Raw genomic sequence first — 41,442 nt, forward strand, 5'->3', positions numbered from 1 at the left:
GAGGGGGGAGTGATCGGCAGGGCTCCACAATCCGGACGGAGGATCCCAAGACTCCCCCCACCGGCCTTCGGCCGCCTCCCCCACAGGGGGAGGGCCTGATCAGTCGAAGCCGCGCATCGACCCCCAGGCCTCGAACGGATCGCGTCGCGAGCGCCAGCTGTTCACCGCCGCCGTCTCGTCGCGATAGCCCAGGGCCATGCCGCAGAACAGCATGTGGTCGGCCGGCAGGTCGATGAAGGTCGCCACCAGCTTGCCGTAGACCGACCAGAACTCCTGGGCGCACGTGTCCAGCCCGCGTTCGACGGCCAGAAGCATCAGGGTCTGCATGTACATGCCGATGTCCGACCACTGCGGCGGCCCGCAATCGCGGGCGACCGAGAAGAACAGCGCCACCGGCGCGCCGAAGAACTCGGCGTTCTGGGCGAACTGCGTAAGGCGGCCCAGCTTGTCCTCGCGCGGGATGTTCAGCGCCCCGTAGAGGTCCTCGCCGACCTGGTAGCGGCGGGTGCGCAGCGGCTCCCACAGGTTGGGCGGATAGACGTGGTACTCCGGCTTGTCGCGGTCCATCAGCCGCGAGGCGACCAGGGCCTTGAACTCCTTCAGCGGCTCGCCGGCCAGGGCGTGCACCACCCAGGGCTGGAGGTTCCCGCCCGACGGCGCGCGGGCGGCGGCCTCGAGCAGCTCGCGGACCACGGCGCCGGGCACGGGATCGGGCTTGAAGGCGCGCACCGACATCCGTCGTTCGACGGCTTTCGACACGGTGTTGAACTCGGTCATCAAGGCCTCGCTAACGGGTGGGCGGCTATCCCCGCGACAGAGGCTTGGTTAGCATCCGGCCGCAACGTCAAGGCAAGCGACGAGTTGGGGAACGATTCCGTGAAGGTCCTGCTGCGTAACATCCTGGTGGCGCTGTTCATCGTGCTGGTCGCCGGGCCGGTGCTGACGGTGATCGTCTATCGCTTCGTGCCGCCGCCGGCGACGCCGCTGATGATCATCCGCCTGGCCGAGGGCAAGGGCTGGAACCACCACTGGCGGCCGATCGACAAGGTCTCGCCGGCCCTGCCGCGCGCCCTGATCGCCGCCGAGGACGCCCGGTTCTGCGACCACCACGGCTTCGACTTCGACGCCCTGCAGAAGGCCTACGAGAACAACGGCAAGGGCAAGAAGATCCGCGGCGGCTCGACCATCAGCCAGCAGACCGCCAAGAACGTCTTCCTGTGGCAGGGCCGCTCGTATTTCCGCAAGGGACTGGAGGCCTGGTTCACGGTGCTGATCGAGACCTTCTGGGGCAAGAAGCGGATCATGGAGGTCTATCTGAACTCCATCGAATACGGCCCGGGCATCTATGGCGCGGAAGCCGCGTCGCGGACCTATTTCAAGGTCGGGGCCGACCAGCTGACCCAGCAGCAGTCGTCGCGGCTGGCGGCGATCCTGCCCAGCCCGCTGAAGTGGAAGGCGGTCAATCCGGGCCGCTACGTCAAGAAGCGCTCCAGCCGGATCGGCAAGGCCTCGGGCGCGGTGCGCCGCGAGGGCCTGGCGGCCTGCGTGGCCTGATTTCCCCGCGCGGGCTAGGGTTAGGGAAAGAGGAGGACCTTCGATGATCGCCCCCGGACCCACCCTGGAAACCGCCCGGCTGATCTTGCGCCCCACCGCCGCCGAAGACCTCGACGGCTGGACCGAGCTGATGGCCGACGCCGAGGCGGCCCGCTACATCGGCGGCGTCCAGACGCGGTCCGAAAGCTGGCGGGCCATGGCCAGCATGGCGGGGTCCTGGGCGCTCAACGGCTTTGGCATGTTCTCGTTGATCGAGAAGGACACCGGCCTGTGGGTCGGCCGCATCGGCCCCTGGCGGCCCGAGGGGTGGCCCGGGACCGAGATCGGCTGGAGCGTGCATCCCGCCGCCCAAGGCAAGGGCTACGCCGTCGAGGCGGCGGTCGCGGCCATGGATTTCGCGGTGGACGCGCTAGGCTGGACGCGGCTGATCCATTGCATCGATCCGGCCAACACCCCGTCGATCAAGGTGGCCGAGAGGATCGGTTCGCGCTTCCTGGAAGTCGGCCGCCTGCCCGAGCCCCATCGGGACGTGCCGATCCACCTGTGGGGCCAGACGGCCGATGAGTGGAAGGCGCGGCGGGCTCAGGTTTCCAGCGGCCGCGCATAGGCCGCCCGGGCCCGGCCCGAGCGTACGAACACCCGCGTGATCCTCTCGTCGATGGTCCGGATGCGCACCGCGAAATCGTCGGCGGCGTCCTCGATCTCGCCGGCGGTCAGGTCGTCGTGGAAGTCCAGGGTCACGCCCAGCAGGATCTCCTGCGGCCCCAGATGCATGCTCAGCACCTCGGCCACGGTGTCGACGCGCGGATCGGCGGCCAGCATTTGGCGCACCTCTTCGACGATGCGCGGCGAGGCCGACTCGCCGGTCAGCAGGCTGCGGGTTTCGTTGGCCAGGAAGATCGCCACCAGCACCAGCAGGACGCCGATCGCCACCGAGGCCGCGCCGTCGGCCCAGGGGATACCGAACACCGCCGAACCGGCCACGCCGAGCGCCGCGATCGCAAGGCCGGCCAGGGCCGCCCCGTCCTCCAGCAGCACGGCGAACACCGAAGGGTCCTTGCTGCGACGGATGGCGCGCAGGAGCGGCGTGCCCCGGGTCAGGACCCTGAACTCCTTCCAGGCCACCAGGAACGAGCCGCCCTCGAACAGGATCGCCAGGCCGATGACAAGAAAATTGATCCAGGCGCGTTCGATCGGCTCGGGTCGGAAAATCTTGAGCACGCCCTCGTAGATCGAGAAGGCCCCGCCCAGGGCGAAGATCAGCAGGGCCACGACGAACGCCCAGAAATAGACCTCCATGCCGTAGCCGAACGGATGGGTCTCGCTGGGCGGCTTGCGGGCCCGCGCCAGGCCCAGCAGCAACAGGCCCTGGTTGCCCGTATCCACGCTGGAGTGGATCGCCTCGGTCAGCATGGCCGACGAGCCGGTCAGGACGAAGGCGACGAACTTGGTGACGGCGATGGCCAGATTGCCGGCCAGGGCCGCGTAGACGACCAGGGTCGAGCTGTTGTGGGTTCCCGTCGCGGCCATGCGGCCCGAACGCCGTGCGGGGACGGGCCGTTCCGCCTACGGCCGGTCGACGGCGAAGCGTATGACGCCGGCGTTCTTGTCATCGGCGACCCAGATCGCCCCGTCGGCGGCCACGGTGATCCCGACCGGCGTCCCCTGCGGCCGCTTGCCTTCGACCCGGCCCCAGCCCGGCGTCAGCACCTGGGCCTGGGCGGCGGGACCCGTGCCGAACGGCCGCGAGCCGCTGGGATAGATCGGGAAGCTCGCCTTCGAGCGGGTGAGCGGAACGCCGTTGGCGTCGACCTCAAAGGCGACCAGCCGGCCGCCGGTCGAGCGGTAGCCGTGCCAGCTCATCAAGAGCTTGCCCTTGAGCCCGGGGAACATCGCGCCCTGGTACCAGGTCATGGCCAGCGGCGCGACGTGGGGCGGCAGCAGGGCGACGGGCGGGGTGTGGATGCTGGAGGCGCAGTCCATGGTTCCGGTCCAGCCGGGCGTCGGCGTGGCCATGTCCTGGCAATAGGGCCAGCCGTAGTGGCGGCCGGCCTCGAGACGGTTGACCTCTTCGAACGGGCTCCAGCGATCGTCAAAATCGTAGCTGTTCTCGGCCTGCAGGATCGTGCCGGACGAATGGACGGCCAGGGCCACCGAGTTGCGCAGGCCGCGCGCCAGCATCGTGAACTTCGGGTCCCAGCGGCCTGGGGCGAGGCGGGCGTAGCGACGGACGCCGGCCGTGGCTTCCTCGCCCTCCGACTGGTCGCAACGCACGGTCCCGACCCGCGCGCCGTTGGCGTCCAGGCACTGGTCCGAGGGCGCGCCGACATTGACCAGCAAGGCGCCGTCGGGGGCGAACACGAATTGCGACAGCGGGTGGCGATTGTCGTGCAGCCGATTGTCGGGCAGGCCGGTGATCACCTCCTGGACCGTGGCGGCCGGATCGGCGGCGCGCGGATCGAAGCGGAAGATCCGGCTCATCTCGCCGACATAGATCAGGCCGTCGGGACCGAGCGCCAGTCCATGCGGCAGGGACAGGCCCGTCAGCAGGGTCTGAAGCTGGACCGGCTGGCCGGGCGCGGCGGTCATCTTCCAGATCACGCCGCGCGGTCGCGTCCAGTCGGCCAGGTCGGCGACCAGCCAGGTCCGCTCGTCCAGTTGGACCAGAGTGCGGGGCAAACGCAGTTGGCGGCTGGCGAAGGCGCCGGGGGCGGGGCCGGCCACCAGGCCGGCGCACAGGCCCTTTTCGGTGTCGATGGCCAGCCGGGGCCAGCCGTCGCAGGTTCCCTCGACCCGATAGCCGACGCGCGGCGCGGCCTGGGCGACGCCCGCCGCCAGACCCAGGGCCAAGCCCAGAACAACGGCGATTCCCGCCCGCACCATGTCGCCGCCCCGCTCGATCAGAAATGCGATCTAGCGTTGCCGCGCGAAGGAAGGAAAGGGGCGACGAAAGGGAACGCCGTCAGACCCGGTTGTAGGGGTAGCGGTCGCGGATCATCCGCTGGAAGAACCGGCCCTTGGACGGGGCGCGTTCGAAGGCCTCGGTCACCCGGGGCGGCACGCCGACATAGACGTATTCGTCGCCGTCGTGGAACGTCACGAACAGCTTGCCGTGCTCGGGCTCGTAGTCGATTTGGCGGATCGCCGTGGAGTCGACACGCATGGCTGAAAGCCTCCGCATGAGGATCGGTTCTGACGAAAAAGCGCATGGCCGCCTGGGGCGGTTCCCAATGCCTGTTTAGGGTGCAAACCGGCGCGAACTGCGGTGTAGTCGCCGGAGCAAGGCTCCGCTTACGGGAGCCGGGGGAGAAACGCACATGCAACCGCATTCCTGGGTCGCCATCGTCACGATCGTCGCGCTGCTGGTCTATGCCTGGATGATCGCCCGCATCGGCCGGGTGCGCGCCAAGACCGGCATCCACGCCCCGACCATGACCGGCGATCCGATCCTGGAGCGCCACATCCGCGTCCAGGCCAACACCCTGGAATGGCTGGTGATCTTCCTGCCGTCGCTGTGGCTGTTCGCCGTCTACTGGAGCGACCTGGTCGCCACGATCCTCGGCGCGGTCTGGATCGTCGGGCGGATCGTCTACGCCCTCGGCTACGTGGCCGATCCGGGCAAGCGCGAGGCCGGCTTCATCATCCAGGCCCTGGCGGCGGCGATCCTGCTGTTCGGCGCCCTAGGCCGGGTCATCTGGATCCTGGTGGCGGTCGGCGCCTAGGCCGCGACTGGTCCGGCGGGCGAGGCTTGGCTATAGGGCGGGGTCATGACCCTGCCCGTCGATCCCGCCCGCTACAGCGCCTTCCTGGTGATGATGTTCGTCATGGCCATCACGCCGGGGCCGGCCAACCTGTTCGCCATCGCCACCGGCATGCAGAAGGGCAAGGGCGCGGCCCTGCTGGGCGTGGCCGGCATGAACGTCGCCACCCTGGTCTGGTTCGCCTGCTCGGCCCTGGGCCTGGGCGCGCTGATCGTCGCCTTCCCCAAGGCCTTCCACCTGCTGGCCCTGGCCGGCGCGGCCTATCTGGTCTGGCTGGGGATCAAGTCGATCCGCTCGGGAGTCCGGGACAAGGGCGGCGAGAGCGAAAGCCACCGATCATTCCGCATGAGCCGCTCGGCGTTCCGCGACGGGTTCGCCGTGCAGATCGCCAATCCCAAGATCCTGCTGTTCTTCGGCGCCGTGCTGCCGCCGTTCATCGACGTCCAGCGGCCCCTGGTCCCGCAGCTGGCGATGTTCGCCGCCGCCACCATCGGCATGGATCTGATCAGCATGAGCAGCTACGGCCTGGGCGGCGCGGCGCTGGCCTCGCGGATGAACGAACCGGGGTTCCGCAAGGGCTTCGCGATCGTCGTCGGAGTGCTGCTGATCACCGCCGCGGGGCTGATCGTCTCGCGCGGCTGATCACAAGGTTGAAACGCAATGGCCTTGGCGAAACCACAAAGCTGCGCCATGCATTTAGATTGACGGGACGAAACGAGTCTTTTCGCCAAGATTCCTAGTGAAGGGATGCGCCATGACTATTCGCAAGACCATCGCCGGTAAGGCCGGGCTGGTCGCTGCCTTGGCGCTCGCCGCCCTGCTGACGGCCTGCGCCACCGCCACCCCCTACCAACCGAACGTCGCCGGACAGAAGGCCCCCGGCGGTTTCTCCGACCGACGGCTGGAAAGCGACCGCTATCAGGTCAATTTCGCCGGCAACAGCATGACCTCGCGCGAAACCGTCGAGCGTTACCTGCTGTATCGCGCCGCCGAAGTCACCGTTCAGGCGGGCTATGACTGGTTCGAGACCGCCGACCGCCGCACCGACCGCACGGCGCGCGCCGTGATCGACAACTACGGCCCCGGCTGGGGCGGTTACGGCTATGGCTACGGCGGCTATCCGTACGGCTACTGGCGTCCGGCCTGGCGCGGCTATTACGGCGGCTACGGCGGCTGGGGCCCGTGGGGTGACCCGTTCTTCGGCGGCTCCGCCGAAGTCCGTACGATCGAGAAGTTCCAGGCCAGCGCCGAGATCCTGCTCCACAAGGGGCCCAAGCCGGCCGGAGACCCGCGCGCCTACGACGCTCGCGAGATCATGACCAACCTGGGTCCGTCGATCCTGCGTCCGGTCGCCTCGGCCGGTCAGTAAGTCGTCGGGTGGGGCTCGCTGAGTCAGCGGACCCCACCCACCAGCTTCGCTGGTCCCCCCTCCCCTCAAGGGGGAGGGAAGGGCGCCGACTACCGCGGCGCCATGCGGATGCCGCCGTCCAGGCGCACGTCCTCGCCATTGAAGTAGCCGCAGCTGATCATGGTCAGCGCCAGCTGGGCGTATTCCTCGGGATTGCCCAGGCGCTTGGGGAACGGCACCGAGGCGGCCAGGGCGGCCTTCACGTTCTCGGGCGCGCCGTTCATCAGCGGGGTGTTGAAGATGCCCGGCAGGATGGTGTTGACGCGGATGCCGTCGTTCATCAGGTCGCGGGCGATCGGCAGGGTCATGCCGATGACGCCGCCCTTGGACGCCGAATAGGCGGCCTGGCCGACCTGGCCGTCCTCGCCCGCCACGCTGGCGGTGTTGACGATCGCGCCGCGCTCGCCGTCGGCCAGCGGCTCCAAGTCCAGCATGCCCTTGGCCGACTTGGCAATGCAGCGGAACGTGCCGACCAGGTTGATCTGGATGATCATGTTGAAGGCGTCGAGCGGGAAGTGCTTGGCCTCGCCGGTGGCCTTGTCGCGGCTGGCGGTCTTGATGGCGTTGCCGGTGCCGGCGCAGTTGACCAGGACCCGTTCCTGGCCGTGGGCGGCGCGGGCCTTCTCGAAGCCGGCGTCGACATCCTCGTCCGAGGTCACGTTGACCTTGCAGAACACCCCGCCGATTTCCTTGGCGACCGCCTCGCCCTTGGCCTCGTTCATGTCGAAGATCGCGACCTTGACGCCCTGGGCGGCCAGGGCGCGGGCGGTGGCTTCGCCGAGGCCCGACGCGCCTCCGGTGACGACGGCGGCGACGGTGCTATCGAGTTTCATGGACGTTTCCTCGCGGCTTGCGTTTAATTGAACCTTGAGGAGCGGTTTACCCCGATGAGCGCCGACGCCAAACCATCCCCCGACGTCAACCCGGGCTTCACGCCCGACGACGTGCTGGATCCGAAGAAGGCGCTTGTCCCGGCCACGGTGCGGGTCAACGAGCAGCGGGTGGCGCGCGGCTTCTGGCCGAAGATCCGCAAGGTGGCGTCCAAGGCGCCGTTCGCGGCCGACGCGTTGTCGCTGTGGTGGTGCGCCAAGGATCCCGCGACGCCGGCTTCGGCCAAGGGCATGATGTTCGCGGCCCTGGCCTATTTCGTCCTGCCGACCGACGCGATACCCGACATCCTGCCGGCCATCGGCCTGACCGACGACGCGGCCGTGATCGCCGCGGTCATCGCCCTGATCGGACGCAACCTCAAGCCCCGCCACAAGGACGAGGCCAAGACCTTCCTCGCCAAGCTCGGCTCTGATGACTGACCTGGCGCTGTGGAGCGTCGCCGGGCTCTGCGCGGCGCTGTACGGCCTGGTCCTGGTCCAGCGGCCGCCGTCCTTTCTTCGAACCCTGGTCAAGACGCTCGCCGTCGCGGCGCTGGCCGTGCTGGCCTATCTGGAGGGCGGCGGGCCTTGGCTGGCGATCGCCCTGGCCCTGTGCGCGGCCGGCGACGCCTTCCTGGCCGGCGACCCCAAGCGCTGGCTGCCGTTCGGCCTGGCCGCCTTCCTGGCCGGGCACGTGGTCTATGTGCTGCTGTTCTGGCGTGAGCGGGGACCGGCGGCGGGGACGGCGTTCTGGGCCGTCGCGCCGCTGATCGTCCTGGCCGCCGCCGTGATGCTGGTCCAGCTGTGGCGGTCATTGGGCCCGCTGAAGCCGGCCGTCGTCCTCTACGTGCTGGCCATCGCCGCCATGGTGGCGACCAGCCTGCTGCTGCCGCGCCTGCGCTGGCCGGCGACGATCGGCGCCGTGGCCTTCATGGCGTCCGACGCCATCCTGTCGTTCGACCTGTTCAAGGGAGCCAAGCTGATGGGCTCGCCGCGATTGACGGCCTGGGCGGTGTGGTTCCTCTATTTCGGCGGCCAGGCGATGATCGCCTGGGGGATGCTGCGCTAGGAAAGCTCCATGACCCTGTTCGAGACCCGCCCGATCACCGTGTCGATCGCCCGCCCGGCCGCCGAGGTCTACGCCTTCGCCCACAAGCCCGAGAGCTTTCCGAAATGGGCCGCCGGCCTCGGGGCGGGCCTGACCCCCGACGGCGACCGCTGGATCGCCCACGGCCCGGACGGCGACGTGCATGTGCGGTTCTCGCCGGAGAACCCCTTTGGCGTGCTCGACCACTGGGTGACCTTGCCGGACGGGACCGAGCTGAGCATTCCCCTGCGCGTGGTGGCCAACGGCGACGGGGCCGAGGTGACTCTGACCCTGTTCCGGGCCCCGGGCATGGACGACGCCACGTTCGCGCGCGACCAGGGCATGGTCGCCAAGGACCTGGCGACGCTGAAGGCGCTGATCGAGCGATGATCGTCCTGCGCGCGCCCCGGCCCGGCGACTTCGGCTGGATCGTCCAGCGGCACGGCGTTCTGTATGCGAAGGAACAGGGCTGGGACGCCCGGTTCGAGGGCGTGGTGGCCGGCGTCGTCTCCGACTACATCAAGACCTTCGACCCGGCCCACGAGGCGTGCTGGATCGCCGAACATCAGGGCGTTCCGGTCGGTTCGATCATGCTGGCCCGCGAGAGCGACACGGTCGGCCGCCTGCGCCTGTTGCTGGTCGAACCCTCGGCGCGGGGGTTGGGCGTGGGCGACACGCTGGTGGCCGAATGCCTCAGTTTCGCGCGACTGGCGGGGTACCAGGAGATCGTCCTCTGGACCCAGAACAACCTGCTGCCGGCCCGTCGCCTCTACGAACGCGCCGGCTTCGTGCTGGAGGAAACCTGGGCCTATGACGGCTTCGGCGACGGCCTGATCTCCGAGACCTGGCGGCTGAAGCTTTCCTAAGGTCGCGCCTTCCTTCGACTTTCCGACATAGGAACGATCCGCTCAGCGCCGGGTTTCGCCGTCACCCCGGGCGCATCAGGAGTGGCGGACATGGACAGCTTCAAGACCGACGTCGGTAACGGCGGCGAGACCCACCAGCACGTGCCGGAGAAGGGGCCCCATACGCCCGAGGATCACCTGACCACCAACCAGGGCATCCGGGTTTCCGACAACCAGAACCAGTTGAAGAGCGGCGAGCGCGGCCCGGTGCTGCTGGAGGACTTCGTCCTTCGCGAAAAGATCTTCCACTTCGACCATGAGCGGATCCCGGAACGGATCGTCCACGCCCGCGGCTCGGCCGCCCACGGCTTCTTCGAACTCTTCGAGTCGCTGTCCGACCTGACCAAGGCCGATATCTTCCAGCGGGCCGGCGAGAAGACCCCGGTCTTCACCCGGTTCTCGACGGTGGCCGGCGGGGCCGGCAGCGTCGACACGCCGCGCGACGTGCGCGGCTTCGCGGTGAAGTTCTATACGAAGGAGGGCAACTGGGACCTCGTGGGCAACAATATCCCGGTGTTCTTCATCCAGGACGCCATCAAGTTCCCCGACCTGATCCACTCGGTGAAGATGGAGGCCGACCGCGGCTATCCGCAGGCCGCCAGCGCCCATGACACCTTCTGGGACTTCATCAGCCTGATGCCGGAAAGCACCCACATGATCATGTGGGCCATGAGCGACCGGACCATCCCGCGCAGCTTGCGGACCATCGAGGGCTTCGGCGTCCACACCTTCCGGTTCGTCAACGCGGCCGGCAAGTCGACCTTCGTCAAGTTCCACTGGAAGCCCAAGCAGGGCGTGGCCTCGACGATCTGGGACGAGGCGGTGAAGATCGCCGGCGCCGATCCGGACTTCCAGCGCCGCGACCTGTTCGAGGCCATCCAGCGCGGCGACTTCCCCGAATGGGAGCTGGGCCTGCAGACCTTCGACCAGGCCTTCGCCGACAGCCTGCCGTTCGACGTGCTGGACCCGACCAAGATCATCCCGGAGGAAGTGCTGCCGGTGCGGATCGTCGGCCGCATGGTGCTGGACCGCTGGCCCGACAACTTCTTCGCCGAGACCGAGCAGGTGGCCTATTGCCCGGCCAACATCGTGCCGGGCGTCGACTTCACCAACGATCCGCTGCTGCAGGGCCGGCTGTTCAGCTATCTGGACACCCAGAAGAGCCGGCTGGGCACGGCCAACTTCCACCAGATCCCGATCAACGCGCCCAAGTGTCCTGTGATGAACTTCCAGCGCGACGGGCAGATGCAGATGGCCGTCCCCAAGGGACGGGCCAACTACGAGCCCAACAGCCTGACCGAAACGGCCGGCGAGATCGGTGGGCCGCGCGAATGTCCGATGACGGGGTTCACGACCTTCCAGGCGGCCGACGGTCCCAGCGAGCAGGGCGACAAGCTGCGGATTCGTCCCGAGAGCTTCGCCGACCACTACAGCCAGGCGCGGCTGTTCTTCCGCTCGCTGGATCCGGCCGAGCAGGCCCACCTGGCCTCGGCCCTGGTGTTCGAGCTGTCGAAGGTCGGGATCGAGGCGGTGCGGACGCGGATGATGTCCAACCTGGTCAATGTCGATCCGGACCTGGCCAAGCGGGTCGGGGCCGGGCTGAACATGCCCGTGCCCAAGGCCTCGAAGTCGGCGGTTCCGGTGCAGGACCTGGACCTGTCGCCGGCGCTGCGGATCGTCAACGGCCCGCGCGCGCCCAAGGACATCAAGGGCCATGTGATCGGCGTGCTGGTGGCCGACGGTTCGGACGCCGCGGCGGTCGACAAGCTGAAGGCGGCGATCAGCAAGGCCGGGGCCGTGCCCAAGGTCATCGCGCCGAAGATCGGCGGGGCCAAGGGCGCGGACGGCACGCTGATCCCGGCCGACGGCCAGCTGGCCGGCACGCCGTCGGTGACGGTGGACGCCGTCGCCCTGGTGCTGTCCGACACGGGCTGCTCGGCGTTGCTGAAGGAAGCGGCGGCGGTTCAGTTCGTCATGGACGCCTTCGGGCATCTGAAGGCGATCGGGGCGACTGACGCGGCCAAGCCGTTGCTGGACAAGGCGGGGGTGGAGCCGGACGAGGGCGTGGTCGGTCTGGGCGCGGACTTCATTGCGGCGGCGGCCAAGCGGTTCTGGGATCGGGAGCCGAAGGTGCGGACGCTGGCGTAAGGCAAAGGCCCTCCCCCTGTGGGGGAGGCGGCGCGAAGGCGCCGGTGGGGGGAGTAGACCCACGTCGGCCAACTCCCCCCACCGTCGGCTGCGCCGACACCTCCCCCACAGGGGGAGGACCTAGGTCATCAAATGCCCCCGCCAGGCCTCGCGCAGCACCTTCTTGTCGATCTTCCCCGTCGCGGTCAGGGGCACCGGGGCGAACACCACGTCGTCCGGCGTCCACCACTTGACGATCCTCGGCGCCAGGTACTCCAGCACCTGCGCCTTGCCCACCGACGCCCCCTCGTGCGCCTCGATGACCAGCAGCGGCCGCTCCTCCCACTTGGGGTGCGGCACCCCGACCACGGCGGCGATCTTCACGCCGGGACAGCCGGCGGCGATGTTCTCCAGGTCGATCGAGCTGATCCATTCGCCGCCCGACTTGATGACGTCCTTCTGGCGGTCGGTGATGCGCAGGAAGCCGTGCTCGTCCAGGGTGGCGATGTCGCCGGTGTCGAACCAGCCGTCGTCCTGGGCGGCGTCCTCGTCCTTGCGGTAGTAGCGGCGCACCACCCAGGGGCCGCGCACCTTCAGGGCGCCGGAGGTCTCGCCGTCGCGCGGAGCTTCGGAGCCGTCCTCGTTCTCGACCCGTAGCTCGATGCCGAACTGCAGTCGGCCCTGGCGGGTCCAGATGGCCTCGTTCATGGCGTCCTCGCCAAGTGCGGCGAGGGACGGGGTCGGGGTGGCGATCACGCCCAGCGGACAGGTCTCGGTCATGCCCCAGATCTGCAGCACGTCGACGCCGTACTGGGTCTTGAAGGTCTCGGCCATGGCGCGCGGCACGGCGCTGCCGCCGATCACGACGCGTTTCAGGCTGTCCGGCCGCCGGCCGGTCTGCTCCAGCCAGGCCAGGTACATGGTCCAGATGGTCGGCACCCCGCCGGTGAAGGTGACGCCCTCGCCCTGGATCAGCTCGTGCAGCGACGCCCCGTCCATCTTGTCGGCGGGCAGCACCAGCTTGCTCCCGCAGATCGGACCGGTGAACGGCAGGCCCCAGGCGGTGGCGTGGTAGAGGCTGGAACAGGGCATCACCACGTCGAAGGCGGTCAGGCCGAATGCGCTGGACAGGCCCCCGGCCATGGCGTGCAGCACCACGGCGCGGTGCGAATAGAGCACCCCCTTGGGGTCGCCCGTCGTGCCCGAGGTGTAGCAGAGGAAGGCTCCGGCGTTCTCGTCCAGCATGGGCCAGTCGACGGTCTCGGCCTCGCCGGCGATCAGCGTCTCATACGAGGTCGCCCCGATGTCGGCGTCATGGGCGCGCTCGGCGTCCGACAGCATGACGAAGGTCTTCACCGTGGTCAGGCGCGGGGCCAGGCGCGCGACCAGCTCGGCGAAGTTGCGGTCGAACAGCAGGACGCCGCTGGCCGCGTGGTTGATCGTGAAGACGATCTGCTCGTCCGACAGCCGGGGATTGGCGGTGTGCAGCACCGCGCCGATGCCGGGCGCGGCATAGAACAGCTCCAGGTGCCGATGGGTGTTCCAGGCCAGGGACGTGACCCGGTCGCCGGACCGCACGCCCAGCCGCGCCAGGGCGTTGGCCGCCTGGGCGGCGCGACGGGCCAGGCCCGCATAGTCATAGCGCCAGACGGGCTCGTCGATCAGCCGGGAGACCACCTCGCGCCCGCCGTGGGCGCTGGCCGCATAGCGCAGGATGCCGCTGATCAGCAGCGGCGCGGTCTGCATCAGGCCCGGGATCATGGGCGCTCCTCCCTGTTCTTATTGGGAGGAGCTTAGAACGCCGTCGCGCGATTGGGAGCGGGCAAATCCATTTCGCTCACCAAAAGGTGAGCGAAATGGCGTCGGATCGCCCTAGAGCTTGGCCAGGACCGCGTCGCCCATCTGGGCGGTGGTCAGCGAACCGCCCAGATCGCGGGTGCGGGCTCCGCCGTCCAGCGCCGCCTTGACCGCCGCCAGCAGGGCGTCGGCGGCGTCGGCGCGGTCCAGCGACCAGCGCAGGGCCATCTCGAACGACAGGATGGCGGCCAGCGGATTGGCCACGCCCTTGCCGGCGATGTCGGGGGCCGAGCCGTGGATGGGTTCGTACAGGCCCGGCTTGCCCGCCGCGCCCAGGGCCGCCGAGGGCAGCATGCCCAGCGAGCCGGTCAGCATGGCGGCGGCGTCGGACAGGATGTCGCCGAACAGGTTGTCGGTGACGATGACGTCGAACTGCTTGGGGGCGCGGACCAGCTGCATGGCGCAGTTGTCGGCCAGGATGTGCTCCAGCTGGACGTCGGCGTAGTCGCGGGCGTGCAGGTCGGTGACCACCTGCTTCCACAGCAGGCCGCTCTCCATGACGTTCGACTTCTCGGCCGAGGCCACGCGGTTGCCGCGGCCGCGGGCCAGCTCGAAGGCCACCCGGGCCACGCGCTCGATCTCCGCGGTGGTGTAGACCTGGGTGTCGACACCGCGCTTCTGGCCGTTGCCGAGATCCTCGATGCCACGCGGCTGGCCGAAATAGACGCCGCCCGTCAGTTCACGGACGAACATGATGTCCAGCCCCGAGACCAGCTCGCGCTTGAGGCTGGAGGCGTCGGCCAGGGCTTCGAAGCAGTAGGCCGGGCGCAGGTTGGCGTAGACGTCCATCGCCTTGCGCAGGTTCAGCAGGCCGGCTTCCGGGCGCAGGTGGCGCGGGGCGTTCGCCCATTGCGGGCCGCCGACCGCGCCCATCAACACCGCGTCGCTGGCCAGGGCCGCGTCGCGGACCTCGTCGGTCAGGGGCGTTCCGTGGGCGTCGTAGCTGGCGCCGCCGTAGATCCGCTCCTCGATGTTCAGGTCGGGCGTGAGGGCGGCGGCCACTCGGCGCACCTGCGCGCAGACCTCGGGGCCGATCCCGTCGCCGGGCAGGAGCAGAAGCGTGGACATCGGAAGGCTTTCTTAGATTTGGCGGGTGTCGGAGACGTCGAACGACGACATGCGGCGGTCATGGACGCCCAGTTCGGGGAAGCAGGCGCGCCAGGCGGCCATGTGCGGGCTGGCGCGGTGGAAGGCCACGGCCTCCTCGTCGACGAAGTGCTCGAACACCCGGATCAGGCCGGGGTCCAGCGGATCCTCGCTGAGCGCGTAGTCCAGGCAGCCTGGCTCGGCCCGGCTGCCCTCGACCTGGGCCTTCAGGTGCGGGCGCAGGTCGGCCAGCCGTTCGGGCGGGACGCGGATCGTGCCGGCAAGGATGACGGAGCCGGATTTGGGCATCAGGCTTCCAGCCAGGGACGGTCCAGCGCCCGCTTGCTTTCGTAGACGTCGATGTCGGCGCCGTGCATCAGCGTCTCGCCGATGAAGTCCAGGCCCTTGAGCATCTTGTCCTTCCGCACCGGGTCGATGTCGAAATGGAAGCTCCTGCCCGAGGGCGAGATCACGGTCTGGGCGGCCAGGTCGACGCTGACCATGTGGTTGCCGCCCTTGGCCTCGTCCATCAGCTGGGCGACTTCCTCGGGCTTCAGCACCACCGGCAGCAGGCCGTTGTTGAAGCAGTTGTTGTTGAAGATGTCGGCGAAGCTGGTCGAGATCACGCACATGATCCCGTAGTCCATCAGCGCCCAGGGGGCGTGCTCGCGCGACGAACCGCAGCCGAAGTTGTCGCCGGCGATCAGCACGGACGAGCCCTTGTACTCCGGCTTGTTCAGCACGAAGTCGGGGATCTCGTTCCCCTCGCCGTCGAAGCGGAAGTCGAAGAACAGGCCCTTGGCCAGGCCCTCGCGCTCGACGGTCTTGAGGAACTGCTTGGGGATGATCTGGTCGGTGTCGATATTGGCCAGCGACAGGGGCGCGGCGCGGCCGTCGAGGCGGGTGAAGGCCTGCATCAGACGGTCTCCTCGAGCAGGGTTCGCACATCGACCAGGTAGCCGGCGATCGCCGCCGCCGCCGCCATGGCCGGCGAGACCAGGTGGGTGCGGCCGGCGCGGCCCTGGCGGCCCTCGAAGTTGCGGTTGCTGGTCGAGGCGCAGCGCTCCTGCGGGGCCAGCTTGTCGGGGTTCATGGCCAGGCACATCGAGCAGCCCGGCTCGCGCCAGTCGAAGCCCGCGGCCTTGAAGATGGCGTCCAGGCCCTCTTCCTCGGCCTGTTCCTTGACCAGGCCCGAGCCTGGCACGACCATGGCCTTGACGTGCGGGGCCACCAGGCGGCCATGCAGGAAGGCTTCCTGCACCACGGCGGCGGCGGCGCGCATGTCCTCGATCCGGCTGTTGGTGCACGAGCCGATGAAGACGCGGTCGATGCGGGCCTCGGAGATCGGCTGGCCGGCGGTCAGGCCCATATAGTCCAGCGCCCGGTGGGCGGCGGCGCGCTTGTCCGGGGTGGCGAAGCTTTCCGGATCCGGCACGTTGCCGGTCACCGGGATGACGTCCTCGGGCGAAGTGCCCCAGGTGACCATCGGGACCAGGGCCGAGCCGTCGATCACCACGGTGCGGTCGAAATGGGCGTCCTCGTCGCTGACGAAGCTTTTCCAGTACGACAGGGCCATGTCCCAGGCCCCGCCCTTCGGCGCCGAGGGCTTGCCCTGGATGTAGGCGAAGGTCTTGTCGTCGGGCGCGACCAGGCCGGCCTTGGCGCCGCCCTCGATGGTCAGGTTGCATAGGGTCATGCGGCCTTCCATCGACAGGTCGCGGACCACCTGGCCGGCGAACTCGATGACGTAGCCGGTGCCGCCGGCGGTGCCGATCTCGCCGATCACGGCCAGCGCGACATCCTTCGCCGTGACGCCGGGGCCCAGCTGGCCGTCGACGCGGACCAGCATGTTCCTGGCCTTCTCCTGGCGCAGGGTCTGGGTGGCCAGCACGTGCTCGACCTCGGACGTGCCGATGCCGTGGGCCAGGGCCCCGAAGGCGCCGTGGGTCGAGGTGTGGCTGTCGCCGCAGACGATGGTCATGCCCGGCTGGGTGCGGCCCTGCTCGGGACCGACCACGTGGACGATCCCGTTGCGGATGTCGCCCATCGGGAAGAACTCGATGCCGTTGTCCTTGACGTTGCGCGCCAGGGTCTGGAGCTGCAGGCGCGCCTCGTCGTCGGCCACGGCGTCGACGCCCAGGGCCTGGCCCTCGGTCGGGATGTTGTGGTCGGCCACGGCGAGCGTGCGGTCGGGCCGGCGCACCTTGCGGCCGGCCGCGCGAAGCCCGGCGAAGGCCTGCGGGGTGGTGACCTCGTGGATGAGGTGCAGGTCGATATAGAGGATCGCTTCGCCGTTGGTTTCGCTGACGACGTGGGCGTCCCAGATCTTGTCGTAGAGGGTCTTGCGTGCGCGGGTCATGATACCCGCGCATCTAGGCCCTGAGGACGGGCGCGTAAAGCGAGGAAGCGCCGAAAATTCACGTTCGCCGGCGGGTGTTGCGATCAATCCTGCCCCACAGGCGCCGCGTGCGGACGTTTTGACGCAGTTTCTTGCCTCTGCGGGCGAGGTGCGGGGGCTGAACGAAAAGAGGGCGCGCTCTGTGGCGCGCCCTCATATCTTTATTTCCTTCAGTGGCTATGACGCCGTTTCTGAAGAGGGCCGCTCCCTTGCAAGGGGGCGGTCTATAAGCCCGTCGCAAAGCGGTGGGGGTGCATTCACCAAACACCAGCGAACGGCGTTTTGTCAATATATTCGTGCGGTTGCACGAAAGCTTGACCATGGAAACCCCGGCGGCTGAAAGGAAAACCGCCTAAAAAAAAAGGGCCCCGGCGTTTCCGCCAGGGCCCCATTCGTTTCGCGAAGCCGCGAGCCTTATTCGGCGGTCTCGGTCTTGCGGACGTTCGAACGCTCGGCGATGCGGGCCGACTTACCGCGACGGTCGCGCAGGTAGTACAGCTTGGCGCGACGGACGACGCCGCGACGCTTGACTTCGATGCTTTCGATGCTCGGCGAGAGCAGCGGGAACAGACGTTCCACGCCTTCGCCGAACGAGATCTTGCGGACGGTGAAGCTCTCGTGCACGCCGCCGCCCGAACGGGCGATGCAGACGCCCTCGTAGGCCTGGACGCGCTCGCGCTCGCCTTCCTTGATGCGGACGTTGACGCGCAGGGTGTCGCCCGGCTCGAACTCGGGGATGGCGCGGGCGGCCAGCAGACGCTGGGCTTCTTCGCGCTCGAGTTCCTTGATGATGTTAGCAGCCATAACTCTAGTCTCCTTTGGGCTTACCCGTTTTCGGGCCGCCTTTTGCCTGTTGATTGGCGAGATGCGCTTCCCAGAGGTCTGGACGCCGCTCGCGGGTGGTCTCTTCACGCATACTGGTCCGCCATTGGGCCACCTTCTTGTGGTCGCCCGACAGCAGCACCTCGGGGATATCCAGCCCTTCGAACGTCCGCGGTCGCGTGTACTGCGGATGCTCGAGGAGGCCGTCCTCGAAGCTTTCTTCCTGCGTGCTCTCGAAATTGCCCAGAACCCCTGGAGCCAATCGAACGCACGCCTCGATCACGACCATCGCCGCCGCCTCGCCACCGGCTAGAACGGCGTCTCCGACCGAGACCTCCTCGAACCCCCGGGCGTCGAGCACCCGCTGGTCCACCCCCTCGAAACGGCCGCACAGGACGATGACGCCCGGCGCTTTCGACCACTCCTTGACGCGCGCCTGGGTCAGGGGCCGACCCCGGGCGCTCATGTACAAAAGCGGCCGCCCACCGACCTCCACGCTGTCGAGCGCGGCGGCGATGACGTCCGCTTTTAGCACTGCTCCCACGCCTCCACCCGCGGGGGTGTCGTCGAGGAAGCCGCGCTTATCCTTGGAAAACCCCCGAATGTCCAGTGTTTCCAATCGCCACAGGTCCTGCTCCTTCCACGACGTGCCGATCAGCGAGACGCCGAGCGGGCCAGGAAAGGCCTCGGGAAACATGGTCAGGACGGTGGCGGTGAACGGCATGGGCGCTCCATAGCGCCCAAAGCGGCTAGGAATCTAGGTCAGGATGGTTTTGGGAAGGGGTTTGCCGGCCTCGGCGGGCATCAGCGGCGGGGTCAGCCTGACCGGCTCGCTGGTTATGTCGGCGGGTGGCGCGACGTGATGCACGGGAGCCACCGCCAGCACGGCGGCGGTGGTAAGGGTGGCGGCGACGAGCGCCGTACCGACACGGATCTTCTTCCATGAAACCATGGGCCAGGGTCTTCCTGTGTTTCGGGTCGTCCAATCCAAAGCCCGGGAGAGGGGGAGGTTCCCGTTTTCGCGGCCTTGGCGAACCTCCTGCCTCTAGGCGAGGCAATTGACCTCGCCAAGGCGGCATTACGACGCGCCGGCCGCATTTGCGACGATCGGCCGCCTTCTTGGGCGCCCGCCGCCGAGGGATGTCAGCAGCGGGTCATCAAGGTCCGATTTCCGCGAGACGACTAGGGCGCGATTGCTCAATAGTTCGGCCGCCAGATCCCTCGGAGCCGCCGCCATGACCACGACCGCCGACCAGTTCCACGCCCTGCACGCCGGTCCGGACGTGCTGTTGCTGCCCAACGCCTGGGATGCGGCCAGCGCCGCCCTGATGGAGGACGCCGGAGCCAAGGCCGTGGCCACCTCCAGCGCGGCCGTAGCCTGGGCGCGGGGCTATGCCGACGGCGACGCCGTTCCCGTGGCCGCCGTCATCGACGCCGTCGCCGGCATCGCCCGGGTGGTGTCGGTCCCGGTCACCGCCGACATCGAGGGCGGCTACACCGACGACCTGCCGACCCTGGCCGAGACCATCAAGGCGGTGGTCGGGGCGGGCGCGGTCGGGATCAATTTCGAGGACGGCCGCCGCGATCCGACGCTTCACGCCCGCAAGATCGAGACCGCCCGGGCCGCCGCCGGCCAGGCGGGCGTGAACCTGTTCATCAACGCCCGCACCGACGTCTATCTGGCCGGGCTGGCCCAGGGCGAGGCCGCCCTGGCCGAGACCCTGCGCCGCGCCGCGCTCTATGCCGGCGCCGGGGCCAGCGGGATCTTCGTGCCCCTGCCGATCGAGGAAGACCTGCTGGGCCAGCTGGCCGCCGGGATCGCCCTGCCGCTCAACGCCATGGGCCGCCCCGGCATCCCGTCGGCCCAGCGGCTGGCGCAGCTCGGCGTGCGCCGTCTCAGCTCGGCCACGGGCCCGTTCAACGCCGCCTACGGGGCGATGCTGACGGGGACCCGGGCCTTTCTCGCGGGCGGCGACACCACCGGCTACGCGGCGTTCGGCAAGGACCTGCCCAACCTGAACGCCCGGTTCGGCTAGGGACCGGCGCTTGGGGTGTTCCCGGGCGCGCTCCGACCGCCTATCTTCCCGGCCATGACCGATACGCTCGCGCCCGATTCCGCCGCCGCTCCCATTCCGAGTGAAGAGGGGGCAGACCGTCCCCTGACCCAGGACGGCCCCGCCGTGCGGCTGTTCCTGGTCGACGGCTCGGCCTATCTGTTCCGCGCCTATCACGCCCTGCCGCCGCTGACCCGCAAGAGCGACGGCCTGCCGGTGGGCGCGGTCCAGGGCTTCTGCAACATGCTGTGGAAGCTGATGCGCGACATGCAGGGCGATGCGCCCACGCACCTGGCGGTGATCTGGGACCACTCCGAGAAGACGTTCCGCAACACGCTCTACGACAAGTACAAGGCCCACCGGCCGCCGCCGCCCGAGGACCTGATCCCGCAGTTCCCGCTGGTGCGCGAGGCCACCCGCGCGTTCGGCGTGCCGGCCATCGAGCTGCCCGGCTACGAGGCCGACGACCTGATCGCCGCCTATGCCTGCAAGGTCCGCGACATGGGCGGCGAGGCTGTGATCGTCTCGTCCGACAAGGACCTGATGCAGCTGGTCGGCGAGGGCGTGTCGATGTTCGACCCGATGAAGGGCGTGCGCATCGACCGCGAGCAGGTGTTCGAGAAGTTCGGCGTCTATCCCGAGCGGGTGGTCGACGTGCAATCGCTGTGCGGCGACAGCGTCGACAACGTCCCGGGCGCCCCCGGCATCGGCATCAAGACCGCCGCCCAGCTGATCAACGAGTATGGCGACCTCGACACGCTGCTGGCCCGGGCCGACGAGATCAAGCAGCCCAAGCGCCGCGAGACCCTGATCGAGTTCGCCGACCAGATCCGCCTGTCGCGCCAGCTGGTGAAGCTGGACTGCGACACGCCTCTGCCCGAGCCGGTCGACGATCTGGTGGTGCGCGAGCCCGACAAGCAGGTGCTGGCCGACTTCCTGGAGCTGATGGAGTTCCGCTCGCTGGCCCGCCGGGTCGGGGACGGCAACGCCGCCGCCTCGCCGCGCACCCTGGATCGTCCCGTCAGCACCCCGACCGCGCCGGTGCTCGGCGTGTCCTACATGGGCGCGGCCGCCCSGGCGGCGGCCAACCCGGTCGCCGAGCCGGCCAGCGTCGACCACGCGGCCTATGTCCGCATCCAGGACTTGGAGACCTTGAACGCCTGGGTGGCCAAGGCCACGGCCAAGGGGATCGTCGCCTTCGACACCGAGACCGACGCCCTGTCTTCGGCGACCGCCGGCCTATGCGGCGTGTCCCTGGCCATTTCGCCGGGAGAGGCTTGCTATATCCCGGTCGGCCACTGCGAGAAGGACGGCCTGGCCCTGGAGGCCGCCGCCGACCTTGTCCAGATCCCGCTCGAAGAGGCGATGGCCGCCCTGAAGCCGCTGCTGGAAGATCCGGCGGTGCTGAAGATCGCCCAGAACGCCAAGTACGACATCGCCGTCCTGGCGCGCCACGGGATCAATGTGGGGCCGATCGAGGACACCATGCTGATCAGCTACGTGCTGGAGGCTGGCTTGCACGGCCACGGCATGGACGAGCTGTCGGAGCTGTGGCTGGGCCACAAGCCCATCCCGTTCAAGCAGGTGGCCGGGACCGGCAAGGCGCAGATCAGCTTCAAGCACGTGGGCCTGAACGAGGCGACGGCCTACGCCGCCGAGGACGCCGACGTCACCCTGCGCCTCTACAATGTGCTGAAGCCGCGCCTGGCCGCCGAAGGCCTGCTGACGGTCTACGAGACCCTGGAGCGCCCGCTGCCGACCGTGCTGGCGGCGATGGAGAACGACGGCATCCGCGTCGATCCCGAGACCCTGCGCCGGCTCTCCAACGAGTTCTCGATGCGCATGGCCCAGTTCGAGGCCCGGGCCCAGGAGCTGGTCGGACGCCCGTTCAACCTGGGCAGCCCCAAGCAGATCGGCGACGTGTTGTTCGGCGAGATGCAGCTGAAGGGCGGCAAGAAGACCGCCACCGGCCAGTGGTCCACCGACAGCGACGTGCTGGAGGCTCTCGCGAATGAGCACGAGCTGCCGCGCGTGCTGCTGGACTGGCGCCAGCTGTCCAAGCTGAAGGGCACCTATACCGAAAACCTGATCGCGGCGATCGCGCCGGGCGGCGGCAACCGGGTGCACACCTCCTACGCCCTGGCCTCGACCACGACGGGCCGCCTGTCGTCGTCGGATCCCAACCTGCAGAACATCCCGATCCGCACCGAGGAAGGCCGCAAGATCCGCAAGGCCTTCGTGGCCGCGCCGGGCAAGGTGCTGATCAGCGCCGACTACAGCCAGATCGAGCTGCGCCTGCTGGCCCACATCGGCGACATCCCCCAGCTGAAGAAGGCCTTCCAGGAGGGCCTGGACATCCACGCCATGACCGCGTCGGAGATGTTCAACGTGCCGATCGAGGGCATGCCCTCGGAAGTGCGCCGCCGGGCCAAGGCGATCAATTTCGGCATCGTCTACGGCATCAGCGCGTTCGGCCTGGCCAACCAGCTGTCGATCCCGCAGGGCGAGGCCGGGGCCTATATCAAGACCTATTTCGAGCGCTTCCCCGGCATCCAGGCCTATATGGAGGCGACCAAGGCCTTCGTGCGCGAGCACGGCTATGTCAGCACCATCTTCGGGCGGAAGATCAACATCCCCGACATCGGCGGCAAGTCGGTGGCCCACCGGCAGTTCGCCGAGCGGGCGGCGATCAACGCCCCGATCCAGGGCGCGGCGGCTGACGTGATGCGCCGGGCGATGATCCGCATGCCGGGCGCGCTGAAGGCGGCCGGGCTGTCGAGCCGGATGCTGCTGCAGGTGCACGACGAACTGGTCTTCGAAGCCCCCGAGGCCGAGGCCCAGGCCACGATCGACGTCGCCCGCGAGATCATGCAGGGCGCCGCCGAGCCGGCCGTGGCCATCTCGGTGCCCCTGACGGTCGAGGCCCGGGCCGCCGCCAACTGGGACGAGGCGCACTGACGAAAATTTTTCTAACCCTCGCACACCCGCTACTTGAGGTTGGGTTCCGTAGGGGAAGGCTCCGTATCCCTTATACAATACAATCTTGGGTGAGGCTTGTTCCACAAAACGTTGTTATTGTTGAGGAATAGATTCCACCGGTGCGACGTTGCGCCACAGTACGGTTAATGTCGCGGAAACCCTGTCGCCCTCAATGGTTGACTGTGCGACGCGTGCTTCTGGCTACAGCTTAACTTTCCGTGGTCATGAAGTTCGCGTCGCGGTCCCATTTGGAGCGCGACCATGAACTTCGGCGACCTGAAAATTCCGCACAAGCTGTTGGCGGTTTTCGCGGTGATGCTCACCACCATCGCGATCATGGGCGCGGCGCTCTTCGTCAACCAGATGGAGTTCGAGGGTTCGGTCCGGCGCACGGAACGCGCCCATCAGGCGCTGCGCGCCGCCGACACCGCCGCCTTCCGCCTGACCCGTCAGGAGAACTCGCTGCGGGGCTTCCTGCTCTCGGGCGACGAGTACTACGTCAAGCGTCTGGAAGAGGCCCACAAGCCCAAGTTCCTGGCCGCCCTGGATGAGTTGCGGACCCTGGCGGCCGGCGACGAAGCCCAGCTGACCAGGATTTCGGCGGTCGACGCCGCCTACGCCGGCTACCGCAAGGCGGCCATCGAGCCGGGCGAGACCCTGGCCCGCGATCCGGCCACCCACCAGCAGGCCGTCGACCTGGTCAAGCACGACGGGATCGCCGACCAGACGGTCACGGTGGTCGAGGACGCCATCGACGCGATCGTCAAGGATTCGGAAGCCGTCGTCGCGGCCGAGGCGACCGCCCAGAAGAAGTCGTCGCTGGAAGCGCGCCTGACCCTGCTGATCGGCACCGCCATCGCCATCGCCATCGCCTTCGGCGGCGGGCTGCTGCTGTCCGGCGTCATCGCCGCGCCGGTGTCGGCCATGACCGCCGCCATGCGCCGCCTGGCCTCGGGCGACAACGGGGTCGGCATCCCCGCCGCCGGCCGCAAGGACGAGATCGGCCAGATGGCCGCCGCCGTGGCCACCTTCAAGGAAGCCGCCCTGGCCAAGCTCCGCCTGGAGGCCGTCGCCGAACAGACCCGCCTGGCGGCCGAAAGCGAGCGCGCCGCCAATGACGACGAGCGCCGCGTGGTCGCCGCCGAGCAGACCGCGGTGGTCGACGCCCTGGCCTCGAACCTGGCGCGACTGGCCCAGGGCGATCTGACCTGCGGCATCGACGCCGAATTCACCGGCCGCTATCGCCAGCTGCGCGAGGACTTCAACGTGGCGGTCGAGAAGCTGCGCGAGGCCATGGGGGCGATCATCGTCTCCACCAACGGGGTCCGCAGCGGTTCGGACGAGATCGCCGACGCCTCCGACAGCCTGGCGCGCCGCACCGAGCAGCAGGCCGCCAGCCTGGAAGAGACCGCCGCCGCCCTGGACGAGATCACCGCCACGGTCCGCAAGACCGCGTCCGGCGCCAAGGAGGCCTCCACCGTGGTCGCCACCGCCCGCACCGACGCCGAAAAGTCGGGCCGGATCGTCGCCCAGGCGGTCCAGGCCATGACCGAGATCGAGACCTCGTCGGCCCAGGTCAGCCAGATCATCGGCGTGATCGACGAGATCGCCTTCCAGACCAACCTGCTGGCCCTGAACGCCGGCGTCGAAGCCGCCCGTGCGGGTGACGCCGGCCGAGGCTTCGCGGTGGTGGCCCAGGAAGTCCGGGCCCTGGCCCAGCGTTCGGCCGAAGCGGCCAAGGAGATCAAGACCCTGATCTCGACCTCCACCCAGCAGGTCGGGGCCGGCGTGGACCTGGTCGGCCAGACCGGCGACGCCCTGCAGCGCATCGTCACCCAGGTGGCCTCGATCGACGAGCTGGTCACCGAGATCGCCGCCTCGGCGGTCGAGCAGTCGACGGGCCTGCACGAGGTCAACAACGCCGTGAACCAGATGGACCAGGTCGTGCAGCAGAACGCCGCGATGGTCGAGGAAGCCACGGCGGCCAGCCACTCGCTGAAGAACGAGGCCAATCAGCTGGCGGCCCTGGTCGACCGCTTCCAGGTCGGCGGCGCCGCGGCGGCTCCGGCCAAGCGCGCCCCCGCCGCCCGTCCGGCCGCGGCCCGCGCCGCGACCTTCGTCCGCCCCGGCGCGGCGCGTGGAAACACCGCCCTCGCGGCAAAGACCGACGAGTGGGAAGAGTTCTGATCGGCGTCCCCTCGACGATCGGATGAAGAAGGCTCCCCGGTGTCCCCGGGGGGCCTTTTTCTTGTAACTCGTGGTGGTCCCAGGCGGGGGACCGCCCAAGCCGACATGAGCTTCCGTTCCGATCTAGCGGATTTTGACAGGTACCTGACGCTAGGACTGAGATTTGGATTTTCGGTCGGGCGCAGTCAGCTCTCGTACGGTTCGCCTACGTTTCTTCGCGTCCTCGCGTACGGCTCTTCCCGCCGTCTTTCTTTCTTTGATTATTCGACGCTCAGATATCAGGGTTCCGAAGTGGGCGACCCCTTGATCTAGAAGATCTTGGCAATAATCCCATCTTTCAACGGCATTTCGCGTGGCTCCTGCATATTTTGGCAGACCGTGTTTCCAGTAGCTTGCCAAGAATTCAAGAGAATATCTGGCGTTTCTTGTGTAGTAATTAAATGACCATTCGCGAGCGGTTTTATCTTGAGGATATGCGATTGCATTATCTTCGATTAAACGAGCTAGGAAATCTCTTCCATGAGTAAACACTTGCTCTCTCTTGCCTGTTTTGTCGGCTAAGAACGCTGCTCTCCATAGCGAAAACGCGACCGCCAGCAGCTCTTGGGAGGCCCTCGATGCTGTCTTGGTCTTCCAAAACGCGGGATCTTCGTCAAAAAGCCTCAACAACTTCAGGCAGCATTCCTGATTGCGTGCTCTGCTACGGATCGCCCACTCGAGGTGGTCATGCTTGGTTACAGCCTGGCTCATCCCATCCCTCTTTCGTCAACCGGCCTAAGGCCAAGCTGTACAGGTGAGCTAGGAGGCGACCTGATCAGTCGTCAAGCTTGTGGGGGGGGCTTATTGCGATACTTTGGCGCGTGTTTGGCTGCAGGCGGCGTCGTCCCACCGCGCTAAAGCAAGCCTGAGGTTGTGCTGGGGAGGACGTGTCGCGAGGCGCCTCAATGTGCTCGCTCAGTACCAGCCCGCCTCGCGCAGCGTCCGGGCATAGGCCCGGCTGACTGGGGCCTCGACGCCGCTGGTCAGGGTCAGGACGGCGCGGCCGTCGCCGCGTTTGGCGTCGCGCACCGCCGCCTTGGCCACCCACCACGAGCGATGGGTCTGGGCGCCCTCGATGCCCTCCAGCTCGGCCACGGCGTCCGACAGCCGCAGCAGGATCAGGTCCTGGCCCTTGGAGGTGTGCAGGCGCAGATAGTGGTCCTCGGCCTGGACCGCGTAGAGCTCGCCGCCGCGCAGGCGAGGCGGCAGGCGTTCGAGGAAGCGCGGGGGCGGGGCCTCCGGCGGCGCGGCGTGAGTCTCGATCGGACGGCGGGTGGCCAGGGTCATCAGCGCCGTCATGCCGCTGGTCATCACCAGGGTGATGCCGAAATAGGTCGCCACGACGCGCGGGGTCAGGGGCGCGCGGCCGCCGGCGATCCAGACCAGCGTCGCGAACAGCGGCGTCAGCACCGCCACGATGATCAGGGCCCGCCACCAGGTCGCGTCCAGGCCGGGCCACAGCCGGCTGACGGCCAGGGCCGTGGTCGTGCCCAACACCGCGCCCAGGCTCGACAGGCCGATCCAATAGGCCAGGCGCGCGCCCAACAGCATGTCGAAGGTGCCCAGGGCGCCGATCAGCGCCAGGAACGCGCCGGCCGCGACGGCCACGACCAGCGGACGGACATAGCTCCGCAGCAAGGTGGTCGTTGGCGCTTCGCCAATGGCGCCGGCCCGCCGTTCACGAACTGCCGACGCTTTCTCACGCACCTTCGGATGACCCCTGTCGCCGTCGATCCTAAGCCGGATCCGACCTTGATCGCCCTAGCACGGCGCGATCGCTTCGGGAGAAAACAAGATGTCCGACACCAGCCTGTCAATCGGTCCGGCCCGCTTTCTGCGCATGGTGGTCGTCGGCCTGGCCGTCACCGTGGGCCTTATCCTGGCGGTGGGGGCGGCGCAAGGCCGTGGGCCGGCCGCGACCCTGGCCGGCTTCCTGCACCTGAAGGGCCAGATGCACGCGCCGAACTTCGGACTGCTGGCGGCCGCGCCGATCCAGATCCAGATCCACGTCGCGGCGGTCAGCACGGCCCTGGCGGTCGGGATCGCCCTGATGCTGGGCCTGAAGGGCAACACCGTCCACCGCACCCTGGGCTGGATCTGGGTGGTCGCCATGGCGACGGCGGCGATCTCGTCGCTGTTCATCCACCGCGCCAACGCCGGAAGCTTCAGCTTCCTGCACCTGTTCGCCGGCTGGACCCTGATCGCCCTGCCCATGGGGGTGTTCGCCGCCCGCAAGCACAATGTCCGCCTGCATGGTCGGACCATGACCGGCCTGTTCGTCGGCGGCCTGCTGATCGCCGGCGCCTTCGCCTTCCTGCCGGGCCGGCTGATGTGGCAGGTCGTGTTCGGCTAATACGCGCCGCGCTTGCCAGGCCCGCGATAGGAGGCCTACGAACGGTCAAGCAATGCGCGGACCACAGAGCATGACGTCGCAAGTTCGAGCCCCTCGCGCCCAGCCGGCCTCCCCTGTAAAGCCGGCCGGTCGCGGCCGCCCCGCCAAGGCCACGGGGCGGGACCTGAAGGAGACCATCCTCGACGCCGCCGAGGGCCTGTTCGCGCGTCACGGCTTCCACGGCGTCACCATCCGCCAGGTCGCGGCCGAGGCCGGCGTCGACACCGCCCTGATCCACTACTATTTCGGCGCCAAGCGCGAGCTGTTCGACTCGGTGTTCCTGCGCCGGGCCGAGATCCTCAACACCGCCCGCGGCCTGTCGATGGACGCCTACGAGAAGAGCCATCCCGGGACCATGACGGTCGAGGGGGTGATCGAGGCCTTCATCGAACCCCTGCTGCGCATCTCCCAGGACGGCGGCCAGGGGTGGAAGAGCTATTTCGCCCTGGTGGCCCAGGTGAACAACACCCCGGCCTGGGGCGGCGAGACCATGGCGCGGTTCTTCGACCCCGTGGTCCATCGGCTGGTCGAGACCCTGAAGGTGGTTCGTCCGGACGCCGAGTATCGCGACCTCTACTGGAGCTACCAGTTCCTGACCGGCTCGATGATGCTGGCCCTGTCGGAGACCGGCCGCATCGACTCGTTGTCCGAGGGGCTGTGCCATTCCAGCGACCTCGGCGCGGTGCGGGCCCGACTGTTCGCCTATTGCGCGGCGGGCTTCGAGGCGGTGATCGCCCGCGCGCCACAGGGCTGATTTCCCTATCTTCCCAAAGGCTTGTAACGTCTCACGCCTTCATTTCATCAGATGATGAAAAAAGGCTGGCGCAAACTCCCGGTCTGGGTGACAGTGTTATCCAATTCGCGAACGAATGAATTCGCGGAAGCCGGGAAATGCGTCCGTTCAACGGGCCGGTCCGGCACGGGACGGAACGCATAGGGGAGGGGAAACCCGATGAAAACGATGCTCAAGCTGGCGTTGCTGGCCGGCGCGGCCTGGTCGGCCGCCGCGACCACCGCGGTCGCTCAGGAAGCGTCCGCCGGCGCGAACTCCGCGCAGGTCGAGGAACTGGTCGTCACGGCCCGCCGCCGCGAGGAAACCCTCAAGGACGTGCCGGTCGCCGTCTCGGCCTTCACCGCCGAGACCCTGGAGCGCCAGGCCGCCAACGACATCACCACCCTGTCGCAGACCTCGCCGAACACCACGGTGCAGACCGCGCGGGGCTCGAACTCGACCCTGATCTCCTACATCCGCGGCATCGGCCAGCAGGATCCGCTGTGGGGCTACGAGCCCGGCGTCGGCCTCTATGTCGACGACGTCTACATCTACCGGCCGCAGGGCGCGGTGCTGGACGTGTTCGACGTCTCGCGGATCGAAGTGCTGCGCGGCCCGCAAGGCACGCTGTACGGCCGCAACACCATCGGCGGCGCGATCAAGTATGTGACCAACCGCCTGGGCGACGAGGCCGGCGGCAAGGTCCGCGCGACCTACGGCAGCTACAATCAGACCGACCTACTGGTCGAGGGCCACACGCCCGTGGCCGGCGGCCTGTCGGTCGGCGGCGCCTACGCCCTCTACAAGCGCGACGGCTACGGCAAGAACCTGACGACCGGCGCCGAGCACTATAACAAGGACGTCCAGGCCATCCGCCTGAGCGCCGAGTACCAGCCCACCGACGACCTGTTCTTCCGCCTGGCCTACGACAAGGTCGAGGACGACTCCAACCCCCGCCACGGCCACCGCGAACTGCCGGCCCTGGTCGGCAACTACCCGGTGCTGGACGTCTATGACACCCAGGCGGGCCTGGGCGACTCCAACTCGGTCGAGACCGAGGGCGTGTCGCTGACCGGCGAATATCACGCCACCGACAGCCTGACGCTGAAGTCGATCACCGCCAGCCGCAAGGGCCACACCACCACCGTCATCGACTTCGACGGCACGCCCGTGCCGACCCTCGACATTCCCGCCACCTACGACGACCGGTCGTTCTCGCAGGAACTGCAGGCGGTCTATTCGGACGAGACCGTCCAGGGCGTGTTCGGCCTCTACTACATGAACAGCCAGGCCTCGGGCGAGTTCGACACCATCGCCGGCAATCTGGGCGTCTCGATCGCCGACGGCGGCAAGGTCAGCACCCAGAGCTTCGCGGCCTTCTTCGACGCCAGCGCCAACTTCACCGACCGCTTCAAGGTCTCGGTCGGCGCCCGCGCCACCCGCGACCACAAGCGCAGCAACACCTTCCGCTATTTTTACCTCGGCGCCACGCGCTCGCCCTACCAGGGCGGCACGCCGCGGCCGATCCTGCAGGTGCGCACGGACTACGGCGCCACGAAGACCTTCTCGGAGTTCACCCCGCGCCTGTCGGCCTCGTACGAGCTGACCGACGACCTGAACACCTACGTCTCGTATTCGAAGGGCTTCAAGTCGGGCGGCTGGGACATGCGCGGCGACGCCTTCCTGACCCCGCAGACCGTCAACGGCTACAATCCCGAGACGGTGGACGCCTACGAAGTGGGCCTGAAGGGCAACCTGTTCGACCGGCGGCTGTCGTTCGCCTCGGCCGCCTTCCTGTCCAAGTACAAGGACCAGCAGGTCACCACCCAGGTGGTCGTGCCCTCGGGCATCGCCAGCTCGGTCGACAACGCCGGCGCCTCCACCCTGTACGGCGTCGAGTTCGAGGCCAAGGCGGCGTTCAGCCAGAACCTGTCGGGAACCGTGGCCCTGGGCTACATCCACGCCGAGTACGACACCTTCAGCCGCTTCGTCCCAGCCGGCGCGCCCAACCCCGTCAACCCATCGCAGACGATCCCGGCCGGCGGCCAGATCGTCAACGTGGCCGACCTCTACGGCTTCCAGAACACCCCCGAATGGACGGGCAATGTAAGCCTGACCTGGCGCGGGACCGTGGGCGGCGGCGAGCTGGCGATCACCCCGATGGTCAGCTATCGCGACGACTACCAGCAGTTCGAGCAGCCCCTGCCGCTGCTCGACCAGAAGGCCTTCACCCTGGTCGACCTGACGGCGAGCTGGGCTCCGGAGAACGGCCGCTTCAAGGTGCTGCTGGCCGGCAAGAACCTGACCGACGAGCGGTACCGCACCGGCGGCTACAACTTCGGCGTCCCGACCTACAACAACTCGGTGATCGGCTTCTACGGCCCGCCGCGCACCTATTCGGCGACGGTCGAGGTCAAGTTCTAACCTCTCCCCAACCTCGACTTCACGGCGGCGGCTTGCTGAAACGAGCCGCCGCCGTTTCTTTGTCCACTTCACGAATCGCGGCGGGATCCGATGAGCGACGCACAGACCTCCACCACCCCGGCCGCCGGCTCGCGATACCGCTATGTCGTGCTGGCCATGCTGATCCTGGTCTACACGCTCAACTTCCTGGACCGGCAGATCCTCGGCATCCTGGCCAAGCCCATCAAGGAGGAGTTCGGCCTCAGCGACGGCCAGTTCGGCCTGATGAGCGGCCTGGCCTTCGCCCTGCTCTATACGACCCTGGCGATCCCGATCGCCTGGCTGGCCGACCGCTTCAGCCGGGTGTGGATCATGACCACGGCCCTGACCCTGTGGAGCGGTTTCACCGCCCTGTGCGGCTTCGCCGGCGGATTCTCGGCGCTGTTCCTGGCCCGGATGGGCGTGGGCATCGGCGAGGCGGGCGGGGTGGCCCCGGCCTATTCGATGCTGGCCGACTATTTCCCCAAGCATCAGCGGGCCCGCGCCCTGGCGGCCTACGCGTTCGGCATCCCGCTGGGCACGGCGGCCGGGACCCTCGTGGGCGGCCTGCTGGCCGTGCACTTCGGCTGGCGGACGGCCTTCATCGTGGTGGGGCTGATCGGCGTGGCCCTGGCACCGATCTTCCGGCTGGTCGTGCGCGACCCGCGCCGGGGCGGGGCCGACATGGCCGTGGGCGACACCACCACCGTCCAGGCCCCGGCCGCGCCGCTGGGCGAGGTGGTCCGGGTGCTGGCCGCCAAGCCCAGCTTCTGGCTGCTGTCGTTCGGCGCGGCCTCGTCCTCGGTCTGCGGCTACGGCGTGGCGCTGTGGCTGCCGTCGTTCTTCATGCGCAGCCTGGGCCTGACCCTGCGCGAGACCGCCTGGTACTATTCCGGCATCGCCTTCTTCGGCGGCCTGATGGGCATCTGGCTGGGCGGGGCGGTGGCCGACCGGCTGGGCGCGAAGTCCAAGGCCGGCTATCCGCTGACCCCGGCGGTGGCCTTCCTGATCTCGGTGCCGTGCTTCCTGCTGGCCATGAACAGCGGCTCGCTGGTCGGCGGCTTGGGCGGAGAGGGGGGAGGCTTCGCGGCCCTGGCCCTGGCCTTCGCGATCTTCCTGATCCCCACCGGCCTGAACCTGGCGTGGCTGGGACCGATCACGGCGGCCGTCCAGCACCTGGCCCCCGCCCCGATGCGGACCACGGCCTCGGCCCTGTTCCTGCTGATCAACAACCTGCTGGGGATCGCGGTCGGCACCTATTATTTCGGCCTGGTCTCGGACCTGCTGAAGCCGGCGTTCGGCGCGGAGTCCCTGCGCTGGTCGATCTATACCGGCATGGGCTTCTACCTGGTCGCCGCCCTGCTGTTCTTTCTGGCCTCGCGGCGCCTGGCCAAGGATTGGGTCGAATAGGCGCACCCGCTAAAACGCCACCGTTCCGACACGTTCAGGTTACAAGAGCCCGCTGACGAACGCGGGACCGCGACCATGGGCAGTGACGACCGGCATATCTTCCACGACCCCACCGGGCGGCGGGACCGGCGGATGCGGCTGATCCTGGGGATCACCCTCTCGGCCCTGGCGGCCATCGTCGCGGCCTTCCTGGCCACCCTGGCCTTCGCCCCGCGCCTGCCGTCGGTGACCCTGAAGGACCCGCACGTCCTGTCGTCCCTGCACAAGGAGACGGCGCATCGGCTCAAGCCGAACCTCGACTGGCGCAAGGTGCCCCGGCCGACCGCCGCGACAGGCTCGGCCCAGGTCCGCCCGATCAGCGTCGGCTTCTATGTCAGTTGGGACGAGGACTCCCGCGAGTCCCTGCGCCGCAACATCGACAAGCTGGACGTGGTCTCGCCGCAGTGGGTGGCGCTGAGGGGCTCGGACGGCGACATCGCGCTGGACGACGACCCGCAGGGCGTGGCGCGGATCGCGGCCGCCCCCAACCATCCGGCCGTGCTGCCCCTGGTCCACAACTCGGCCAACGCCGCCTTCAACGGACCGCTGGGCGACGCCCTGCTGGCCGATCCCAAGGCGCGGGCCAGGCTGATCGCGGGCCTGGCCGACTTGGCGGTCAAGCGCGGCTACGGCGGCTATGTCTTCGACCTCGAGAACCTCTCGCCTAAGGGCCTGTCGAACTATCCCAAGCTGCTGGACGAGGCTCGGGCGGTGCTGAAGCCGCAGGGCCGCGAGGTCTGGGTCACCGCGCCGTTCGACGGACAGGACTGGCCGCTGAAGGCGCTGCAGGACGCGTCCGACACCCTGGTCCTGATGGCCTATGACCAGCACTACGGCGGCGGCGACGCCGGGCCCAACGCCGGCCAGGACTGGTACGAGGGCGAGCTGGCCAAGCGGTTCGCCAAGCTGGATCCCGCCCGCACGATCATGGCCCTGGGCGCCTACGGCTACGACTGGACCCTGAACAAGAACGGCAAGGCCGCCTCGGGTTCGCCGGTCACGTTCCATGAAGCCATGCGCAACGCCCAGGACGCCGACGCGACCATCGACATGGACGACGACGCCCTGAACCCGACTTACGACTATGTCGACGACAGCGGCGACAGCCACGAGGTCTGGTTCCTGGACGCCACGACCCTGTTCAACGAGATCAAGGTCACCGACGAATGGAAGCCGCGCGGCTACGGCCTGTGGCGGATGGGCATGGAGGATCCGGGCGTCTGGAGCGTGCTGGGCAAGCCCTACGGCCAGGCTTCGGCCGCCGGCCTGACCCACATTCCCAGCGGGACCAGCGTCGATTTCGACGGCGGCGGCGAGGTGCTGCGCGTCGAAGGCCTGCCCAGCCCCGGCAAGCGGACCCTGGAGTTCGATCCCGACACCGGCTTGATCGCCGACCAGGCCTACACGACCCTGCCCAGCTCGTACGTGATCCAGCGCTACGGCCAGAAGCCGGGCCTGGTGGCCCTGACCTTCGACGATGGTCCCGACGCGCGCTGGACGCCCAAGATCCTCGACATCCTCAAGAAGAAGAACGCCCCGGCCACCTTCTTCGTGATCGGCGAGAACATGCAGACCCGGCCCGACCTGGTGAAGCGCGAGGTCGCCGAGGGCCACGACGTGGGCAGCCACACCTGGACCCACCCCAATATCGGCGAGACCCCGATCGCCCAGACCGACGTCGAGCTGAACGCCACCCAGCGCCTGTTCGAGGTGATCACCGGCCGCTCGATGCGCCTATTCCGGCCGCCGTTCTTCGGCGACGCCGAGCCGTCGACCCCGCACGAGGTGGCCCCGCTCGTGATCGCCCAGACCCTGGGCTACCTGGTCGTGGGCCTGCGGATCGACCCCGACGACTGGCAGAAGCCGACGCCGCAGACGATCATCGACCGCACCCTGGAGCGCCTGGACCATCCCGGCGACCGGCCGGGGCAGGTGGTGCTGCTGCACGACGCCGGCGGCGACCGCTCGCGCACGGTGGCCGCCCTGCCGGGCCTGATCGACGCCATCCGCGCGCGCGGCTACCGGCTGGTCACGGTCGGCGAGCTGGCCGGCATGAGCCCGGCCCAGGTGATGCCGATCAGCGACCGCGACCCGGTGGCCTTGGGGCTGGACCGCGTCGGTTTTGGATTGTTCCGTACACTGAAGATGCTGCTGACCGGCCTGTTCCTGACCGCCATCGCCCTGGGCCTGGCGCGGCTGGTGTTCCTGGCGGGCCTGGCCCTGGTCCACCGCTGGACGCACCAGAGCCCCGAGAACCTGGATCCCGAGACCGGTCCGCTGGTCAGCGTGCTGATCCCCTGCTTCAACGAGGAGAAGGTTATCGCCGCCTCGGTGGCGCGGATCCTGGAGTCCGAGTGGCGCAACGTCGAGGTCCTGGTCCTCGACGACGGCTCCAAGGACAACACCGCCGACGAGGTGCGCCGCGCCCACGGCGACAATCCGCGCGTGACGCTGCTGAGCTTCGAGAACGGCGGCAAGGCGCGTGCGGTCAATCGCGGCCTGGCCGTGGCCAAGGGCGAATACGTGGTGGCCCTGGACGCCGACACGCTGTTCCCGCCCAAGACCATCGGCCGCCTCGTGCGCTGGTTCCAGGACCCGACGATCGGGGCCGTGGCCGGCAACGCCATCGTCGGCAACCGGGTGAACATGGTCACCCGCTGGCAGGCCCTGGAATATGTCACCGCGCAGAACCTGGAGCGCCGCGCCCTGGCGACCCTGGGCGCGGTGACGGTCGTCCCGGGCGCGGTCGGGGCCTGGCGCAAGAGCGTGCTCGACGACCTGGGCGGCTATCCGGCCGACACCCTGGCCGAGGACCAGGACCTGACCATCGCGTGCCAGCGGGCGGGCTGGAAGGTGGCCTTCGATCCCTCGGCCCAGGCCTTCACCGAGGCCCCCGACACCGTGGGCGGCCTGCTTAAGCAGCGCTTCCGCTGGTCGTTCGGCACCCTGCAGTGCGTGTGGAAGCACCGCGCGGCGCTGTTCAATCCCAAGACCCCGGCCCTGGGCTTCGTGGCCCTGCCGCAGATCTGGCTGTTCCAGATCCTGCTGGCCATGGCCGCCCCGCTCGTCGACCTGGCGGTGGTCTGGAGCCTGATCTCGGGTCTCTACGGCGTGATCGCCCACCCGGTGGAGTGGTCGCCCGACGACACGATCCGCGGCCTGCTCTACTGGGCGGTGTTCATCCTGGTCGACCTGTCGGCCGGCGCCCTGGGCATGGCGCTGGAGAAGCGCGCCCCGTGGGCCGACCTGCCGTACCTGCCGGTGCAGCGCTTCGGCTACCGGCAGCTGATGTACTACGTGGTGGTCAAATCGGTGCTGACCGCCGCGCGGGGCGGGCGCGTGGGCTGGGGAAAACTTGAGCGGCGAGCCACCGCGACGGTGAAGTGAGGGGGCATTCACGGTCGAGCCAGGGGCATGACAAGGCTGTCATTCGGCGTTGCGAGTGGTAGCGGTACCTTTTTTCGTGGCGAGGAAGGGTCGGCTTGACCCCTGGGAACTCAGCGTTCGGTGAAAAAGTCCAAGTAGTTCCGGGGTTGCGCCAGTTAGGCCCACTTTTTCAGATAGGCGGAACAATCGGTCCAAGCGCGGTTGCGCCTGCGAAATCACGCTCCTATAACCCGGCCACAATTTCAGAAGCCGTCGTCGAGACCGGTCCCTCATGAACATCCACGAACACCAAGCCAAAGCCGTCCTCGCTGAGTTCGGCGCTCCAGTTCCGCGCGGTTACGCCGCCTTCACGCCAGAAGAAGCCGTTGCCGCCGCTGAAAAGCTGGGCGGACCGGTGTTCGTCGTGAAGTCCCAGATCCACGCCGGTGGCCGTGGCAAGGGCAAGTTCGAGGGCCTGGGCCCCGACGCCAAGGGCGGCGTCCGCGTCGTCAAGTCGGTCGCCGACGTCAAGGCTTCTGCCGAGGAAATGCTCGGCCGCGTGCTGGTGACCCACCAGACCGGCCCCAAGGGCAAGCAGGTCAACCGCCTCTACATCGAAGAAGGCGCGGCGATCGCCAAGGAATTCTACCTGTCGCTGCTGGTCGACCGCGAGACCTCGATGGTTTCGGTGGTCGCCTCGACCGAAGGCGGCATGGACATCGAGGACGTGGCCCACGCCACTCCCGAAAAGATCCATAGCTTCTCGATCGATCCGGCGACCGGCGTGTGGCCGACCCACGCCCGCGCCCTGGCCAAGGCCCTGGGCCTGACCGGCGGCTTGGCCAAGGAAGCCGCGACCCTGCTGGGTCAGCTCTACACGGCGTTCCTGGCCAAGGACATGGCCATGCTGGAGATCAACCCGCTGATCGTCACGGAAGACGATCACCTGAAGGTTTTGGACGCCAAGCTGTCGTTCGACGGCAACTCGCTGTTCCGCCACCCGGACATCCGCGCCCTGCGCGACGAGAGCGAAGAAGACCCCAAGGAAATCGAAGCCTCGAAGTACGACCTGGCCTACATCGCCCTGGAAGGCGAAATCGGCTGCATGGTCAACGGCGCGGGCCTGGCCATGGCCACCATGGACATCATCAAGCTGTACGGCGCCGAGCCGGCCAACTTCCTGGATGTCGGCGGCGGCGCCAGCAAGGAGAAGGTCACCGCGGCCTTCAAGATCATCACCTCCGACCCGTCCGTGAAGGGCATCCTGGTCAACATCTTCGGCGGCATCATGCGCTGCGACATCATCGCGGAAGGCGTCATCGCCGCCGTGAAGGAAGTGGGCCTGAAGGTTCCGCTGGTCGTGCGCCTGGAAGGCACCAACGTCGAACTCGGCAAGAAAATCATTTCGGAAAGCGGCCTGAACGTCATCGCCGCCAACGACCTGTCGGACGGGGCCGAGAAGATCGTCGCCGCTGTCAAAGGGGCTGCGTAACTCTCATGTCCATCCTCATCGGTTCTGAAACCAAGGTCATCTGCCAGGGCATCACCGGCGCCCAGGGCACGTTCCACTCGGAACAGGCGATCGCCTACGGCACCAAGATGGTCGGCGGCGTCACCCCGGGCAAAGGCGGCCAGACCCACATCGGCCTGCCGGTGTTCGACACGGTCGGCGAAGCCCGCGAAGTCACCGGCGCCGACGCCACCGCGATCTACGTCCCGCCGCCCTTCGCGGCCGACTCGATCCTGGAAGCCATCGACGCGGAAATCCCGCTGATCATCTGCATCACCGAAGGCATCCCGGTGCTGGACATGGTCAAGGTGAAGAAGGCCCTGCAAGGCAGCAAGTCGCGCCTGATCGGCCCGAACTGCCCCGGCGTCCTGACCCCGAACCAGTGCAAGATCGGCATCATGCCGGGTTCGATCTTCTCGAACGGCTCGGTCGGCGTCGTCTCGCGCTCGGGCACCCTGACCTACGAAGCCGTGTTCCAGACCACGAACGCGGGCCTCGGCCAGACCACGGCCGTCGGCATCGGCGGCGACCCGGTCAAGGGCACCGAGTTCATCGACATCCTCGAGCTGTTCCTGGCCGACGAAGCCACCAAGTCGATCGTCATGATCGGCGAGATCGGCGGCTCGGCCGAGGAAGAAGCCGCCCAGTTCCTGGCGGACGAAGCCAAGCGCGGCCGCAAGAAGCCCATGGTTGGCTTCATCGCCGGCCGCACGGCCCCTCCCGGCCGTCACATGGGCCACGCCGGCGCGATCATCTCGGGCGGCAAGGGCGGCGCTGAAGACAAGATCGCCGCGATGGAAGCCGCGGGCATCCGTGTCTCGCCGTCGCCGGCCAAGCTGGGCGAGACCCTCCTCGAGGTGCTCAAAGGCTAATCACGACACCGAAACCCCGCCCCGCGCGGGGCCCAGGTTTTTTGCGACCGCCAGTCGACGATCCGAAAAAATCACCTGGGCCCCGTTCGTTATACGGGCGTCCGGTGATTGAGAGACTATATTTACGCAACGCGGTTAGCGGTGGCGTAAAAGGATCGTAAGGCAAAGACGATGGCGGACGACGCAGGCATCATCAATCAGGTCTTGACCGAGACCTCGTTCCTCTACGGCGCCAATGCGGCGTTCGTGGAAGATCTCTATGCCCGGTGGGCGGAGAACCCTGGATCGGTCGAGCCCTCTTGGGGCGCCTTCTTCGCCACGCTTTCGGACCAGGCCGACCAGGTCAAGCGCGCCGCGCAGGACCCGACCTGGACGCCTCGCCAGGCGCCGGTCGTCCGTCCCGAGTGGCTGTCGGCCCTCGACGGCCAGTGGCCGACCGTGGCCCCCGCCGTCGAAGCCAAGATGACCAAGGCCATCGAGGCCAAGGCTCCGGGCACGTCGGCCGAAGCCGTCCGCGCCGCCACGCTGGACAGCCTGCGCGCCATCATGATGATCCGGGCCTACCGGATGCGCGGCCACCTGGCCGCCAATCTCGACCCGCTGGGCCTTGAGCCCAAGACCTCGGCCCCCGAGCTGGATCCGTCGACCTACGGCTTCTCGGAAGCCGACTACGACCGCCCGATCTTCCTGGACTTCGTGCTGGGCATGGAGACCTCGACGATCCGCGAGATCCTGTCGATCCTGCGCCGCACCTACTGCGACAACGTCGGCGTGCAGTACATGCACATCTCGGATCCGACCGAGAAGGCCTGGCTGCAGGAGCGCATCGAGGGTCGCGACAAGGAAATCGTGTTCTCCAAGGAGGGCAAGGTCGCCATTCTCAAGAAGCTGATCGAGGCCGAGGGCTTCGAGCGCTTCCTGCACAAGCGCTTCCCAGGCACCAAGCGCTTCGGTCTGGACGGCGGCGAGGCCTGCATCCCCGCGCTGGAACAGATCATCAAGCGCGGCGGCGCGCTGGGCGTGAAGGAAATCGTCATCGGCATGCCGCACCGCGGCCGTCTGAACACCCTGGCCGCCGTGATGGGCAAGCCCTACCACGTGATCTTCCACGAATTCCAAGGCGGCTCGTCGGTGCCCTCGGACATCGAGGGTTCGGGCGACGTGAAGTACCACATGGGCGCTTCGTCGGACCGCGAGTTCGACGACAACAAGGTCCACCTGTCGCTGACCGCCAACCCGTCGCACCTGGAAATCGTCAATCCGGTGGTGATCGGCAAGGCCCGCGCCAAGCAGGCGTTCACCCTGCGCGAGCAGCCGGACGCCGGCCGCGGCCACGTGCTGCCGCTGCTGCTCCACGGCGACGCGGCCTTCGCGGGCCAGGGCGTCGTGGCCGAGTGCTTCACCCTGTCGGGCCTGAAGGGCTACCGCACGGGCGGCACCATCCACTTCATCGTCAACAACCAGATCGGCTTCACGACCAGCCCGCGCTATTCGCGCAGCTCGCCCTATCCGTCGGACGTGGCGCTGATGGTCGAAGCCCCGATCTTCCACGTCAACGGCGACGACCCCGAAGCCGTGGTCTTCGCGGCCAAGGTCGCCACCGAATATCGCCAGATGTTCGGCAAGGACGTGGTCATCGACATGTTCTGCTATCGCCGGTTCGGTCACAACGAAGGTGACGACCCGACGATGACCTCGCCCTTGATGTACGCCAAGATCAAGGACCACATCTCGACCCGCGAACTCTACAGCCAGCGCCTGGTCGGCGAGGGCGTCGCCACCCAGGGCGAAGTCGACGGCTGGGTCAGCGAGTTCGAGACCTTCCTCGACAACGAGTTCGAAGCCGGCAAGGGCTACAAGGCCAACAAGGCCGACTGGCTGGACGGCAAGTGGAAGGGCCTGGCCCTGCCCGGCGACGAAGAGCGCAAGGGCAAGACCGACGTCGCCAAGACCCGGCTGCTGGAGATCGGTCGCCAGATCACGACCATTCCGGACCGCATCAACGCCCACAAGACCGTCAAGCGCGTGATCGAGAACCGCCGCGAGGCGATCGAAAAGGGCGAGAACATCGACTGGGGCACCGCCGAGCACCTGGCGTTCGCCACCCTGCTCGACGAGGGCTTCCCCGTCCGCCTGTCCGGCCAGGACAGCGTGCGCGGCACCTTCACCCAGCGCCATTCGGACATCATCGACCAGACGACCGAAGAGCACTACACGCCGCTGAACAATATCCGCCCCGGCCAGGCCCACTACGAGGTCATCGACTCGGCTCTGTCGGAAGAGGCGGTGCTGGGCTTCGAGTACGGTTTCTCGCTGGCCGACCCGAACACCATGACCCTGTGGGAAGGCCAGTTCGGCGACTTCGTGAACGGCGCCCAGGTGGTCATCGACCAGTTCATCAGCTCGGGCGAGCGCAAGTGGCTGCGGATGAGCGGCCTGACCATGCTGCTGCCGCACGGCTACGAAGGACAGGGCCCCGAGCACAGCTCGGCGCGCCTCGAGCGCTTCCTGCAGTCGTGCGCGGAAGACAACATGCAGGTGGTCAACTGCACGACCCCGGCCAACTACTTCCACGCCCTGCGCCGCCAGATGCACCGCGAGTTCCGCAAGCCCTTGATCGTCATGACGCCCAAGAGCCTGCTGCGTCACAAGAAGGCGGTCTCGAACCTGGCCGACATGGCCGAGGGCTCCAGCTTCCACCGCGTGATGATCGACGGCGCCGAAGCCGGTTGCGACGTCGGTGGGATTCAGCTGAAGAGCGACGACAAGATCACCCGCGTCATCGCCTGCTCGGGCAAGGTCTATTTCGACCTGATCGACGCCCGGGCCAAGGCCGGCCGCGACGACGTCTACATCGTGCGCCTGGAGCAGTTCTATCCGTGGCCTCTGAAGTCGGTGCTGGCCGTGCTCGGAAGGTTCAAGAACGCCGAACTCGTTTGGTGTCAGGAAGAACCCAAGAACATGGGCGGCTGGACCTTTGTCGATCCGTGGCTGGAGCTCAGCCTGGCCAAGCTCGACGTGAAGGCCAAGCGCGCCCGCTACGTCGGCCGTCCGGCTTCGGCCTCCACGGCCGCCGGCATGATGAGCCGCCACATGAAAGAACTCGAGACCTTCCTGAACGAAGCCTTCGCCTGATCGCTTCGCTCAGATCCTGAACTGAACCCGCCGGACCAAACAAGAGACATCGGAACCCCACATGGCCGACATCATGACCCCCGCCCTCGGCGAATCCGTTACCGAAGCGACGGTGGCCCGCTGGACCAAGAAGGCCGGGGAGGCGGTGAAGAAGGACGAACTGCTCGTCGAGCTGGAAACCGACAAGGTCAGCCTTGAAGTCGTGGCTCCGGCCGACGGCGTCCTGGCCTCGATCTCCGCCGAGGAAGGCGCGACCGTGGTGCCCGGCACGGTGCTGGGCGTGGTGACCGAAGGCGGCGCCGCTACCGCCGCTCCGGCCGCTCCGGCCGCCGCCGCTGCTCCGGCCCCCGCGCCGGCCCCCGCTGCGGCCC

37 protein-coding genes are annotated in these 41,442 nt (G+C 68.1%); 22 read left to right on the plus strand and 15 right to left on the minus strand.

Going from position 1 to position 41,442, the window contains the following annotated elements:
• Nucleotides 1-99 precede the first annotated feature (99 nt).
• Nucleotides 100-777, minus strand: a complete 678-nt coding sequence (locus AC1DYP_RS18890; protein WP_477047633.1) for a nitroreductase — start codon at nt 775-777, stop codon at nt 100-102.
• A gap of 99 nt (nt 778-876) precedes the next feature.
• Between AC1DYP_RS18890 and mtgA the strand changes: the two genes are divergently transcribed.
• Entirely contained in the window at nt 877-1,554 is a 678-nt protein-coding gene (gene mtgA / locus AC1DYP_RS18895) for a monofunctional biosynthetic peptidoglycan transglycosylase (RefSeq protein WP_477047634.1), read from the plus strand.
• A 43-nt stretch (nt 1,555-1,597) separates the two neighbouring features.
• Nucleotides 1,598-2,161 (plus strand): GNAT family N-acetyltransferase, encoded by a 564-nt coding sequence (locus AC1DYP_RS18900; RefSeq protein ID WP_477047635.1) that lies wholly within the window; start codon nt 1,598-1,600, stop codon nt 2,159-2,161.
• Here AC1DYP_RS18900 and AC1DYP_RS18905 read toward each other — a convergent pair.
• The 3 genes from AC1DYP_RS18905 to AC1DYP_RS18915 form a co-directional block, all read right to left on the minus strand.
• A complete protein-coding gene (locus AC1DYP_RS18905; RefSeq protein ID WP_477047636.1) occupies nt 2,137-3,084 on the minus strand; it encodes a cation diffusion facilitator family transporter in 948 nt (315 codons plus the stop codon). The genes AC1DYP_RS18900 and AC1DYP_RS18905 overlap by 25 nt on opposite strands.
• 36 nt (nt 3,085-3,120) lie before the next feature.
• Nucleotides 3,121-4,437 carry a PQQ-dependent sugar dehydrogenase gene (locus tag AC1DYP_RS18910; protein ID WP_477047637.1) on the minus strand — a complete coding sequence of 439 codons (1,317 nt, stop codon included), beginning with the start codon at nt 4,435-4,437 and terminating at the stop codon, nt 3,121-3,123.
• A 79-nt stretch (nt 4,438-4,516) separates the two neighbouring features.
• Nucleotides 4,517-4,717 (minus strand): KTSC domain-containing protein, encoded by a 201-nt coding sequence (locus tag AC1DYP_RS18915; protein ID WP_012284298.1) that lies wholly within the window; start codon nt 4,715-4,717, stop codon nt 4,517-4,519.
• A 154-nt stretch (nt 4,718-4,871) separates the two neighbouring features.
• Between AC1DYP_RS18915 and AC1DYP_RS18920 the strand changes: the two genes are divergently transcribed.
• From AC1DYP_RS18920 to AC1DYP_RS18930, 3 genes are all read left to right on the plus strand, one after another.
• Complete coding sequence (locus tag AC1DYP_RS18920; protein ID WP_477047638.1) at nt 4,872-5,276, plus strand: MAPEG family protein; 405 nt, start codon at nt 4,872-4,874, stop codon at nt 5,274-5,276.
• 45 nt (nt 5,277-5,321) lie between these two features.
• A complete protein-coding gene (locus tag AC1DYP_RS18925) occupies nt 5,322-5,957 on the plus strand; it encodes a LysE family translocator (RefSeq protein ID WP_477047639.1) in 636 nt (211 codons plus the stop codon).
• A gap of 112 nt (nt 5,958-6,069) precedes the next feature.
• Nucleotides 6,070-6,684: a CC0125/CC1285 family lipoprotein gene (locus AC1DYP_RS18930; RefSeq protein ID WP_477032360.1), complete on the plus strand. Its 615-nt coding sequence runs from the start codon at nt 6,070-6,072 to the stop codon at nt 6,682-6,684.
• A gap of 89 nt (nt 6,685-6,773) precedes the next feature.
• On the opposite strand, the gene AC1DYP_RS18935 is transcribed toward AC1DYP_RS18930, so the two are convergent.
• Nucleotides 6,774-7,556 carry an SDR family NAD(P)-dependent oxidoreductase gene (locus tag AC1DYP_RS18935; RefSeq protein ID WP_477047640.1) on the minus strand — a complete coding sequence of 261 codons (783 nt, stop codon included), beginning with the start codon at nt 7,554-7,556 and terminating at the stop codon, nt 6,774-6,776.
• Between the two features lie 54 nt (nt 7,557-7,610).
• Here AC1DYP_RS18935 and AC1DYP_RS18940 point away from each other — a divergent pair, with 54 nt between their 5' ends.
• The 5 genes from AC1DYP_RS18940 (at nt 7,611) to AC1DYP_RS18960 (ending at nt 11,732) form a co-directional block, all read left to right on the plus strand.
• Entirely contained in the window at nt 7,611-8,033 is a 423-nt protein-coding gene (locus tag AC1DYP_RS18940; RefSeq protein ID WP_477032362.1) for a YkvA family protein, read from the plus strand.
• Nucleotides 8,026-8,661, plus strand: coding sequence for a lysoplasmalogenase family protein (locus tag AC1DYP_RS18945; RefSeq protein ID WP_477047641.1), 636 nt, complete (start codon nt 8,026-8,028; stop codon nt 8,659-8,661). Before AC1DYP_RS18940 ends, AC1DYP_RS18945 begins: the two co-directional genes overlap by 8 nt.
• Before the next feature lie 9 nt (nt 8,662-8,670).
• Nucleotides 8,671-9,069: an SRPBCC family protein gene (locus tag AC1DYP_RS18950; RefSeq protein ID WP_477047642.1), complete on the plus strand. Its 399-nt coding sequence runs from the start codon at nt 8,671-8,673 to the stop codon at nt 9,067-9,069.
• Nucleotides 9,066-9,545 (plus strand): GNAT family N-acetyltransferase, encoded by a 480-nt coding sequence (locus tag AC1DYP_RS18955; protein WP_477047643.1) that lies wholly within the window; start codon nt 9,066-9,068, stop codon nt 9,543-9,545. Before AC1DYP_RS18950 ends, AC1DYP_RS18955 begins: the two co-directional genes overlap by 4 nt.
• Before the next feature lie 90 nt (nt 9,546-9,635).
• Nucleotides 9,636-11,732, plus strand: coding sequence for a catalase (locus AC1DYP_RS18960; protein WP_477047644.1), 2,097 nt, complete (start codon nt 9,636-9,638; stop codon nt 11,730-11,732).
• Between the two features lie 120 nt (nt 11,733-11,852).
• Here AC1DYP_RS18960 and AC1DYP_RS18965 read toward each other — a convergent pair whose 3' ends face one another.
• From AC1DYP_RS18965 to AC1DYP_RS19000, 8 genes are all read right to left on the minus strand, one after another.
• Entirely contained in the window at nt 11,853-13,472 is a 1,620-nt protein-coding gene (locus AC1DYP_RS18965; protein ID WP_477047645.1) for a long-chain fatty acid--CoA ligase, read from the minus strand.
• Nucleotides 13,473-13,583: 111 nt separating this feature from the next.
• Complete coding sequence (leuB, locus tag AC1DYP_RS18970) at nt 13,584-14,636, minus strand: 3-isopropylmalate dehydrogenase (RefSeq protein ID WP_477047646.1); 1,053 nt, start codon at nt 14,634-14,636, stop codon at nt 13,584-13,586.
• Between the two features lie 12 nt (nt 14,637-14,648).
• A complete protein-coding gene (locus AC1DYP_RS18975) occupies nt 14,649-14,963 on the minus strand; it encodes a putative quinol monooxygenase (RefSeq protein ID WP_477032369.1) in 315 nt (104 codons plus the stop codon).
• Nucleotides 14,963-15,571, minus strand: a complete 609-nt coding sequence (gene leuD, locus AC1DYP_RS18980) for a 3-isopropylmalate dehydratase small subunit (protein WP_477047647.1) — start codon at nt 15,569-15,571, stop codon at nt 14,963-14,965. Before leuD ends, AC1DYP_RS18975 begins: the two co-directional genes overlap by 1 nt.
• Nucleotides 15,571-17,013 (minus strand): 3-isopropylmalate dehydratase large subunit, encoded by a 1,443-nt coding sequence (gene leuC / locus AC1DYP_RS18985; RefSeq protein ID WP_477047648.1) that lies wholly within the window; start codon nt 17,011-17,013, stop codon nt 15,571-15,573. The genes leuD and leuC overlap by 1 nt, the downstream gene beginning before the upstream one ends.
• 453 nt (nt 17,014-17,466) lie before the next feature.
• On the minus strand, nt 17,467-17,856 hold the full coding sequence (gene rplS / locus AC1DYP_RS18990) for a 50S ribosomal protein L19 (protein ID WP_422182323.1): 390 nt from the start codon (nt 17,854-17,856) through the stop codon (nt 17,467-17,469).
• Between the two features lie 4 nt (nt 17,857-17,860).
• Nucleotides 17,861-18,598, minus strand: coding sequence for a tRNA (guanosine(37)-N1)-methyltransferase TrmD (gene trmD / locus AC1DYP_RS18995; RefSeq protein WP_056721592.1), 738 nt, complete (start codon nt 18,596-18,598; stop codon nt 17,861-17,863).
• Between the two features lie 33 nt (nt 18,599-18,631).
• The gene (locus AC1DYP_RS19000) at nt 18,632-18,826 is read right to left on the minus strand and encodes a hypothetical protein (protein ID WP_477047649.1); all 195 of its coding nucleotides are present in this window, start codon (nt 18,824-18,826) and stop codon (nt 18,632-18,634) included.
• A gap of 283 nt (nt 18,827-19,109) precedes the next feature.
• Here AC1DYP_RS19000 and AC1DYP_RS19005 point away from each other — a divergent pair, with 283 nt between their 5' ends.
• The 3 genes from AC1DYP_RS19005 to AC1DYP_RS19015 all read left to right on the plus strand — a co-directional run bounded on the left by AC1DYP_RS19005 (nt 19,110) and on the right by AC1DYP_RS19015 (nt 25,094).
• Nucleotides 19,110-19,910 (plus strand): isocitrate lyase/PEP mutase family protein, encoded by an 801-nt coding sequence (locus AC1DYP_RS19005; RefSeq protein WP_477047650.1) that lies wholly within the window; start codon nt 19,110-19,112, stop codon nt 19,908-19,910.
• Nucleotides 19,911-19,964: 54 nt separating this feature from the next.
• Nucleotides 19,965-22,886: a DNA polymerase I gene (gene polA, locus AC1DYP_RS19010; RefSeq protein WP_477047651.1), complete on the plus strand. Its 2,922-nt coding sequence runs from the start codon at nt 19,965-19,967 to the stop codon at nt 22,884-22,886.
• Nucleotides 22,887-23,168: 282 nt separating this feature from the next.
• Nucleotides 23,169-25,094, plus strand: coding sequence for a methyl-accepting chemotaxis protein (locus tag AC1DYP_RS19015; protein ID WP_477047652.1), 1,926 nt, complete (start codon nt 23,169-23,171; stop codon nt 25,092-25,094).
• A gap of 150 nt (nt 25,095-25,244) precedes the next feature.
• Here the strand turns inward: AC1DYP_RS19015 and AC1DYP_RS19020 are convergent, their stop codons facing one another.
• Together AC1DYP_RS19020 and AC1DYP_RS19025 are read right to left on the minus strand one after the other, a co-directional pair.
• Nucleotides 25,245-25,844 carry a hypothetical protein gene (locus AC1DYP_RS19020; RefSeq protein WP_477047653.1) on the minus strand — a complete coding sequence of 200 codons (600 nt, stop codon included), beginning with the start codon at nt 25,842-25,844 and terminating at the stop codon, nt 25,245-25,247.
• Between the two features lie 204 nt (nt 25,845-26,048).
• On the minus strand, nt 26,049-26,771 hold the full coding sequence (locus AC1DYP_RS19025) for a LytTR family DNA-binding domain-containing protein (protein WP_477047654.1): 723 nt from the start codon (nt 26,769-26,771) through the stop codon (nt 26,049-26,051).
• A gap of 157 nt (nt 26,772-26,928) precedes the next feature.
• On the opposite strand from AC1DYP_RS19025, the gene AC1DYP_RS19030 reads away from it, so the two are divergent.
• The 9 genes from AC1DYP_RS19030 to AC1DYP_RS19070 all read left to right on the plus strand — a co-directional run.
• Nucleotides 26,929-27,486 carry a DUF2306 domain-containing protein gene (locus AC1DYP_RS19030; protein WP_477047655.1) on the plus strand — a complete coding sequence of 186 codons (558 nt, stop codon included), beginning with the start codon at nt 26,929-26,931 and terminating at the stop codon, nt 27,484-27,486.
• A gap of 70 nt (nt 27,487-27,556) precedes the next feature.
• Nucleotides 27,557-28,279 carry a TetR family transcriptional regulator gene (locus tag AC1DYP_RS19035; RefSeq protein WP_477047656.1) on the plus strand — a complete coding sequence of 241 codons (723 nt, stop codon included), beginning with the start codon at nt 27,557-27,559 and terminating at the stop codon, nt 28,277-28,279.
• A 198-nt stretch (nt 28,280-28,477) separates the two neighbouring features.
• Nucleotides 28,478-30,721, plus strand: a complete 2,244-nt coding sequence (locus AC1DYP_RS19040) for a TonB-dependent receptor (RefSeq protein ID WP_477047657.1) — start codon at nt 28,478-28,480, stop codon at nt 30,719-30,721.
• Between the two features lie 90 nt (nt 30,722-30,811).
• Nucleotides 30,812-32,149, plus strand: coding sequence for a spinster family MFS transporter (locus tag AC1DYP_RS19045; protein ID WP_477047658.1), 1,338 nt, complete (start codon nt 30,812-30,814; stop codon nt 32,147-32,149).
• Nucleotides 32,150-32,224: 75 nt separating this feature from the next.
• Nucleotides 32,225-35,575 carry a glycosyltransferase gene (locus tag AC1DYP_RS19050; protein ID WP_477047659.1) on the plus strand — a complete coding sequence of 1,117 codons (3,351 nt, stop codon included), beginning with the start codon at nt 32,225-32,227 and terminating at the stop codon, nt 35,573-35,575.
• A 271-nt stretch (nt 35,576-35,846) separates the two neighbouring features.
• Nucleotides 35,847-37,046, plus strand: a complete 1,200-nt coding sequence (sucC, locus tag AC1DYP_RS19055) for an ADP-forming succinate--CoA ligase subunit beta (protein ID WP_477047660.1) — start codon at nt 35,847-35,849, stop codon at nt 37,044-37,046.
• 5 nt (nt 37,047-37,051) lie between these two features.
• Nucleotides 37,052-37,936 carry a succinate--CoA ligase subunit alpha gene (gene sucD, locus AC1DYP_RS19060; protein WP_477032383.1) on the plus strand — a complete coding sequence of 295 codons (885 nt, stop codon included), beginning with the start codon at nt 37,052-37,054 and terminating at the stop codon, nt 37,934-37,936.
• A gap of 171 nt (nt 37,937-38,107) precedes the next feature.
• The gene (locus tag AC1DYP_RS19065; RefSeq protein WP_477047661.1) at nt 38,108-41,071 is read left to right on the plus strand and encodes a 2-oxoglutarate dehydrogenase E1 component; all 2,964 of its coding nucleotides are present in this window, start codon (nt 38,108-38,110) and stop codon (nt 41,069-41,071) included.
• Between the two features lie 61 nt (nt 41,072-41,132).
• A partial coding sequence (locus AC1DYP_RS19070) for a biotin/lipoyl-containing protein (RefSeq protein ID WP_477047662.1) occupies nt 41,133-41,442 on the plus strand: 310 nt, incomplete at its 3' end.

This window comes from Caulobacter sp. P1_D6, assembly GCF_056406095.1.

Excerpts from the sequence above, each read along its gene's own strand:
- AC1DYP_RS18890 (WP_477047633.1), bottom strand. The coding sequence starts at position 777 with ATGACCGAGTTCAACACCGTGTCGAAAGCCGTCGAACGACGGATGTCG.
- AC1DYP_RS18900 (WP_477047635.1), top strand. The coding sequence starts at position 1,598 with ATGATCGCCCCCGGACCCACCCTGGAAACCGCCCGGCTGATCTTGCGC.
- AC1DYP_RS18905 (WP_477047636.1), bottom strand. The coding sequence starts at position 3,084 with ATGGCCGCGACGGGAACCCACAACAGCTCGACCCTGGTCGTCTACGCG.
- AC1DYP_RS18910 (WP_477047637.1), bottom strand. The coding sequence starts at position 4,437 with ATGGTGCGGGCGGGAATCGCCGTTGTTCTGGGCTTGGCCCTGGGTCTG.
- AC1DYP_RS18915 (WP_012284298.1), bottom strand. The coding sequence starts at position 4,717 with ATGCGTGTCGACTCCACGGCGATCCGCCAAATCGACTACGAGCCCGAG.
- AC1DYP_RS18920 (WP_477047638.1), top strand. The coding sequence starts at position 4,872 with ATGCAACCGCATTCCTGGGTCGCCATCGTCACGATCGTCGCGCTGCTG.
- AC1DYP_RS18925 (WP_477047639.1), top strand. The coding sequence starts at position 5,322 with ATGACCCTGCCCGTCGATCCCGCCCGCTACAGCGCCTTCCTGGTGATG.
- AC1DYP_RS18930 (WP_477032360.1), top strand. The coding sequence starts at position 6,070 with ATGACTATTCGCAAGACCATCGCCGGTAAGGCCGGGCTGGTCGCTGCC.
- AC1DYP_RS18935 (WP_477047640.1), bottom strand. The coding sequence starts at position 7,556 with ATGAAACTCGATAGCACCGTCGCCGCCGTCGTCACCGGAGGCGCGTCG.
- AC1DYP_RS18940 (WP_477032362.1), top strand. The coding sequence starts at position 7,611 with ATGAGCGCCGACGCCAAACCATCCCCCGACGTCAACCCGGGCTTCACG.
- AC1DYP_RS18945 (WP_477047641.1), top strand. The coding sequence starts at position 8,026 with ATGACTGACCTGGCGCTGTGGAGCGTCGCCGGGCTCTGCGCGGCGCTG.
- AC1DYP_RS18950 (WP_477047642.1), top strand. The coding sequence starts at position 8,671 with ATGACCCTGTTCGAGACCCGCCCGATCACCGTGTCGATCGCCCGCCCG.
- AC1DYP_RS18955 (WP_477047643.1), top strand. The coding sequence starts at position 9,066 with ATGATCGTCCTGCGCGCGCCCCGGCCCGGCGACTTCGGCTGGATCGTC.
- AC1DYP_RS18960 (WP_477047644.1), top strand. The coding sequence starts at position 9,636 with ATGGACAGCTTCAAGACCGACGTCGGTAACGGCGGCGAGACCCACCAG.
- AC1DYP_RS18965 (WP_477047645.1), bottom strand. The coding sequence starts at position 13,472 with ATGATCCCGGGCCTGATGCAGACCGCGCCGCTGCTGATCAGCGGCATC.
- leuB (WP_477047646.1), bottom strand. The coding sequence starts at position 14,636 with ATGTCCACGCTTCTGCTCCTGCCCGGCGACGGGATCGGCCCCGAGGTC.
- AC1DYP_RS18975 (WP_477032369.1), bottom strand. The coding sequence starts at position 14,963 with ATGCCCAAATCCGGCTCCGTCATCCTTGCCGGCACGATCCGCGTCCCG.
- leuD (WP_477047647.1), bottom strand. The coding sequence starts at position 15,571 with ATGCAGGCCTTCACCCGCCTCGACGGCCGCGCCGCGCCCCTGTCGCTG.
- leuC (WP_477047648.1), bottom strand. The coding sequence starts at position 17,013 with ATGACCCGCGCACGCAAGACCCTCTACGACAAGATCTGGGACGCCCAC.
- rplS (WP_422182323.1), bottom strand. The coding sequence starts at position 17,856 with ATGGCTGCTAACATCATCAAGGAACTCGAGCGCGAAGAAGCCCAGCGT.
- trmD (WP_056721592.1), bottom strand. The coding sequence starts at position 18,598 with ATGCCGTTCACCGCCACCGTCCTGACCATGTTTCCCGAGGCCTTTCCT.
- AC1DYP_RS19000 (WP_477047649.1), bottom strand. The coding sequence starts at position 18,826 with ATGGTTTCATGGAAGAAGATCCGTGTCGGTACGGCGCTCGTCGCCGCC.
- AC1DYP_RS19005 (WP_477047650.1), top strand. The coding sequence starts at position 19,110 with ATGACCACGACCGCCGACCAGTTCCACGCCCTGCACGCCGGTCCGGAC.
- AC1DYP_RS19015 (WP_477047652.1), top strand. The coding sequence starts at position 23,169 with ATGAACTTCGGCGACCTGAAAATTCCGCACAAGCTGTTGGCGGTTTTC.
- AC1DYP_RS19020 (WP_477047653.1), bottom strand. The coding sequence starts at position 25,844 with ATGAGCCAGGCTGTAACCAAGCATGACCACCTCGAGTGGGCGATCCGT.
- AC1DYP_RS19030 (WP_477047655.1), top strand. The coding sequence starts at position 26,929 with ATGTCCGACACCAGCCTGTCAATCGGTCCGGCCCGCTTTCTGCGCATG.
- AC1DYP_RS19035 (WP_477047656.1), top strand. The coding sequence starts at position 27,557 with ATGACGTCGCAAGTTCGAGCCCCTCGCGCCCAGCCGGCCTCCCCTGTA.
- AC1DYP_RS19040 (WP_477047657.1), top strand. The coding sequence starts at position 28,478 with ATGAAAACGATGCTCAAGCTGGCGTTGCTGGCCGGCGCGGCCTGGTCG.
- AC1DYP_RS19045 (WP_477047658.1), top strand. The coding sequence starts at position 30,812 with ATGAGCGACGCACAGACCTCCACCACCCCGGCCGCCGGCTCGCGATAC.
- AC1DYP_RS19050 (WP_477047659.1), top strand. The coding sequence starts at position 32,225 with ATGGGCAGTGACGACCGGCATATCTTCCACGACCCCACCGGGCGGCGG.
- sucC (WP_477047660.1), top strand. The coding sequence starts at position 35,847 with ATGAACATCCACGAACACCAAGCCAAAGCCGTCCTCGCTGAGTTCGGC.
- sucD (WP_477032383.1), top strand. The coding sequence starts at position 37,052 with ATGTCCATCCTCATCGGTTCTGAAACCAAGGTCATCTGCCAGGGCATC.
- AC1DYP_RS19065 (WP_477047661.1), top strand. The coding sequence starts at position 38,108 with ATGGCGGACGACGCAGGCATCATCAATCAGGTCTTGACCGAGACCTCG.